This is a genomic window from Streptococcus parasanguinis (genome assembly GCF_047463195.1).
Classification (GTDB): domain Bacteria; phylum Bacillota; class Bacilli; order Lactobacillales; family Streptococcaceae; genus Streptococcus; species Streptococcus parasanguinis_R.
The window spans coordinates 1-57,671 of sequence record NZ_JASHEI010000009.1; the positions used below are offsets into that span (position 1 = coordinate 1).

Consider the following 57,671-nt stretch of genomic DNA (forward strand, 5'->3'; position numbering starts at 1 on the left):
GACGCAGTGGTTGAGTGGGCTCTACTACGCTGATTTCATCAGCTTTTACAGCCCTACTCAACTGTGCGGAGGTGGGACGACGAAATCGAATTCTAACGAATTACCGATTTCTGTCCCACTCTCTCTTGTTTCGTCCCTTATTGCTTGGTTAAAACGATAATCCCTTGATCATCCTCTGCTTGCTCCAGATCTTCTAGCGACAACTGATTCCCTTCGATCCGATAGCGATAGGGTTCATCCCCGATACGCATGGATTGATTGACCGGATCAATACTGACCTCTTTGGTCTCTTCTTCTCCATCAGCATCTTGTACCGTAAACGTGCCTTTTCGCCCCGTCACAACTAAGAGAATCGTATTTTCCTCGTCCTGTCCTCGATAACTGCCATCTATGGACACTCCTTCTTTCTGTTCTTCACTCGCCGAAGTCATAGTCTGTGATGAAGTTGACGTCTGTTTGCTCGAAGTCTGTGTTGCTTTTTCTTGCTGGCTACAAGCAGTCAGGAAAAGAGCTACCGCCAAGGTCAGTATAGACATGATTTTTTTCATTAAGATCGACTCCTTTCGCCATAACCGTATACTATCTACCACCAGTATACGCCAAGAAAGTCTTTAGGTCAATTGTTTACCCCTCTAATAAAAATGCCCTTACTTCTGCAATAAAATACAAGGAACCTGTCACAAATAAAACCTCATCTGGATGGCTCTGATCCATAAACTCTTTGATATAGGCCTTGTAGTCAGCCACATAAGGCAGGTCTTGTCGATCACCCTGCGCCACCACTTCTCCGTAATGGAAGGTCGTCAAAATCAATTCAGCTTCTGGCAATCCCGCTTGAAGCGTTTGGAGCATCCCGCTATAATCTTTTCGCTTGAGGGCTCCAAATAAAATCTTCACGCGCTTTCCTGCTAAGCTATTGGCAAACTCGATCAAGCGCAACATAGCATGAGGATTATGAGCGCCATCCAGATACACCTGGTCGCCAAATAACTCTAGACGGCCCGGCCACCTTGTCTCTTGCAAGGCGTGTTTGACCTGCTCCATATCCACTTCTTCATCTAGGCCCTCCATATAGAGGAAAAAGGCCTCCAAAGCTACTGCAGCATTTTCCCGTTGGTAATCACCCTTCAAACCCAGAGACGGCAAGACAAGTTCCACGTTTTCATTCCAAAAACGATCCTGCTCTAAGCCAAAATCGTTCTGGAAGGCGTAGAGATCCACATCCAATTGCTCGGCTCTGTCTTGACAAACAGCTGTAGCCTCAGCAGGCAAAGGGCCCACAACAGCCTTCTTGCCCTTCTTAAAGATTCCTGCCTTTTGCTGGGCGATTTCTGCAATCGTCCCTCCCAGTGTTTCCTGGTGATCCAGGCCAACCGAAGTGATCACTGCGATCTCTCCTGTCACTACATTGGTGGTATCTAGTAGCCCTCCGATACCAACTTCCAGCAAGACCACAGCCACAGCTTGTTCCTTAAAATACAAGAGGGCCATGAGGCAGATAATCTCAAAATAAGAGAGTTGGTCCTGGGTTTGAAGCAAGGTCTGCTCCATTTGTTGGACTTCTTGGCCAATCCGAGTAAAATCTTCATCTGAAATCGGCTGATCCCCAATACAAATCCGATCATGGATACTGATCATATGAGGAGAAGTAAAGGTTCCAACCTTCTTTCCGTGAGCCATCAATAATTGACGCAAAAAGGCGATTGTGGATCCCTTCCCATTGGTTCCTGTCACATGAAGGATCGGATAAGCCTTATCCGGCCTCCCTAAAAGGCTCACTGCCTGCTCCATACGATCCAGTCCCGATCGAAAATTTAGACCGATCCGACTATTCATCCATTGCTCAATCTTATTCACATCTTCCTCCTAAAAGAAAAAAGCGACAAAACCTCTTCTGACGTTTGCGCTCCTTTCTTTTGTAATTGTTTCGTTCTCATTTTACAGCAGGTCCATCGGACTTCCTGCTTTTTCTTGTTTCTTGAAGCAGAGCTAAAAACGTCCACTGGACTTACTTGCGGTCTTCATTTCTAGCGCAAGGGTAAAAATGTCCCCCGGACTTACCAACTCTTTCTAGTTTCTAGGAGTTGGGCTAAAAACGTCCCCCGGACTTACTTGCGGTCTTTATTTTTAGCGCAAGGGTAAAAATGTTCACTGAACATTTTTACTCCTCCATAAAGCTGTTGAAGACTTCTTCGATCATATCCCATTCTGCATCTGAGTCTTCTGGGATTGGTTGAAGGTCGCCCTCTGTTCCGTCTTCGTTTTCTGTAAATGAATAAGCTTGAATTTCAACTTCGCCATTTTCATCTTCTTCTGCATTTGCAGGGATCAAAAGGACATAGTTCTTTCCAAACTCTTCTTTGCCATCGATGGTCAAAAGAATTTCAAACAAGGTTTCATTTCCTTGTTCATCCACCAATGTGATTAATTCACGTTCTTCATGGTCGTGGTTATGATCATGTGCCATACTATTCTTCCTCGTTTTCTTTCTAAAAATTACGATCTAAATAATTTTGTAAAATGAGCTGCGCCGCTAACTTATCAATAACTTTTTTGCGTTTGCTACGGCTAACGTCTGCTTGCTCAATCAACATCCGCTCTGCGGCAACTGTTGTCAACCGTTCGTCTTGGTAGTCGACTGGCAACCCAAACTTTTCAGCAATCATTGCGCCATAAGCCTGACTGGCTTCCACACGCGGTCCGCTTGTGTTGTTCATGTTTTTCGGCAAACCCACAACAAAACGGTCTACCTTGTATTGAGCTACTAATTCAGCTAATCGTTCTAAGCCAAATTCTTTTTTGTCCTCATCAATTTGAATGATTTCAAGACCCTGAGCTGTAAAACCGAGAGGATCACTCACAGCAACCCCGACGGTCTTTGAACCGACATCCAATCCCATAATTCTCATTAGAGGTCTATTCCTTGCCCTTTCAAATAATAACGTACCAATTCTTCCACGATCTCGTCACGTTCATATTTACGAATTTGGTTCCGTGCATTATTATAACGAGGTACATAGGCAGGATCACCACTGAGTACGTATCCTACGATTTGATTAATTGGATTGTAGCCTTTTTCATCCAGTGACAAGTAAACATCTTTCAAGGTCTCGCTAATTTCCTTACGATTTGAATCATCAAGATTAAAACGTACTGTTTCATCTGTAAATCCCACAAGAACACCCTCTTTCCTTAGAATATTACTATTATACCATAATCAAGAGTTTTCCACAACGGCCAAGCCCTTGATTTTACGGCTTTTTCAAGCATTTTTGAGCTATTTTAGCTAAACTGTTTTTTTATTTTTGCTCACTCGCTCCAGCATTGATAAGATTATCCGCAAATTGACTCGGTGTCAGCTTCAACAACTCTGGTAAGTGATTGTTTTTGAAGTAGGTCATGCCTTCAGCCTTCTTCACATCCATTGCTTCAAAATCATAGGTGATGGTTACCTTGTATTCATTCTCATTTTCCAAGGTCAAATCAGCTGTGAAACCTGGCACTGTCAAAGCTTCCTTAAATGCATCGTCCTTGTTAAAGGATTCTCTCAATTGCTTTTGTGCTTCCTCGACTCCAACCTGTTGGATCCCTTTTTTCAACTCCTCATCGGTTGCCGTCACATTGATGGTCTCCAACTTTTTAAAGGTATTCCCCACATAGGTGACGATTTGCGTCTGTTGTGTCCCCTTGTCATCTTTTGGAAAGACAAAGGTTCTAGTGATGACTTTATTTTCTTCAGCTTTTTGCAGGATACTCTTATTATCCTTTTGCAGTTGCTCTGCTTTTGCTTGGATTGCCTTTTGTTCACTTGAATTTGGCGTTTTCGCTTGTTTTTTTTGACCGCATCCAGTCAAACACAAGGCAAGTGCACCCAATAAGAAGATTTTCCTTTTCATTTTCCATTCCTTACTAGTTATTGTTTTCTAAAATATTGTATCATAGATTTCGTAAAATGGCGCAGTAAACTGCTTTTCATTCCGATTTTTAAAAAGAAAAAAATCAGAAACAAATTGTTTCTGATTTTCAATCGCTTTAAAGAGCTGCACGCATCCGCGCTTCTGCATTTTCTACATTTCGAACTGATCGTGGCAAGAAGGCACGAATATCGTCTTCTTTGTAGCCCACTTGGAGACGTTTGTCATCTACCAAGATCGGACTTTTAAGAATACGAGGTGTTTCCATGATGATGTCAATGACTTCATTGACACTCAAGTCTTCGATGTCCACTCCTAGATTTTTAGCGTATCGATTTTTTGAAGAGACAATACTTGCCACTCCATTTTCAGTCTTTGTAAGGATATCCAACAATTCTTCTTTGGTGATCCCTTCCTTACCGAGGTTTTGTTCTTTATAAGTTAGCTGGTGAGCGTTGAGCCAAGTCTTTGCTTTTTTACAGCTGGTGCAACTTGACACTGTATAAATTTTAATCATGCATGCACTCCTTTCGCTACACGATAATACTATCGTATTAAATTATAACACAAAAACCATCAGTCTAGCGACCTATTTTGAAAAAAATTAATCTTCAATTTCAATCGCGTCATCTAAATCTAGAGTTACTTCTTCTACGACAGGAGCTGCTTCTTCAGTTTTATCAAGGGTTTTCACTGCTTCGTCTTCTTCGATCAAACCAAAATGAACCCGAACCTTGTGGTCAATTTCGTCAAAAATTTCTGGGTGGTCAGCCAAGAATTTCTTAGCATTTTCAGATCCTTGACCAATTTTTTCGCCATTATAGGAGTACCACGCACCCGCTTTTTGGATGATATCCAAATCTGTTGCAATCTTCACCAATTCACCTGTACGTGAAATTCCTTCCCCGTACATGATTTCGACCATGGCTTCTTTGAACGGTGGAGCTACCTTGTTCTTCACAACCTTGATCTTGGTTTCCTTACCAACGTTGGTATCTTTTTGGTCTCCAGTACCCTTGATTTGAGTATTTCCACGGACATCTAGACGGACTGAAGCGTAGAATTTCAGGGCACGACCACCAGGTGTGGTTTCAGGGTTCCCAAACATGACCCCAACTTTTTCACGCAATTGGTTGATAAAGATAGCAATGGTCTTCGTCTTATTGATCGAAGCTCCAAGCTTACGCATCGCTTGGCTCATCATCCGAGCTTGTAAACCAACGTGGCTATCTCCGATATCTCCATCGATTTCCGCACGTGGTACCAAGGCCGCAACAGAGTCGACAACCACCAAATCTACCGCACCAGAGTCGATCAATTTACCAGCAATTTCAAGTCCTTGTTCCCCTGAGTCTGGTTGAGACAAGAGAAGTTCGTCGATATTGACCCCAAGAGCTGCTGCATAAGATGGATCCAAGGCATGCTCAGCATCGATAAAGGCAGCAATGCCTCCTTCTTTCTGTGCTTGCGCTACTGCATGGAGGGCAACGGTTGTTTTACCAGATGATTCTGGACCATAGATTTCGATGATCCGACCTTTTGGATAACCACCAGCACCCAAGGCAATATCAAGCGCCAAGGAACCAGAGCTCATGACTTGTACTTTTTGTTCTGCACGTTCGCCCAGACGCATGATCGATCCCTTACCAAAGTCTTTTTCGATCAATTTCAGGGCATCATTGAGCGCTTTTTCACGCTCATCTCCAAATTTCTTAGAGATATCATCTAATTTTTTCTGTTTTTTCGCCATTCTTTTCTCCTATGTTTTTACTATACAGGAAATGCATGCAACTCACCGACGTTTTCCGTCATTTGAAAGGCACATTTCCTATCCATTTTTAGAATTATTCTTCATTTGGCACAAGCTTCATTATACCAAATTTTCACCATTTAATACAGCCAAGCGCACCAAATTAAAGGCATGAAGGACTGCAATTTCGCGGACATCCGCCCGGCTACGTCCAGCGATATTGACTTGGACACTATCCACTCCATGTGGAGTCGCAAGTCCGATAAAGACGGTCCCTGCTGGATGCCCTTCTAGACTATCTGGCCCCGCAACTCCGGTTAGGCTAATGCCATAATCGGATCCTGTTAACTTACGGGCCTGTGAAGCCATGGCTTGAGCTGTAAAGTGAGACACCACTCCATGTTGCTCTAACTCTTGAGCTGGAATAGACAACATCTTGCTTTTTTCTTCCAGACTATAGGTGACAAAACCACCTGCAAAGATGCTGGACGCCCCTGAAAAATCTGCCAGAGTCGCTTGGAAAAGGCCAGCCGTCAGGCTTTCTGCAGCTGTAATGGTCTTACCAGTCCGTTTCAAGAGATCAAAGGCCACCTTGGCCATCGAAGTGTCATCCCCATAACCGTAAAACAGTTCATGCAAGGGTTGATGGTCCAGGGTATGGCGTGATAAGATTTCCTTTTCTAAGATATCGAGCTTAGCATCCGCTGAGGCTTGATCCTTCGCCTTTGTAGACAGACGCAAGGTTACTTCTCCCGTCTTGGCATAAGGGGCAACCGTCGGATCACTCTGCTCTTCAATGATATCGGCTAGGATCGTAACCAGCTGGCTTTCCCCAATCCCAAAGAAGCGCAAGACTCTAGAAAAGAGCTCTTCCCCTGTTGTCAAATGAGGCACCAATTGTTCATTGACCATGGGTTTTAACTCACTTGGTGGACCAGGTAGAACGACATAGGTCACACCGTCGACTTCAATCAAACCTCCAACCGCGAGACCTGTACGGTTTTGAAGGGGGATTGAACCGGCAATCAATTGTGCTTGTCGCTCATTATTGGGCGTCCGGACATAATCAGGGCGACTGGCAAAGAAGGTGTCGAGTTTGGCAAGCGCTGTTGGATCAAAAACCAGTTCTTTCCCTAAAAACTTAGCAAGGGTTTGCTTGGTCAAATCATCCTCTGTTGGCCCAAGTCCACCACATAAAATCACCAAATCACTGCGTTTTGAAGCTGTCTCAATGGTCGATAAGAGACGACCTTCATTGTCTCCTACCGCCACATGATAATAGACGTCAATCCCTAAACTAGCCAATTTTTCAGACAAGAATTGAGCATTGGTGTTGACAATTTGTCCTGTTAGAATTTCTGTTCCAACTGCAATAATTTCCGCCTTCATGGTGCCTCCTACTTATACTATTCGTAATTTTCATTTCATTTTAACACAATTTCCTAAATTATTTAAAAAACAGATTGAAGATAAAGTACATTTTGGACAACTTTCTTCAATCTTTTTCTTTTAGAGTATAAAGTAAAAAACTCTTAGAAATACTATTACATCAGCATCCCTAAGAGTTTTAACTATGTGGCAATCAACTTCTAAAGGGCTATTTTCTGTTGTTGATAGAGCTTATCTATATTCTGAAGAGGCTGGAACAAAAGTCCTAGCCTCTCAATTGTTTTTGGATTGCCGAGCAAGACGCAGTGGTTGAGTGGGCTCTACTGCGCTGATTTCATCAGCTTTTACAGCCCTACTCAACTATGCGGAGGTGGGACGACGAAATCGAATTCTAACGAATTACCGATTTCTGTCCCACTCTCTTTTTTACTACTTTCTTGATCTAAAAGCCTTCTTCTGACTCTAATTCTTGTTGTTCCCCCTCATCTTTTGTGATACAATAGCATCAATTTATTTCTAGGAGGATGAGATATGGTTTCTACTATTGGTATCGTAAGTTTATCTAGTGGGATTATCGGAGAGGACTTTGTCAAGCACGAAGTGGACTTGGGGGTCCAACGACTCAAAGACCTCGGACTCAATCCTATCTTTTTACCTCATTCACTAAAAGGCTTAGACTTTATCAAAGAACATCCCGAAGCTCGTGCGGAGGATTTGATTCAGGCCTTTTCTGATGATAGTATCGACATGATATTATGCGCCATCGGTGGAAACGATACCTATCGCTTGCTACCTTATCTTTTTGAAAATGACCAACTACAAAAGGTTATCAAACAAAAGATTTTTCTTGGCTTCTCGGATACGACCATGAACCATCTCATGTTGCATAAACTAGGAATCAAGACTTTTTATGGGCAATCCTTCTTTGCAGACATTTGTGAGTTAGACAAAGAAATGCTGCCATATAGCCGCCACTACTTTAAAGAATTGATTGAGACTGGAAAAATCTCAGAAATTCGCCCTAGTAACGTTTGGTACGAGGAACGGACTGATTTTAGTCCCAAGGCTCTGGGAACACCTCGTGTCAGCCATGCAAATACAGGTTTTGACTTATTACAAGGCAATGCTCAATTCGAAGGGGAAATCCTCGGTGGTTGTCTCGAGTCTCTCTATGATATTTTTGACAACTCTCTACACGCAGACAGCACGGACCTCTGCCAAAAATACAAACTTTTCCCTGACTTGTCAGACTGGGAAGGAAAGATCCTCTTGCTAGAAACCAGCCAAGAAAAGCCTAATCCTGAAGACTTCAAAAAGATGTTGCGGACTTTAAAGGGCACGGGTATATTCGAGGTCATCAGTGGACTATTAGTCGGAAAACCTATGGATCAAACTTTCTATGACGACTATAAAGAAGCACTATTGGATATCATTGATAGCAATATCCCGATTGTCTATAATCTGAATGTTGGTCATGCAACTCCAAGAGCAATTGTCCCCTTCGGAGTCCACGCCCATGTAGATGCAACGGAGCAAGTCATTCGCTTTGACTATAACAAAGAAAGCTGAGAAGAATTTCTCAGCTTTTTTCTATATTCTCAGATACTCTAGTTACCTATATTCACTAATCACCGTTTTTCCAATCACAATCATTCTCGTGATCATTGACCAGGCCTGCTGCTTGTAGGTAGGACAGGACCGCAACGGGACCTGTAAACTTAAAACCACGCTTTTTGAGGTCCTTGGCTAGCTTCTCAGAAAGAGCTGTCTTCGCTGGAGCCTGTCGGTAATCTGGAACATCATTGACGATGGTTTTCCCATCGACAAAAGACCAAAGATAAGCATCAAACGATCCAAATTCCTCCTGGACTTGTAGAAAGGCTTGTGCATTGGCCCGTGTCGCAAAAATCTTTGCACGATTGCGGATGATGGCTGGATTGTCTAACAAAGTTTCCAGTTCAGAGTCGGTCATCTCTGCGACGCGTTGAAGGTGGTAACCATGAAAAGATTCTCGGAAAGCCTGCCGTTTATTGAGCACCGTTTCCCAAGATAGACCGGCCTGATAAGTCTCCATACAGAGCAACTCAAAAAGCGCCTGGTCATCATGGAGGGGCCGACCCCATTCTTCATCATGGTAAGCTACATATAACGGATTGGTCATTTTGACCCAGCCACAGCGTTTTGGCATCTTCTTCTCCTATTTCACCAACATCTTAAGAGCAGACTTGATGTAGTTTTCAGCAGTATCAGAAGTTCCTTCAAAGAATTTCTTGATTTTCTTGAGTTCCGTTGCCTTGTAGCCCAATGCCAACATGGCTTCCATAGCTTCTTCAAGAGCTTGGTTTTCTTCTGTTGCTTTGGCTTTGGATTGAGCCGGTGCATCTTCTAGATCAAGATTGATCTTACCTTCTAGGTCCAAAACCATCTGTTGAGCTGTTTTCTTGCCGATCTTTGGAAACTTGGTCAAGTAGGTAATGTTCTTGCTTTCGATGGCTTGGACAAGGCCTGCATTATCGTCTGCAGCAATGATGGCCAGAGCTGAGACAGGTCCAATCCCAGAGACTGAGATCAAGTTTAAAAAGAGCTGTTTCTCTTCTTCGGTTGCAAAACCATAAAGAAGGTGGGCATCTTCACGGACCACTTGGTGCAGGTAGACTTGCACCTCTTGATTCATTTTGCCAGAGTAGGCATAGGGATTGGCCACATGCAAGAGATAGCCTATTCCAGCTGTTTCTACCACGATGTATTTGGCGGTGATTTTCGTCAAAATTCCTTTAATGTATTCGTACATAATCTTCCTTTATTGTTTGATTAATATTTGCCCAATTCCCGTAAACTGGTGTGATTTTCCTGAATGCGTCGGAACATCTTTTCCATATCCGACTTGGTGAAGTTAACCAAGACCGGACGGCCATGAGGGCAGTTATAGGGGTTGTCACATTGGGACAATTGGTAGATCAGGTCGCGTGCAGAGTAATCGTCCAGCGTGTGGTTGGCCTTGATGGAGCGTTTGCAGGACATCATGATGGCCAACTCCGCCCGGTATTTCTTGATAGACACTTCCTTGGTCAAAAGGAGCATATCACACATTTCGTAGATACCCGACTCGATCTCTTCTTCCTTCATCCAGATCGGATGCTCCCGCAAGATCAACTGGTTAGCTCCATATTCTTCTAAGTAGACGCCCACTTCTTCTAGAAGGTGTTTGCGCTGTTGCAGGCGGATCAGATCGTCTGTAGGGAACTCAAAGATATAAGGCACCAGCAGTTGTTGCTGACTGCCGTCTACGTCCCCGATGCTCTCCCGGTATTCTTCGTATTTGACCCGCTCTTGGGCTGCGTGCTGGTCAATGATATAAAGGCCCCCATTGCCTTGGGCAAAGAGATAGGTTCCATGCATCTGACCAAAATATTCCAACTCTGGGAAGGTCGAATGTTCTTCCCCATCCAACTTATCATAGGCCTTGTCTAGACTAGCCAGATCCAGCTCTGGGTGATCCAGTTCATCATAAACCGCAGTCTTTCTTTCCGCAAACTTGATCGCGCTTGTCGGTTTTTCTGCTGGGTTTTCTTGACTTGTAGAATCAGCAGTTACCTCATCTGTCAGAGGCCGTTGAGGATCTGCCACTTCTGGTCGAAGTTTGAAATCTTGACTTTCTCGGTCATAATAGAGACGGTTTTCCTTTAAAGGCAGGGTTGTCTGTACTGGCTTTTCTGTTCGGCGAATGGTCGACTTGGCTAGATTTTCTAGAGCATCCGGAATCAAGTCCTGCTCTTTCAAAGCGTTCGCAATAGCCTGGGAAATCAAGGCCATTAGTTCTCGTTCTTTGGAGATACGCACTTCTTGCTTGGTCGGGTGAACATTGACATCGGCTAAGTAAGGGTCGATCTGGATATTAATGATCGCAAGTGGAAAGCGACCCACCATGAGTTTACTGCCGTAGCCGTCTAAAATAGCTCGATTGAGCAAGAAATTCTTGATGTAACGGCCGTTGATAAAGAGACTGATGTAATTGCGATTGGCACGAGTCAATTCAGGCAAAGACACAAAGCCCGTCACTTCAAAATCTAGGTCGCGATTTTCAATGGCCACCATCTTCTTAGCAGACGCGAGGCCATAGACGCCCGCAATCGCCTGCCGGAGATTACCCGTCCCCGCTGTTTTGGTCATTTCTTTTCCATCATTGATCAAGGTAAAGGCAATCTCAGGATGGGCCAAGCTCAAGCGATTGAGAATATCCACGATATGGGACAACTCTGCCTGCTGGCTCTTTAAATACTTGAGACGAGCAGGTGTATTAAAAAAGAGATCTTCCACTGTGATCTTGGTCCCGACAGGGCTTGTCGCTGGCTCCACTTCCTCAATTTCGCCACCCTTTGCGACCAATTTGGTCCCGTGGGCAGCTCCTTCTTGCGCCGTTAGAAGGGTTAGAATACTGACAGAAGCAATGGAAGGCATGGCCTCACCACGAAAACCAAGCGTTCGAATACGAAAAAGATCCGCTTGACTCTTGATCTTACTGGTCGCATGTCGACGGAGGGCCAAAGCGACCTCATCGTGCGCAATTCCTTCCCCATTGTCTGTAATCCGAATCGACTTCAATCCTGCTTCTTCGATTTCAACAACGATCTGGCTAGCTCCAGCATCGATCGAGTTTTCAACCAATTCCTTGACCACGCTAGCAGGTCGTTCAATCACTTCACCTGCCGCAATCTGATTGGCTAGGACTTCTGGCAATTCAATAATCTGTGACATGTCTGCTCCTTTACCTATTTTTTCACCGATACATGTAGCTCTATTATACCACAGATCCACAAGACTCCCTTTCTTAAAAAATAGAGGCCAGTCCCATCTTCTTCCTTAAAAACCGCATAGGCAAAGAAAACGACCACATAGACAAATCTCCTTGTCTTCCCTTTGGAAAAAGTGTTTAATAGTAGTGTAAAGAAGGAGCCGGGCTAGCAGGCCAACCGACTTTACCCAAAGGAGGGAGAAACGATCTTATGAAAGTTGAAGTACACATTGATTCCCACTTCCAAGAAGAAGCGGTGATGATCACAGCACCTGCACTATCTGCGCGTGTAGAGAAAATCCGTGACTTTGTGGAAGAATTGGATCAAAAAGGACGCTTACGTGCCAAAAAGGATGGGGAAGCTTACCTGATCGAAAGCCAGCTATTCCAACGTTTTTACATTGAAAATCGGCAAGTAATTGGTGAGACCATGACAGATCAATTTATTCTGACTGGGCCACTCTATCAGTTATCTGAAGACTTACCGACCTGCTTTCTCAAAATTTCCCAATCTGAAATTATCAACACAAAAGAAATCGATCACCTGCACTTTACTAGTGGAGGATCGGTGCAAATCTATCTTAAAAACGGGAGTCTGACCTACTCCTCCCGTCGTTACTTGAAAGCCATTAAGGAGAAATTATCATGCTAAAACAATCTTTTTCTGACGCCCTAAAAGGGATTTTCATCGGGCTCATCTTATCCATCTTCTTTTCCTATCTCTTCTCACCTGAGTTGTACCTTCCCTTAAGTCCCAACTCTGCAGTCGGTCGCTGGATGTTCTTGCATCATGTTCACGGCTCACTGGTCATGCTCTATTGTGCTCTCGTTTGGGGTGCGATTGGGGTCCTCTTTAGCTTCGGAAGTCTCCTCTTTCAAAAAGACTGGAGCCTCTTACGGGCTACTCTGAGCCATTACCTACTCATGTTACTTGGGTTTATTCCCCTAGCTACCTTGGCCGGCTGGTTTCCAGCACGACTCGGATTTTACTTCTCACTCGTTGTCGAATTCACCCTCGTTTACGTGATCATCTGGTTGGTCTCCCATCATTTTTATAAAAAACAAGTCCAAGAAATCAATCAAAGCATTACTAACCACTAAAATAAAAGATCCTCGCCATCACGAGGATCTTTTATTATAATTTCTTTTTCAATTCGGCGACTGCCATCATGACTTCCATGGGAGTCATATTGTAGAGATCCAGATTTTTCAATTCTGTGATCACTGTATTTTCTGCCTCCTCCTCAAAGAGGGACATTTGTTCAGCAACCTGCGAAGACACTTCCTTTTTAGGAGTTGCATCTGCAAGCGGTACTTGCTGGGCTTGTCCTTCGAGCTTGGTCAAAATCGCATCCGCCCGCTTCAGCAATTCTTCTGGTAAACCAGCGATCTTGGCCACGTGAATCCCATAGGATTTATCTGCTGGGCCGGATTCAATCTTGTGCAAGAAGGTAACCTGACCATCTCGCTCCAAGGTCGCAACATGGACATTTTCCAAGCGAGACAAGGTCTCTGAGAGAGCCGTCAACTCATGGTAATGGGTTGCAAACAAGGTTTTGGCACCCGTGCGATCGTGAATGTATTCGATGATGGATTGGGCGAGGGCCATCCCATCATAGGTCGCCGTTCCCCGTCCCAACTCATCAAACAAAATCAAGGACTGGGGTGTTGCCTTGCGAATGGCGTGATTGGCTTCCATCATTTCCACCATAAAGGTAGACTGACCCGATACCAGGTCATCAGCAGCTCCGATTCGGGTATAAATCGCATCAAAGATTGGCAACTCGGCCTTTTGCGCTGGTACATAGGAGCCAATTTGGGCAAGAATCACAATGATCGCCAATTGGCGCATATAGGTAGACTTCCCACTCATATTTGGCCCCGTAATCAGCTGAATATCCCGTTCTTCATCCATAAAGATGCTATTAGGAATATAGGACTGGGCTCCCATCACTTTCTCAACAACCGGATGGCGACCTTTGTCGATCGCGATTCGTCGTTCTTCATGAAAGAGGGGACGATTCAACTGTTGCGACTCAGCGACACTGGCTAGACTTTGTAAAACATCAACCGTCGCAATCGCCTGAGCTAATTGTTGCAGACGTTGGATATACTTGCCAACTTCTTCCCGAATCCGCATAAAAATCGTATATTCCAAATTAGCAGACTTCTCACGCGCCTCTAGCATATCTCCTTCGATGCGAGCCAATTCCTCCGTACCAAAGCGTTCTGAATTTTTCAAGGTCGCCTTGCGGAAAAAGTGAGCAGGCACATGGCTCAATTGAGAATTGGTGACATGGAAATAGTAGCCATCCTTCTTGTTGTAATCGATTTTTAGACCTGTAATGCCACTGGCTTCGCGCTCCTTGGCCTCAATCTCAGCAATCCAACCAGTACCATCCCGAAGAACGACACGATACTGGTCCAATTGCTCGTCAAAACCTGTACGGATGATATTTCCCTCCGTAATAACAGCAGACGCTTCCGGAGCAATCGCTGAGGTAATCAAGCGGTGCAACTCAGGAAGTTCATCCAAGCGTGCAATCAAGACATCTAAGACTGGATCACCAATCACCAGTAGAATCGACTTGATCGTCGGCACATGCCCCAGAGTATCTCCTAGCTGCAAGAGATCCTTAGGGTTGATCTTGCCAAAGGAAACCCGACTCGCTAAGCGTTCAATGTCATAGACCCCTTTGAGGCTGTCGGTCAAATCGCTCCGTTCAAAGAAATGATCCATAAAGACTTGAATGATGTCCTGGCGCTCTCGAATCCGTTTCAAATCGACTAAGGGTTTCTGAATCCAGGACCGCAACAAACGACCTCCCATGGCCGTCTTGGTTTCATCCAAATACCAATACAAGCTACCATGTTTCTTCCCAGTTCGCGCATTCTCTGTCAAATCAAGACTAGCCTTGGTCGCAAAGTCCATCTGCAAGAAATCGCAAATCTCATAATGATGGGCTTTTTTGAGGTGGCTCAATTCCCGCATTTGTGTCTGGTGGACATACTGGAGAAGTTTTCCAGCCGTTTTCTTTTCTAGCTCACTCAACTGATCCCCTAAGAGTTGAACATCGTCGAGCGCCGTCTCTACATGTGACAACAAGAGATTCATCTGGCTAACAAACACACGCTCTTCCTGTTCTGGCAACTCATAACCCAGGACCACTTCACGCGCACGTAAATTGCGGATTTCTCCACAAACCATGCTAAAGTCATTGAGGGTCGTCACCTGAAACTCCCCTGTCACCAGATCCATATAGGCTAGCCCATACTCATTTCCTGAACGATCCAAAGCAACCAGGAAGTTGTTCTCACTATCTGGCTTGGTCGAATCCACCACTGTACCCGGCGTAATCACCTGTACGACTTCCCGCTTAACGACCCCCTTAGCTTCGTTGGGGTCTTCCATTTGTTCTGCAATCGCGACCTTATAGCCCTGTTCAATGAGAACATCAATATACTGCTGGGCCGAGTGGTAGGGAACACCTGCCATGGGAATTGGATTCTCTGCATTTTTATTCCGTGATGTTAAGGAAATCTCTAAAATTTGAGCTGCATTCACTGCATCTTCATAAAATAATTCGTAAAAATCTCCCATTCGAAACAGCAAAAAGGCATCCGGATAATCTTTTTTGATATCTAGATACTGCTGCATTCCAGGGGATATTTTCTCTACTGCCATACTTCTTTATTCCTTACTGTTGCGTCGTTTCTTGACACAAGCTCCATAGATGAAAACAGGAGTAGATAGCTCACTATCTTCCTCCTTTTGACATCTCTCTTTCTCTCCAACGGGGCTTGACTACTGCATCATCCCTAAAATTTCATTTTGAATTTCAATAGCCGCCTCTTGGTCACGGCAGACAATCAAGAGGGTATTAGCCCCTGCTACAGTTCCCAAAATACGCTCATCTGACATTTCATCTACACCATTGGCCAAGAGAGCTGCTTCTCCTAGCTCTGTCCGCAAGACCAAGGTGAATTCTGCTCGTGAGACAGACTTGGCGTGGCTGGACAACATAATATAAATCTCTGCCACCTCAGGTTCATTGGGCAAAATATAATACAACTGGTCTTTTCGTTTCACCTTGACTAGACCCAGATCGCGCAAATCTCGTGACAGAGTTGTTTGCGTCACAGCAATTCCTTTTGCTTCTAATCGATCCTGAATCTCTTTTTGAGTCGACAATTTTTCATTTCGAATCATTTGTTGAATCAAAAGGTGACGTTCTGTCTTTTTCATTGGACCTCCACTTTTGAATAAATATACTTTAAATTATACCAAAAAAATTGAAAATTCGCTCAGAATTGTGTTAAAATAATAGTTAAAAGGACTAAGGAGCTAATATGAACAATAAAGAACTCATTGCTAGTGAATTGGCCAAAGTGATTGACTCTCTTGACCAAGATGCTATTTTAAATTTGCTTGAACAACCAAAATCATCTGATCTTGGTGACATTGCTTTTCCAGCCTTCTCACTTGCAAAAGTGGAACGCAAGGCTCCTCAAGCAATCGCTGCAGACATTGCTGAAAAGATCGACCAAAGCGCCTTTGAAAAAGTCGTTGCAACTGGACCTTACGTGAACTTCTTCTTAGATAAATCTAAGATCTCTGATCAGGTGATCAAATCCGTCATCGAAGCAGGTGCAGACTACGGCCAACAAGACGAAGGACATGGTCAAAACATTACCATCGACCTTTCAAGTCCAAACATCGCAAAACCATTCTCAGTTGGTCACTTGCGTTCAACTGTTATCGGGGATGCTCTTTCAAACATCTTCCGCAAAATGGGCTACAACACGATTAAAATCAACCACTTGGGGGACTGGGGTAAACAGTTCGGTCTCTTGATGGTAGCCTACAAAAAATGGGGTAGCAAGGAAGCTGTCGAAGCCAACCCAATCGATGAATTGCTAAAACTTTACGTTCGAATCAACGCTGAAATCGAAAACGATCCTGAGCTTGATGAAGAAGGACGTAAATGGTTCAAAAAATTGGAAGATGGGGATCCAGAAGCAACAGAATTGTGGCAATGGTTCCGTGACGAGAGCTTGGTAGAATTCAACCGTATCTACAAACTCCTCGGTGTTGAATTTGACAGCTTAAACGGAGAAGCTTTCTACAATGACAAGATGGACGAAGGGGTTCAAATCCTTGAAGACAAAGGCTTGTTGAAAGAATCTAAAGGGGCTAGCATCGTTGAGTTGGATGATGTGAACCTTCCACCAGCTATGATTAAAAAATCAGACGGTGCTACTCTTTATATCACTCGTGATATCGCGACTGCTATGTATCGTGCACGGACTTACAACTTTGTGAAAAACATCTATGCTGTAGGTCAAGAACAATCCAACCACTTCCGTCAGTTGAAAGCTGTTTTGAAGAAAATGGGATTTGACTGGAGCGACGATATGGTACACGTTGACTTTGGTTTGGTGACAAAAAACCGCCAAAAATTGTCAACTCGTAAAGGAAATATCATCCTTCTCGAACCAACTCTTCAAGAAGCCATCTCTCGTGCCAAAGCTCAGATCGAAGAAAAGAATCCTGAACTTGAAAACAAGGAAGAAGTGGCACATGCAGTCGGTGTTGGTGCGGTTAAATTCTACGACTTGAAGACAGACCGCCGCAATGGGTATGACTTCGACCTCGAAGCCATGGTATCCTTCGAAGGAGAAACTGGCCCTTACGTTCAATATGCTTACGCTCGTATCCAATCCATCCTTCGCAAAGCCAACTTCACACCATCTACAGATGCGACATACAGCTTGAGCGATCCTGAAAGCTGGGAAATCATCAAGCTTCTCCAAGACTTCTCTCGTGTTGTCAAACGTGCCGCTGAAAACTATGATCCATCCTTGATCGCAAAATATGCCATCAACTTGGCTCAAGCCTTCAACAAATACTATGCACACACTCGTATCTTGGATGAAAGCCCAGAACGCGAAAGCCGTCTTGCTCTTAGCTACTCAACAGCAGTTGTTTTGAAAGAAGCCCTTCGCTTACTTGGTGTCGATGCGCCTGAGAAAATGTAATTTCTTATCTAATGATTGATAAGTAGAACATCTCTTATGGGAGTGAGAGGAGAAACTAAATGAGATTCAATTTAGTTCTTTCTCACTCCTTTTCTCATGCCCAATGCTCTACATTTTCAGATCCTTTATATACAGGAGAAATCTATGAATCAAACCGTTTACATCTTAATCCTCATCAGTTTAGTGGTTCTCTTTTTATTTAACAAGTACGAAAGAGAAAAACTACAACGGCTCTTACAAGAGCAACTCTTGAAAGATCAAGCTTTCAAAGATAGCATCAAGGAAAAAATCCAAGAGACCGACAATATCAACGATGTCATCCATGCCATCAATAAAGACTATCGATTGGGACTCCTACTTGCTAAAGAAATCACAGAAAAATTAAAATAAGCCATAGAAGAGGAGTCATATAAAATGTGACTCCTCTTCTATTCAGTCGCAACAAATAAGAGGCTGGGACAAAAGTCCTAGCCTCTCAATTATTTTTGGATTGTCGAGCAAGACGCAGTGGTTGAGTGGGCTCTACTACGCTGATTTCATCAGCTTTTACAGCCCTACTCAACTGTGCGGAGGTGGGACGACGAAATCGAATTCTAACGAATTACCGATTTCTGTCCCACTCTCTTTATTTTAAAGATGATACAAATCTTCTACAATGGCAGCTACTTTTTTAATATCTCCCAACATCCCCCGCATTTCAAAATCGGCTAACATGGGGAAACCAAAGCGTTGGCTGTATTGCTTAGCGGTTAAACAATATTGATTGTTAAAATTCCGATTGCCTGACCCAACCACTCCTAAACACTTGCTGGCGTTGTCTCCGTAAGCAATAAAATCCGCAACATCTGTCGTCAAAATTTCCACATCGCCATTGTCGACACCATTTCCACCCTCCAAATAGGTAGGCAAAAAAGTGATAAAAGGATTGGTCATTTCAAAGAAGGGCTGGCCCTCTTTGACTAGGTCTTTCACATGAACTTTCTCGATTTCAAGTCCGGGATGGGCTTCCAGCAAATAGTCACTTAAACGGCGGACAAAACTCTCTGTATTCCCACTCAGACTAATATAAACAAAGGATACTTTCATCTTTTTTCTCCAATCAAGAAGCTCTCTTATCCTCTAAGAGAGCTCCATTCAAACTTATCTATTATGCCCTAGCTTGAGCTTTTCTCAAACGCAAGGTTTTATACAAAACAATTCCAAGGAAGAGAAGAGATAAAGCAGTCAAGAGTAACAAAGCAAGGGATGAAGATGCTAGATATCGTTGACGAAGTGCTTGGTTTGAAAAACTAGCTAATAGTGGACGCCCTGCAAAATAATTATAGCAAGAGAAGGCTTGACTTAATAAAATCTGCCCCATGTAAGTATAATGGGCTGTTAACAGATCCTGCTTCATAAATAGGAAATAGAAAGTTGCAAGCAAGGCAATCAGAATCAGGGAAACAAATAAAAAGGTTAGTGGAGACTGATTGAGTTGGGCCGATTTCTCATAATATGTCACGTAGTCAGCCTTGTCTTGAGCCGTTGTTAAACCAAGTTGTTTCGCAAAATCATCTGTCAGCTCAAAACTCTTTGAAGCTCCAAAGGTTGAGACAGCTGAAGTCAGGGTTCCAACCGTAGAGAAAAATAACAGGATGTAAAGATAGATAGGTTTCTTTTTCATACAAACTCCTTTTCATTTCTTACACCCTATTATATCGCGATACAGATAGAAAGGCAAGCGCCTCAAAACCGTGGAAGCACTTGCCTGATCACTGATACGTTCAAATGAAATTCATTTGGAAAATAATGGGTGCAAAAGATGAAAAGCCATCGCAACTGTATCATTGGAATGATTAGAGATATAACGGAGTCCTATAAACTTTCATTCGAACACCACCAGTATACCTCATTCTCTTCTTCTTGTGTCATCCATTTCTATTCTGCTTCATTTCGACACGATTTGGTCTATAAAAGCCATTTCCGTTTTTTGTCCAAGAACTATTCTGTCTTTTTTTACAACTATTTGGTCATCACTCCATCAAAAAAGCCAGAAGGACTTGCCTTCTGACTTTTTTTATTTAGATGAATGAACGAAAGAAACAAGAATTAATCTTCTTTTTTCTTGCGAGCAAGACCCAATCCAAGCAATCCAGCCATCGCACCTGCAAGAACAGCTGCAGCTGAGCTTTCTGTACCTGTATTTGGAAGCGCAGGTGTTTGTGGTTGCGCAGGTTGTACAGGCTGTTCCGGAACTTCAGAAGTTGGTTCGGTTGGAACCTCTGGAGTTGGTGGAACGATTGGTGTAGGTGGAACAATTGGTGTAGGTGGGTTGTATGGAGTTGGTGGAGTTGGAGGAACTGGCGTTGGTGGGGTTGGAATATCTGTTTCCGTTACCACTTTATTCTTATGCCATTTCACTTCAGCTTCCGGTTTCACCGGATTCGTATTTGGAACAACTTCAGGAGTCGGTGGGGTTGGCTCTGTTGGTGGAGTTGGTGATTTTGGTTCCTCCACATCGACCGTAATCACAGTGTAGTTAGGTGCTGTTGGCGGAGTTGGTGATTTTGGTTCTTCTGGTTTCGTTGGCTCTGCAGGTAGATTTTCCACTGTAATCGTTGGTGGCGTTGGAGCCTTTGGTTCTGTTGGTTTTGTTGGCTCTTTCGGTTCTTCTCCCGGCTCTTTAGGAAGACCTACATTTGAGTTGATGGCAAACCAATAAACCGTTGGTTGACCAGCCGCATTGGCACCATTAGCCGTAAAGACTAAGTGTCCATCTGACATCTTCAAGCCTGCTCCACCATAATAGAGGTATGGAGAAGATGGATTATCCCAACCTTCAAGAGTTGTTGAAGATTCACCGTTAAAGACAGATCCATGTTCAATATATTGGTTATCTTTAAAGGAAGTTACTTCTTTAGTAGCAGCATCATAAGAAACACTTGAGTTTGGAATTGGAATAAATTTATTATTTCCAACATTTACAGACTCTTGGTGTTCCACGTTTTCAAATTTCTTCTTAGGTGTGAACGTAATTTGACCTGTAGTTGCATCTACTTTGTATGATCCGATAACATCATCCTTACCTTCAAAGGTAAATTCTTCTGTACCAATAGAATGAACACTTCCTGAACCCGAAGCATTTACAGTTAACGCATCCGTTACTTCTTCCTTCTCAGGTGTCGTACCAGGAACCCATTTACCTGTGTCATCTTTAACATAACCATATTTCTGAGTCAAAATTTTGAGAGGGTTGTCTGCTGAAATGGAAACAGTTGCAGTACCAAAGTCTGCTTTTCCTGTTTTAACCTTCACTTCATTGTTTTCAATGCTCATGGATGAACCATCTGCATATGGATCCCAAGTTCCACGAACAGTGTTACCATCTTTATCTTTGGCTTCTACTGTAAGGGCACGAGGTTTATCTCCACTATCGACATAGGACGCACCTGTCCAGTGGTTGAGCGAGTTCAAAGCGACAATGGCATTGCGTTGAGTCAAATCAAATTTATTGCCATCACCATCATAGAATTCAACATCGACAGCAACCTTAACAGGTTTGTCTTGGTCTGTTGAAGCACCCACTGTCATGGTTACCGTTGGATCTGCGTTGACTGCTGCAATCCCTTTGCCATCATTTGATGGAAGACTTAAAATCTCATAGCGGTAAATCACACGTTTGATTGGATGCATATCCGTATTTTCACGCATGCTAGACTGATTCAAGTTATCATAAGTAACGACAAATTTATCGCCTTCCTTCACTTGAATGTACTCAGTTTCATTATTGGCCCAAGGACTAGCCGCTACAATATCTGAAGCTTCCAATTTATTGGAATCATATTGATGGACATTGCTTGTATTTAAACGAGCTTGAGCATCACGAGTTAGATAAGTGCTGATGCCGTCAATGGTGTGAGTTGCACCACCTTCACGTTGGAAGGTCAAATCTTGAACAGTTGAAACATTTTTAAGGTCAGCATACGCATTGTCTGTCATATATTTGTCGTATGCTTGTTTCGCGTCCGTATATTGTTTTTTGGCAATTTCGTATTCAGCTAATTTCTTTTGATAAGCAATATAATCATTTTCGTACTGTACTTTTTCTACATTGTATTTTGCAAGATCAGCTTCGTATTGAGCCTTAGCAGCATCTTCTTCTGCCTTCTTCGCTACCAATTGATCATAAGCTGCTTTATCTTTATCGTATTGCGCTTTCTTAGTTTGGTATTCTTGTAAATCTTTATCGTATTGCGCTTTCGCTGTATTGTAAACAGCCATTTCTGCTTCATACTTAGCTTTTGCTTCTGCATTGGCCTTATCTGCTGCTGCTTTTTCTGCTACTTTAGCATCGTAGGCTGCCTTTTTAGCATTGTACTCTTCTAAAGCTTTATCATAAGCTGCTTGTTGGGTTTTGTAGTCTTCTACTTGTTTCTTGTAAGCCGCTTCTGCTTCTGCATTTCTCTTTTCAATCAATGTGATTTCTTGAGATTTTGCTTCATACTCCGCTTTTGCCTTTTTGTAGTTATCAACTACTGTGTTGATTTCAGCTGTTTGAGCTTTATTATCTGCTTCTGCTGCTGCGATAGATGGTTGGACTTTTTCAGCTTCTTCTGTAACGGTCACACCTTCTGTAGCCGCATCAGCTTTTGCTTTTTCAAGTTCTGGTGATTCTACATAAGTCGTCGTAACTGTTTTATTTCCTTCTGTCACAGTTGTAGATGTCAACTTAGAACTTGTTGAAACAGCTGCATCGCTTGTTGCTGTATCCGTAGTAGTCGCTTCAGTTGCAGGCGCTGTTGCTTCATCTGCTTTCACTTCTGCTCCGTAGGTATTAACAGTAGCCAATCCAGCGATGGCCAATGAAACAACACCGACTGATAACTTACGAATTGAAAATTTTTCCTGCTTCGAAACATGTTCACGATAGCTTTTCATTTTCAAAACTCTCCTTTTTTGTTTAAAAAAATCTCACTGTAGAGGCAAAAATATGCTACTTCCAGTTAACTTCATTGTATCACAATCAACCATTTTTATATATTTGTCAATTTAATTTTTTATTTTACTTTAAATATATAACAACTTGAATCCCCAAACTTTCCTTGCCTTCCCCATCTTTAGTTGAAAATATATGCAAACGCCTGTGAAAAAATCCTTTATTCTCAAGGGTTTTCAAGACACTTTCTCTTTTTATAAATTTCACCGAAAGGCTTTTTAAAGGGAAGTATTTTTTTATACCAATAAATTAGATTTGAAGACTGAAATAAAAATTATGTAATTTTTTCCCTTTAGGGGTCGCAAAATTCAAAAAAACAACACTTTTTGCAGAGTGTCCATTCCCTAAACTAGCTCCATTTCTTCTCCCAAATGAGAAGTAATGAAAAAGACCAAGGTCTTATGGACCTTGGTCTAACAACTAATGATTAGTTTAAGTGCCAGATATCTTCATTGTACTGAGCGATCGTACGGTCAGATGAGAAGAATCCTGCTTTAGCAATGTTTACGATAACTTGATCCAACCATGCATCACGGTCTTCGTAATCAGCCAACATGCGTTCTTTGGTTACAATGTAGTCTTCCAAGTCAAGAAGAGTCATGAACCAGTCTTTGTTGATCAATTCCTTGTGAAGACGAGTCAAGCGTTCCTTGTTACCAACTGCAAGAACGGCATCGCTGATAATGAAGTCTACCAATGGTTTGATAGCTTCACGTTCATAGAAGTCCGCTGATTTGTATGCTGATTTCTCATATAGATCGATTACAGTTTCTGAATCTTCACCGAAGATGTAGATGTTATCACGTCCAACCAATTCAGCGATTTCCACGTTTGCTCCATCCATAGTACCAAGTGTCAACGCACCATTCAACATGAATTTCATGTTACCAGTACCTGAAGCTTCCTTAGAAGCAAGGGAGATTTGCTCAGAAATATCGCTAGCTGGAATCAAGTAGCTTGCAGCAGTCACGTTGTAGTTTTCTACCATAACGACTTGCAAGTGTGGAGCTACTGCTGGATCGTTTGCAATCACTTCAGACAAGCAAAGGATCAAGTGGATAATATCTTGTGCAATGGTGTAGGCAGGAGCTGCTTTACCACCAAAGAGAACAGTGATTGGGCGAGCAGGGATATTTCCAGCTTTGATGTCCAAGTATTTGTGGATCACATACAAAGCGTTCATTTGTTGACGTTTGTATTCGTGGAGACGTTTGATTTGGGTATCAAAGATAGAGTTAGGATTGATTTCCACACCTTGATGGTCTTTCAAGAAACGAGCCAATTTCCGTTTGTTGTGAGACTTGATGTTTTCCAATTTTGCTTTGACTGCATCTTTATCTTCATAAGAAAGAAGGTCTTCCAATTTAGATGCGTCATGGTGCCAGTCACGTCCGAGGATATCATCCAAGTAGTGTGACAAGGTTGGGTTGGCATGCATGAGCCAACGACGGAATGTGATACCGTTTGTTTTGTTGTTGAATTTTTCAGGGTAAATGTCGTAGAAGGCTTTCAACTCAGAATTCTTCAAGATTTCTGTGTGAAGTGCTGCTACCCCGTTTACGCTAAATCCATAGTGGATATCCATGTGCGCCATGTGTACGCGATCATTCTCATCGATGATTTGAACAGCTGGATCTTTGTATTCAGCGCGAACACGGCGGTCCAATTCTTCAATGATTGGAACCAAGTGAGGAACCACTTCTTGCAAGAATTCAAGTGGCCATTTTTCAAGGGCTTCTGCAAGGATTGTGTGGTTAGTGTAAGCCGTCATGCTACGAACGATAGAGATGGCTTCATCCATTCCAATACCACGTTCTGTCAAAAGACGGATCAATTCAGGGATGACCATTGATGGGTGAGTATCGTTGATTTGGACAACAGCATAGTCAGCAAGGTCATGCAAGTTGCTTCCTTTTTCGATGGCTTCGTCGATGATCAATTGTGCACCGTTTGATACCATGAAGTATTGTTGGAAGATACGGAGCAATTCCCCTTGACGGTTACTATCATCTGGGTACAAGAAGAGGGTCAAGTTGCGAGCGATATCTGTCTTGTCAAAGTTAATACCATCTTCAATAATAGATGAATCAACTGAATCCAAGTCGAACAAACGCAAACGGTTCTTGGTTTCAATCTTGTAACCAGGGACATCGATATCATAAAGGGTAGAAGTCAATGTGAAGTGTGCAAATGGCACTTGGTAGCTACGGCTTGAACGAACGAGCCAGCTTTGGTCAGTCAACCATGCATTTGGAATCGTTTCTTGTTGGTTGTTTTTAAGGACTTGTTGGAACAAACCAAAGTGGTAGTTCAAACCAACCCCATCCCCTGTCAAACCAAGGCTTGAGATAGAGTCGATAAAGCAGGCTGCCAAACGTCCCAAACCACCGTTACCAAGTGATGGTTCCAATTCCACTTCTTCGACTTCGATCAAGTCTTTACCAGCATCTGACAATTCTTTTTTAACATCGTCGTAAAGACCCAAGTTGATCAAGTTGTTAGACAAGAGTTTACCGATCAAGAACTCAGCTGAGATGTAGTAAACTTTTTTCTTACCAGTATTTAATTTCTTTTGAGCGCTTGCTTGCTTGGTATAATTTAGCAAGGCAATGTACAATTCTTCATTTGAACATTCAGCAATTGTTTTTTGATGATGATCAATCACATATTTTTGTAATGATTCCATGTTGGGAGTCTCCTTTGTTTCAACAATTTTAATAGGGGGAAAGATTATTTTTTTGCTTTCTTAACTTCTTTTTTCAAGTCTTTATTTTCACGACGATAGATCGTAGTGAAATCAAGCAATTCTTGCTCAACAGCTGGAGTCAATTGATCCGCTGTCATTCGCCATGACCAGTTACCACCAAGAGTTGATGGGAAGTTCATCCGAGCTGAGCCATCTAACTCAAGCAAGTCTTGCATCGTAGCAATCGCCATGAAGCTGACGGAAGCAAAGACGGTGCGAAGCATCGCATGCGGTACAGATTCGTACTCTTTCCGGTTGGTATAACGAGCAAGATACTCACGAGTTGGATCGTCGATTTCATTGCGGTACCATCCAAGAACTGTGTTGTTATCATGTGTTCCAGTGTACATCACAGAGTTGTTTGGTGCCAAGTGAGGGCTATCGATACTTTCATCGTCAGGATTGAAGGCGAATTGAAGAATCTTCATTCCTGGGAAGCCAGTGCGTTCACGAAGTTCGATGACTCCGTCTGTCATGAAACCAAGGTCCTCAGCGATGATGTTCAAATCACCGAGCTCTTCCTTCACGGCTGCAAAGAGTTTGTAGCCAGGACCTTTGACCCATTTACCTGGTGCTGCAGTTTCAGAACCAGCAGGGATTTCCCAGTATGATTCGAAACCACGGAAGTGGTCGATCCGAACGATGTCATAGATCTTGAAGCTTTCACGCAAGCGTTCAATCCACCATTGGTAGCCATCTTTGTCCATTGCTTCCCAGTCATAGATTGGGTTCCCCCAAAGTTGACCAGTTGCGGAGAACTCATCTGGCGGGCATCCTGCAATGCAAGTTGCTTTTCCGTTTTCATCTGTTTTGAAGAGATGAGGATTAGCCCACATGTCGCTTGAATCTTCCGCTACATAGATTGGCATATCTCCCACAATTTCAATGTGGTGGTCGTTGGCATAAGCTTTCAAGGCCAACCATTGTTGGAAGAAGAAGAATTGAGTTACACGATGGTAAGTCAATTTATCAGCCAATTCTTCACGGTATTTAGCCAAAGCTTTTGGCTCACGCGCACGAATAGCTGCATCTGGCCACTCTGTCCAAGCTTTCAAATCAAAGTGTTCTTTAATAGCCATGTATTCTGCGAAGAGCTCCAACCAAGAAGCATTGGCTTCACAAAATTCTTGGAATTCTTTTTGATCACTTGATTTTAAGAAATTCGCAACTGCTTTTTCAAGCAAGGGACGACGTTGTTCGAAAACCTTTGCATAATCCACTTGAGTAGGATCTTGACCAAAGTCCACTCCTTTAAGGTCTGCTTCTGTTAACAAACCTTGCTCGATCAAAAGATCGAAATCAATAAAATGAGTGTTCCCAGCAAAAGCTGAGAAAGATTGGTATGGAGAATCTCCATAACTAGTTGTACCAAGCGGCAAGATTTGCCAGTAACGTTGCTTGGTCCGAACGAGGAAATCAACAAAATCATATGCTGATTGTCCGAATGATCCGATTCCGTATTGTCCAGGAAGGGAAGAAATGTGCATCAAAACACCACTTTGACGTTTTTTCATGGGTTACCACCTCTTTTTATTTCTTTGAAGCCTGCGATTCGGTGCACGGTATGGGTATCGTTGCAGAGTCGTATCCAGCTCTCAAGCGGCTCTACTCTTTGTTAAAATCGAACAGGCGCAACTCAGTTTACGCAATTTTTGCGAAAACGTTTGCGTACCATGTCATTATAAACTTTTTCCATATTTTCTGCAAGGGGTTTCTTAAAAAACTTTATATCTTTTTTAAAAAAGCCCCTTATCACTAGTTTAGTATTTATTATTAGCATTGTCAATGAATTAGCGGTTTTTATAGAAGAAAGTTTAGAATTAAAATATTTTTAAAAAATTTTCTCAAAATCACTTGCAAACGTTTTCGCCTTGTGATATACTTAAGTCGTTTTAGGAAAACGTTTGTCTAAAACGGTTTCTAATTATTATCTTTTTTTATTCTTTAGGAGGAATAAATCATGAAACGTACAATTTTACGTAGTGCTGCTGTACTTGGTACAGTTGGTTTTGCCGGCTTCTTACTTGCTGCTTGTAGCAATAACTCATCAGGTTCTTCTGAGGCAAGTAAAGAAATCAACGTCTATGTAGACAAAGGCTACAAATCTTATGTTGAAGAAGCTGCAAAAGCTTTTGAAAAAGAAAATGGCGTAAAAATTAACATCAAGACTGGTGATGCTCTTGGTGGATTGGATAACCTTTCTCTTGATAACCAATCTAAAAAAGCTCCAGACGTTATGATGGCACCATACGACCGTGTAGGTGGTCTTGGTAGCGATGGTCAATTGGCTGAAGTGACATTAAACAAAGATAGCCATACAGATAAAACAACTGAAGCTCTTGTAACAAACGGTGGTAAAGTTTACGGTGCACCTGCTGTCATCGAAACATTGGTTCTCTACTATAACAAAGATCTTGTAAGCGAAGCTCCAAAAACATTTGGTGATCTTGAAAATCTTGCAAAAGATAGCAAGTACGACTTCGCTAGCGAACCTGGTAAAACAACTGCCTTCTTAGCTGACTGGACAAACTTCTACTACACTTACGGTTTACTTTCAGGTAACGGCGGTTATGTGTTTGGTAAAGACGGTACAGATCCTAAAGATATTGGATTGAACAACCAAGGTTCTATCGATGGTATCGAATATGCAAAAACTTGGTATGCTAAATGGCCAAAAGGTTTGCAAGATACAAAAGCTGCTGCTAACTTCATCCAAACACAATTCCAAGAAGGTAAAACAGCTGCTATCATCGATGGTCCTTGGAAAGCTGCTTCATTGAAAGAAGCTAAAGTAAACTACGGTGTCGCAACGATTCCAACTCTTCCAAACGGAAAACAATACTCTGCCTTTGGTGGTGGTAAAGCTTGGGTTATCCCTGCAGGTGCGAAAAACCTTGATGGCGCTCAAAAATTCATTGACTTCTTGACAAGTACTGACCAACAAAAAGCTTTGTTTGACAAGACCAATGAAGTTCCTGCCAACACAGAAGCTCGTAAATATGCGGTTAGCAAAAACGATGAATTGACAACTGCCGTTGTTGATCAATTCAAGAATGCTCAACCAATGCCAAATATCTCAGAAATGAGTGCTGTTTGGGATCCAGCTGCTACTATGCTTTTCGATGCTGTAAGTGGTAAAAAATCTGCAAAAGCATCTGCTGACGATGCAGTGAAATTGATTAAAGAAACCATCGAACAAAAATTCGGTAGCAAATAAGACAGTTTTTAGGTGTGAGTAAGAGGTTGGAGACAAAGTCCCAACCTCTTATGTTCAATTTTCAAGCACAACTTACTGTCTGACTTGTCTTCTTGCTCTCTAGCAAGGACATTATAAGGAGATTTGAATGACTACAGAACAAAACCCTAAAAAGGCTATGTGGCTCTCTTTGATCCCGGGTCTTGGGCAAATTTATAACAAACAAAAAACCAAAGGCTATATTTTTCTTGCCGTAACCATTCTCTTTCTCGCCTATTTCCTAGGAATTGGAGCTGGAGAATTAGCGAAATTGGTTACACTTGGAACCGTCCGTGGACAAGATAATTCTCTCTTTATCTTGATTCGTGGCGCCTTCCACTTGATCATCACTGTTGTTTACTTCCTATTTTATGCCTTAAATATTAAGGATGCTGGAACAGTTGCTAAACGCATCAACAACGGGATTGCCGTTCCAAAAACCTTGAAAGAAATGGTTCAAGCCATCTATGAAAATGGCTTCCCATATTTATTGATTATTCCTTCATACATTGCTATGACATTTGCGATTATCTTCCCAGTTTTAGTAACTTTGATGATCGCCTTTACCAACTACGACTTCAAACATACCGCTCCAACAACCTTGCTTGATTGGATCGGGTTCCAAAACTTCACTAATATGTGGACCTTGAGTACCTTCCGCTCAGCCTTTACATCGGTTCTTGGCTGGACCTTGATTTGGGCCCTCGCAGCTTCTACTCTTCAAATCGTACTCGGTATCTTGACCGCTATTGTTGCAAACCAACCATTCGTAAAAGGAAAACGAATCTTTGGGGTTATCTTCTTGCTTCCTTGGGCTGTTCCAGCCTTCATCACTATCCTAACTTTCTCAAATATGTTTAACGATAGTGTCGGTGCTATCAATGCACAAGTTATCCCATTGTTTGCGAAGATCTTCCCATTCTTAGATGGCGTTTTGATTCCTTGGAAAACAGATCCTACCTGGACAAAAATTGCTTTGATTATGATGCAAGGTTGGCTCGGCTTCCCTTACATCTACGTCTTGACTTTAGGGATTCTTCAATCGATTCCAAACGATCTTTACGAAGCTGCTTATATTGATGGTGCCAACGGTTGGCAAAAATTCCGCAGCATCACTTTCCCAATGATTATGGCTGTTGCAGCTCCAACTTTGATCAGTCAATATACCTTCAACTTTAATAACTTCTCCATCATTTACTTGTTTAACGATGGGGGACCTGGTTCTGTCGGAGGAAACGCCGGATCTACAGATATCTTGATCTCATGGATCTACAAGTTGACAACCAATTCTTCTCCTCAATATTCAATGGCTGCAGCGGTAACCTTGATTATCTCTGTGATTGTGATCTCAATCTCTATGGTTGCCTTCAAGAAACTACATGCATTTGATATGGAGGATGTATAAAATGAAAAATTCAGTTCAATTTAAACGCCGCCTCAATCATTTCTTGACTTACCTGTACATGGTGGTTCTTTCAATCGTTATCATTTATCCATTGTTGATTACGGTTCTATCAGCCTTCAAATCAGGGAATGTCAGTGCCTTTACACTTGATTTTAGTGGCAATCTTAGTTTTGATAACTTCTCAAAACTTTTCTCTGAAACCCATTATGGCACTTGGTATATGAACACCTTGGTTATCGCCATTATCACCATGATTGTACAAACAAGTATCGTTACCTTCGCAGGTTACGCATACAGCCGTTACAATTTCTTGGCGCGTAAACAAAGTTTGGTCTTCTTCTTGATTATTCAAATGGTCCCAACCATGGCAGCCCTCACAGCCTTCTTCGTTATGGCTTTGATGCTGAATGCCTTGAACCAACCTTGGTTCTTGATCTTCCTTTATGTTGGTGGTGGTATTCCAATGAATGCCTGGTTGATGAAGGGATACTTTGATACTGTTCCAATTTCCCTCGATGAATCTGCGAAATTGGATGGAGCTGGACACTTCCGTCGCTTCTGGCAAATCGTCCTTCCTCTTGTTCGTCCAATGATTGCCGTTCAAGCACTTTGGGCTTTCATGGGGCCTTTCGGAGACTATATCTTGTCTAAATTCTTGCTTCGTGACGAAGTGAACTATACGGTAGCCGTTGGTCTTCAAACCTTTATCAGTGACCAAAAAAATCAAAAAATCGCCTTCTTTGCAGCCGGTGCTATTTTGATCGCGGTTCCAATCTGTATCTTATTCTTCTTCCTACAAAAGAACTTTGTTTCAGGCTTGACAGCTGGTGGAGATAAAGGATAAAATAGAATCTTATTTCAAGCACATTTTATTTTTAAGTTGAGGGTAGTATGGTGGATGCTTTACTACCCTTCGTTAAGAATAAAATCAATGCAAAGAGATTTCTCTTTGCATTTCTGATACTCTTATATTTAGAAAGGTCATCTTATGCCCTATCCTTTTAATTATTTCGCAAGTATCTTCAATTTCCGCTCTTCTTTTGCAAACCGCAAAAAACTGAGCTGGTTCCAAATGATTTTTACTTCTTTCTTTCTAATCTCTATCACACTATTACCTGTGGCTCTGCAAAATGCTCAACTCAAAACCTATCCTTTGACAACCTTTGTTAGCGATGTGTTTGATCCTTTATCAACAGACGTTATGAAAGATATCCAAGAACACGTCGTGATCAAAGACCAAGAGCTCACCTATACAGGGACTAACCCTGTACACAAGACTTCAAAAGGACAGGTTATCTTAGGCCAAGAGGCAAAGGCTAGTGAAGGCAAGGAGTTAACACTCCATTTTGATCGCAAACAATTGATTATCTCAAAAGAGAATAAAGAACTCGCTACAGTCTCATACCAGGCTATTAATCAAGAGAGCCTTCGGGATAAAAAAAGCTTCACTCAAGCTATCTCTAGCGATTGGTTTCGCGACAATCGACTCCCTGTCAGTCTCTTTCTCGTGATTTTCTCTGGCTTCTTATCGACAGTCAATTATTTGATTCTCATCGTAGGGGCATCTTTCTTCCTCTACTTGACACGAAAATCTCGACTCTTTTCACTACAAACTTTCAAGGAATGTTTCAATTGTATTCTGAATTGCTTGGGACTCCCTATTTTACTGAGTGTCTTCATCAGTTTACTATTCCATCAAGTATTTACTACGACGATCATGATCCAAAATGTCTTATTTGTACTCTATCTTGCTATGGTATTTTATAAGACCCACTTCCGTGATCCAGACTATCACCGCTAGGAGGTTTTCTCATGCGTGTTACCATCAAAGATGTGGCGAAACTCGCTGGCGTCGCGCCTTCAACTGTCACGCGCGTCATCCAAAACAAATCCACGATTAGTGATGAAACAAAAAAACGTGTCCGTGAGGCCATGGTCGAATTGGACTACCATCCCAATCTTAATGCTCGCAGCCTTGTCAGCCAATCTAGTCAAGTCATTGCTTTGGTCCTACCAATCGACAGTGACGTCTTCTACCAGAATCCTTTCTTCCCAACTGTTTTAAGAGGGATTACCCAGATCGCGTCAGACAATGATTATGCCATCCAAATCTGTACGGGGCAAAATGAAGAACGGCGGCTCGACAACCTCAAACAACTCATCTACGGAAATCGTGTAGATGGTTTGATTTTCCTTTATTCCAACCCGAATGATCCCCTCGTTGAATTTGCGATCAAAGACAAGTTCCCCTTCCTCATTCTCGGAAAGGCAGCTTCACCTTTTGTATCGCTAGTGGATAATGATAATATCAAGGCTGCATTTGATGCGACGGATTATTTCATTCAACAAAACTACCGAAAAATTGCTTTTATCGGGGGAAACAAAGAACTGTTCGTATCTCAAGACCGCTACGAAGGTTATAAAGAAGCCCTCCAAAAAGCAGGGATTCCTCTCGATGAAAAACTGGTTCATTTCTCATTTGGTTTTATGTTGGAAGACAATTCTTATCAAATGATGGAGAGCCTTCCCCTAGCAGAGTTAGATGCCATCATGACAACCGATATTCTCGTTGCTGAAGGGGTGCGCCAATACCTATTAGAACATCAGCTGACAATCCCGATTATTTCCTTTGATTCGATCAAGCCACGACTCGATATTGAAGCCTATATTGACATCAATGCGGTGGAACTCGGGCGTGAATCTGTCCGGACCATCCTTCAAATCATCAAAGATCACAAAGAAGGAAAAACCGTCTGCTACCGTCAATTGATTGACCATACCATTACGAAACTTTAGGAGTCTTTATGTCTACATTTACTGCTTATTTAGATGACCAAGACCTGATTCGTATCCAAAAGGGAGAGGAGCATATCCTTCCTTTTTATTTGAAAACGAACCAAGGTCATCTTGCCTTAATCCCTGTCAAAACGTCAAGTGCAGCGACTGACACAGGAGACTATTTCTTAAGCCCTATTCCACTTGAACTCGGAGAAGAGTACACCATCTACGATGCTACTGGAAATTCTTCTATACTCCACTATCGAAACATCGTTCGCAAACCCATTTTCGATCAAACCTTCACCTATACTGGAGAAGATCTAGGAAGTTTCTACACACCACGTCAGACGCAATTTAAATTCTGGGCACCGATTTCGCAAGATGTGAGTCTCCATATCGAAGATCAGGTCTATCCGATGAATCGTACAGAAAACGGTGTCTGGGAACTCGTGCTCAAAGGGGATTGGGAAGGAGCTGCCTACCACTATGAGTTTCGTGTCAATGGCCTAGAACGTCGGATTCACGATCCCTATGCTCTATCCTCTTTGGCCAACTCTGGAGATAGCTTGGTCATCGACCGGAAGAAGATCACACGTCCTATCACGCGTGCCACTCGTCAATTAGACCCAACAGAAGCAATCATTTACGAGATGAGCGTTCGTGATTTCTCTGTCCAAAAAGAGGCTGGCTTTAAGCATCCTGGTAAGTTTAAAGGCTTGACAGAATCGCCCCAACTAAATGGCCAGATCCTTGGATTTGATTACCTTCAAAAACTGGGCATTACCCATGTACAGTTACTTCCAGTTTACGATTTCGGTAGTGTCGATGAAGAGGATCAATGGAAAGCCTACAACTGGGGCTATGATCCTGTTCAATACAATGTTCCAGAAGGCAGCTATGCCAGTGACCCCAACGATCCTTATGCACGGATTTGGGAACTCCAAGATGCTATTGCAACCTATCACCAATCTAATCTTAGTGTTATCATGGATGTAGTCTACAATCACGTCTACCAGGCCGATGAGTATGCATTTGAACAAATCGTACCCGGTTATTTCTACCGCTATAATGCAGAAGGAGAGCGGACCAATGGAACCTTCTGTGGAAATGACGTAGCAAGTGAACGCTCCATGGTGAGACACTATATCAAACAATCTCTCAAACAATGGGTTTCCCTCTACGGCTTTGATGGTTTTCGCTTTGACTTGATGGGAATCTTAGACATTCAAACCATGACAGAGATTGCAGAGGAGCTCCGTGAAATCTATCCTAAAGTCTATCTCTATGGCGAAGGGTGGAAGATGGATACAGGCCTCTCTGAAGACCAGCTCGCTCACCAGTACAACTCAAAACGATTACCAGATTTTGGCTTTTTCAGTGATAATTTCCGGGATACGGTCAAGAGAACACTCTTAGCCGATCACCGTCGTGATAGTCAACATCCAGCCAATGATTTTTCTAATATCCTAACAGCAAATGTCGGGAAAGTAGGACCTGCTCATTTCATCCAACCTCAACAAGCCATTCAGTACGTCGAATGCCATGACAATGCAACTGTTTTTGATTATTTCCAACTTGAAAAAGAAGAGATTCGTCTAGAGGAGCGAAAAGCTCTCTCACGCCTCGCTCTTCATTTGGTATTATTATCCCAAGGTGTACCTTTTATCCATGCTGGTCAAGAATTTTACCGCACAAAAGGGCTCGAAGACAACACCTATAACTTGCCAGATAGTCTCAACCAATTGGACTGGACATCCCTTTCAAAATGCCAAGAAGAAATTGCTTTTCTTGAAGAATTGATTGCTTATCGGAAATCACAGCCACTCCTTCGTTTGAAAAAAGGGCAAGAGATTCGCGACTACTGTGATGTCAAATGGTTGTCTGATCATCATTTGATCTACACGATTGAGAAAGATCGTGAAAAAATAACGATTCTCGTCAATATCGGTGATCAAGAAAAGACCTATCAACATCCGAGCGATAGCCAGCTGTTATTTGCCTATCCTCATGCCAACCTCCAAGCGCCTATTCCTAAAGGAAAGGAACTTTCTATTCCTGCCCATAGTTGGCTCCTTCTCCACGAAACTGAATCAACAAAATAAAGGTCACCACAATGTGGTGACCTTTATTTTTATTCTTCTGTTTCCACAAAGCGTCCAATGATATGAACGTTTTCTGAAATGGTGATAAAAGCCTGAGGATCAGCTTTTTTCATAATATATTTGAATTCATTAAACTCTGCACGCGTAATAACTGTCAGCAGAACCGCTTTTTCCTGATGGTTATAGGTTCCCTCTGCATTGTGGATAATGGTTGCTCCACGATGCAATTTTTTATGAATCTTTTCAATAATGGCATCCGGCTGGCTCGTTACGATCATTGCCTGCATCCGTTTTTGCTTGGTAAAGACAGCATCCGTTACTCGACTCGATACGAAGATGGTAATCATAGAGTAAAGAGCATACTTCCAACCAAAGGTCAGACCAGCGATCAACATAATGGTCCCATTGACCAAAAAGGAGATACTGCCGACATTCTTTCCTGTCCGTTTTCGAATCGTCAAACTGACAATATCCGTTCCCCCACTGGAAATGTTGTTCCGAAGAGCAAAACCAATCCCTGTTCCCATGACAACCCCACCAAATAGGGCATTCATGATCGGATCGTTGGTCAACGTAATCACTGGCACGAACTGAATAAAGAGGGAACTCATCGAAACCGTAATAAAGGTAAAGATGGTAAATTTATGGCCAATTTGATACCAAGCCACAATCATCAAAGGGATATTGATGGCATAAAAGGTCAAGGAAACGGGAATCGTAAAGCCAATAAAGCGTTGGCTCAGAACAGATAAAATCTGAGCTAGCCCTGTTGCACCGCTGGAGTATACATGTCCTGGTTGAAAGAAGAAGTTGACGGCAATCGCTGATAGAAAACCATACAGCAAGGAAGCTGACACTTTTTCATCGTATTTCTCACGGGAGATGCTCTTCAGCACGCGCAATAATTTAATGTTATAAGCTAGTCGTCGCACATGATAGCGAAATAGCTTATGAAAGCGAGTTTTTTTCATTTTCAATCCATCGATTAGTAGAAAAGGTAAATCTTAGAGCAACTGATTCCTAGACTTTCCCTTTTCTCTCTTGTCCTATTCTTGCTCTGCTACTTCTACTTGAAGATTTAACTCATCCAACTGCTTTTCAGAAACGACAGAAGGAGCTTGTGTCATTGGATCTGTCGCCTTGTTATTCTTAGGAAAGGCAATTACTTCCCGAATATTATCCTCACCTGCAAGGAGCATCACGAAGCGGTCTAATCCAAGCGCCAATCCTCCATGTGGTGGGAAACCATAATCCATTGCTTCCAACAAGAAACCAAATTGTTCATTGGCAGCTTCTTTTGTAAATCCAAGTGCCTTAAACATCCGTTCTTGTAAATCTTTATGATTAATCCGTAGGCTTCCTCCACCTAATTCATAGCCATTTAAGACGATATCATAGGCAATTGCTCGAACTTTTGAAAGATCGCCTTCCAATTCATGCTCTGTTTCAGCTTGTGGGAGTGTAAATGGATGGTGAGCAGACATATAACGGACTTCTTCTTCAGACCATTCAAACATTGGCCAATCCACTACCCAAAGGAAGTTGTATTGATTGTTGTCAATCAAGTCAAGCTCTTTCGCAAGACGAACACGCAAAGCACCAAGCGTTGCATTGGCTACTTCAAGAGTATCTGCTACAAAGAGAACTAGATCCTTGTCTTCTAACTGTAAAGCAGCTGTCAAGTCACTTGTCAAGTCTGTCAAGAACTTCGCAACAGGACCGTTCAAAGCACCTTCAGCATATTTCACCCAAGCAAGACCTTTTGCACCGTATTGCTTCGCAACTTCTGTCAATTTATCGATGTCTTTACGAGAGTAATGATCCGCTGCACCTTTGACAACAATCGCCTTAACTGCTGGAGCTTCTGAGAAGACTTTGAAGTCTACACCCTTGACAAGCTCTGTCAAGTCTTGGAGCAACATGTCAAAACGTGTATCTGGTTTATCTGAACCATACAAGGCCATAGCCTCATCATAATTCATCCGTGGGAATGGGAGTGTTACTTCAATTCCCTTGGTTTCTTTCATGACACGTGAAATCAAGCCTTCTGTGATATCCTGGATTTCTTGATCACTCAAGAAAGAAGTTTCCAAGTCGACTTGTGTAAACTCAGGTTGACGGTCTCCCCGTAAATCCTCATCACGGAAACACTTCACGATTTGATAATAGCGATCAAAACCGGCATTCATCAACAATTGTTTTGTAATCTGAGGACTTTGTGGAAGGGCATAGAAATGACCCTTATTGACACGGGAAGGAACCAAGTAGTCACGTGCTCCTTCTGGAGTTGACTTAGAAAGAAAGGGTGTTTCCACATCAATAAATTCTAATTCATCTAAGTAATTGCGGATTGAATGGGTCACTTTTGCACGGAGTTTGAGGTTTTCCAACATCTCAGGACGACGAAGGTCTAAGTAGCGGTAACGAAGACGAGTATCATCATTGGCTTCAATACCGTCCTTGATTTCAAATGGTGTTGTTTTAGCGGTATTGAGAACCGTAATAGCTTCTACCTTGAGTTCTACTGCTCCTGTAGGCAAGTTTGGATTAGCTTGTTCACGAGCTTCTACAAGACCTGTCACTTCTACAACATATTCACTACGGATGCTTTCAGCTGTAGCCATCACTTCTGCACTAACTGTTTCTGGATTGATCACCAATTGCATGATTCCTTCGCGGTCGCGTAGATCGATAAAGATCAAACCACCCAAGTCACGACGACGGCTAACCCATCCTTTCAAGGTAATACGAGTTCCAATGTGTTCTTCACGAACACGTCCAGCATACATTGAACGTTTCATTTCTAATTAATCTCCAAACTAATATTCTTCCTTCTATTTTACCATAAAGACCAGCAGAAAGTGGCCTTTAGCTCAACTTTTTCAGTCACCAACTTCTTTAATTATCGTGGCTCTCTTCTTTCTTTTTGGGATCATCGTAGAGAGTAGGTGCTAGCACCTTCATTAAAGTCGCCGTCCCAAATCGCAAGACAGCTGCTGCTAGTCCAAAAATAGGGGATAGGTAGCGGAAAAAGAAATCTCCCCTAAGTACATAGGTCATGCCACCCACAATAAAAAAGATCACAATTCCCTGAACGATTGCGTAAAACCAAATTTTTTTCACACTATTCTCCTTTTCACAAACCAGCTGACTTATCCACTGTTTTTTATCACTTATCCACAAAAATGTGGATAACTTTCACCTATTGCCCCCTCAAAAAAGGAAGCGTCATCAGCACCAGGACTTGTTTTCATCCATTTACAAGTAAGTTTCCCACAGACTGTGGATAACTCTCTTGCTTATTGTTACTTTCTCGTCACTTTCCTCACAAATCAAGGAGCCAGGATTTGATCCTGCCCCCTTTGATCAAGCATTATTTAAATTCGTCTGGTGTCCCTTTATATTGGGCCCAGTCTTTGCTGAAGAAGCGATCATTTAGATGGTAAGTTGGTGCTTTTTCAGCCTTTGTGACAAAGGGATTGACCGCTTTATCAAAGGCTAGCCAACCATTCCATCCCATATGAATCGTATCTTCCATAAAGTAAGGCTGATCACCATCTTTAGAAAAGTCTGCAATATTGGTGAATCCTTGACTTTCCAATTGGTAACGAATCTTTTGAACAGCCTGTTCATACTTTTCTTGGCTCAAGCCTGTGTATTTCATCCATTTGGCATTAACTGGAGGAATGACAAAGATAACATTGGTCCGAGATTTAGCAAACTGGTCTAGAACCAACTGCAAGTCATTGTACTCAGGAGATTGAACATAGGATTCGTTTTTTTGGAAACCTTTTAGTTTCTTCAACTTCATTTTTAAACGAGTATTGTAAAAATGATTGCTGATTCCAAGGTCGTTGTTATTGGTTTTGACTTTTGCTTCAGCCGTTGCAATTTCTTCCAATTTCTCATATGAGAATTGATCTGGTAAATCTTGTAGACGTTTTTTAACCTTCTGATCATAATTCCCATTTGTACGCGTTGCAAGATTACTAAACAAAGCATCTTCGCGTTGGACAAGGTGGGAAACAAACTGGTTCAAAGACTGATCAAATCCGGAAATTTTCTTTCCTTGAGAAATTTTCGTTACAACACTTTGAAAAGCGACGTTTGGATACTGTTGTAATAGACGCTTTGCAGCATACTGGGATGCAGCATCCTGTTTATGATTGGCAATAAAGCTATTCAACTGATCGCTATTAAAGAATTGTTGAAAGGCAGAGGAATCATAGCCCTTCTTGGTGAACCATTGCGGAGAAACTACATAAACAGCTGTATTGTCCTTGAGTTCTGGCAAAATCTGTTGCATTCCAAAATATTGGTTCAAAGAAGCCGCACCACGTTCTCCTAAAAAGTAGGGTCTGTAATTGCGGTCATATTTTTCAGCCAAAACTGCTGGATGCACCACATCAAAACGCAACCACTCACTGGAGCCGAAATAAGGAACAAATCGATGCTGTGGATCAGAAAGTGCTTCTTGTTTCTTTGTACGACTCTTGAATCCTTCTGCATTCAGACTAACCGCAGCTTTTTTCTCTTCGGTATAGTTGTGCTTATGATTAATTGGATAAAAGAATAATAAAGCTGTTACCATGAGGAGCGCGCAAAATACGGGCCCTAAAATCAGCCACAAACGCTTAAGCATTCTGAAGCTCCGTTACACCTTCTACGATCTTGTTAGCAGTATTCCAATCATCACGTCCAAATTCAGATACAGGAACACGGATGCCAAAGCGATTTTCCAGTTCTACAATCAATTCGACTGTTCCCATACTATCAAGGACACCCGCATCAAAGAGATCCTCATCCATCATGTCTGAGACATCTTCCATAAACAATTCGTCAATAATTTCAATTACTTGTGATTTTACATCCATTTTTCTATTCTCCTTTTATTTCAATTTTGGAAACCATTGTTGATCCAAGAATCCTGAGAAAATCAGGAAGGACAGCATCACTGTGTTAAAGGTGATAAAGATCCCTAAAGCTTTGGTCCAACGATTGTCCGGTATAGGATCCAATCCTTTTGCTTTTCTTTCTTTATTGATGGTCTTTTTCTTACGAATCCAAGCATCATTGATAACCAGTCCAAGCCCATGGAAGAGCCCATAAGCGATGTAGTACCAAGTCACCCCGTGCCAGAAGCCCATGACCAACATATTGATAATATAGGCAACATTTGAGGTGGTAATTCGGCTCTTGAATACTTTATTGCGCATCAATACCATCACGAGACGCATAAAGACAAAATCACGGAACCAGAAAGATAAACTCATATGCCAACGATTCCAGAATTCCTTTAAGTCACGTGATTTAAAGGGACGATCAAAGTTGATGGGACTTTTAATTCCCATCAGATTTGAAGCTGCTAAAGCAAACATCGAATAGCCCGCAAAGTCAAAGAAAAGGTCAAAGCCATAGACATACATGACTCCCAGCGTTCCGATATTGAAGAATCCACCTTGAGACAAGGCATAGGTCTGCACATGTCCTAACAATAAGTGGCCAAAAATATGAGCTAGGATAAATTTATAAAGGAAGCCATACATGATATACTTAACAGCTTGCTCCAACATATCCAATAATTCTTCACGCTCAGGAATGGTTTTATAATCCTCATTAAAACGCTTGAAACGATCAATCGGCCCACTTGAGAAGGTCGGCATAAAGAGCATAAAGCGTAAGAATTCCCAGAGTGTGAATTCTTTCAAGACACCATCTCGCATTTCGATGATCATTCCGACAGCTCGGAAGGTTAAATACGAAATCCCTAAAAATCCAAACAAGGATTGGTGCCCATTCTTGATCGCTGGCTCTACCTTAACAAAGATCAGGGGCAAGACAGACAAGAAGGAATGAAGATAGAAAATCCACTTGTTGTCCGCTTTCTGACGATAGATCTTGTAGGAATACACAATCAAGATTTGCCAGACTACGTAAAAGAGCAGGGCATAAATTTGCTTGAGATTCGAACCTGTCAGCATCAAAATGATAAAGATCAGACTCACCAGTCCTTCATATACCGGAAATCTCTTTTTGAAAAAGAGACCCACAAAGATCGGTAAAAAGGCTAGAATGAGGTAGATAAAATAGATCGGTGTTCCATAGTGTTCTAAATGAGGGAGCTGTTTCAAAAACTCGATCATCGGTTGTTAACCTCGCTAATCAACCCTTTGATGTCGATTTTCCCGTTTGGTGTTAATGGCAGGCTGTCACGATAGAGGAATTTTGAAGGCATCATATAAGACATCATGATGTTTTCTAAATCTTCCTTAATGGCTTTCGTGATATCAATTTCGCGCTCAAATTGTTCTTTGACGCCCTCTTTTAAGATGACATAGGCCAAGAGATTTTGGACCTTGTGATCTTTATTATAACGCGGTACTGCGACTGCTGAGTCAATATACTTCGATTTATTCAAGTTTTGAGAGACATCCTCTAGCTCGATCCGATAACCGTTAAACTTGATTTGGAAGTCCATCCGACCACCATAGAGAAGAAGGCCTTCATCCGTCATGGTTCCGACATCTCCCGTATGGTAGGCTGGAAGACCTTCAAATTCGAAGAAGGCTTCTGCTGTTTTCTCTGGATTATTCATATAACCTTTTGAAACGGCTGGGCCAGATACGATGATCTCCCCTTGTTCACCATTTGGCAATTTGTTTCCTGCCTCATCAATAATGAAGGTTGGAGAATCTTCTTTGGTATAACCAATTGGTAGACGTTTCAAAGTCGCTAACATCTCATCTGTTACGGCTACAGCCGAAAGAGCTACAGTTGCTTCTGTTGGCCCGTAAGCATTGATGATACGCGCATTTGGGAAACGCTCGCGCAATTTTTGAGCGGTTTTAACGGTCAACTCTTCTCCATCAAAGTAGAAATGGGTGATTCCTGGCATCTTTTCAGCATTGAAATCTTCAGACAACATGGCCATATCTGCGAAAGATGGTGTTGAAGTCCAGATCGCAATCGGAAGGGAAAAGATGGTCGCGAAGAGTTGTTTGAAGTCTTGAGTAATGGCTGATGGAAGAGCAAAAAGGGTTCCTCCAAGAGCCAAGGTCGGTGCCCAGTACATGACAGACAAGTCAAAGGAATAGGGCGGTTGCGCCAACATTTGCGGACGCTCTGGCGTTGCAAATTCCTTGTCCGTAATCATCCAGTTGGTAAAGCTGAGCAAGTTATCGTGCGAAATTTGCACCCCTTTTGGTTTCCCAGTTGTCCCTGAGGTAAAGATGATGTAGTAGTTATCATCCCCTTTGACCGGATGTTTCAAGTCATAGGCATGCTGAGCCGCATAAGCTTCACGCACTTGCTCCAAGGACATGATTGGAGCAGCTGGGTTTTCCAATGGAAATTCATTGATGGCAATAATCAAGCTTGGCTCTGCTACTTCAACAATGGCAGACACGCGCTCCAAGGCAGAGTGGCTATCAATTGGGATATAGGCATGGCCAGATTTTGTCAAGGCCACAAAGGTTGCTAACATTTCATATTCTTGACCACCAAAGACCACTACAGGTGACTTTTCAGGAAGTCCCATTTGGTCGATGTGGGCAGCCAAGCTATCTGAATCAGCCTTCAATTGGCCATAGGTATGCTCCTCACCAAGGACATTGTAAACCGGATAGTCTGGTTGTAGTTGCGCATAACGTTCAATTGTCTCGATCATATCAGTAATTGGTTGGTTTGACACGGCTAGGAGTCTCCTTTTCTAAAATTCGTTGTAGATAAAGCCACCCTGACCTTGACCAAGGTAACTAAAGAAATAAAGTAGGGCTAGGAAAATGGCGAAATATAAGACCGTCTGCCCGATAAATTTATAAAGTGTTTTATGTTTCATAAGTTTCACTCTTCATTTTGATTGTTATTCACTATTTTACCATTTTTTATACCAAGTAAGCAATCTTAAACATAGTGAGAATGTGGTAGAAAACGTTATCATTTCAGACATTTATCCCTTCTAACCAAAGGATTTTTTTCTTTAATCAGTTTTTCTGATTGAAATCCTGTTTTATTTAACATTCCCCTGACGAATCAACTCCAGACACTTGTCCAGATCCACATCTCTCTCGAAATGGCTAGGTGTCCAAGGAATCTCTATATCGGGTAGAACACCCTGATCCGTCATCCCTTTCCCTTTATCCACGCTTAAACAGCGAGAGGTGGGAAACATTAAACAAAAATTGCCATAATCAACTGTACAACAATTAGAGTAGTCTAGAATCCCAAGAGTTGGTCGACCCACCACCGTTACCTTCTTAAACTGCTTCATCATCTGAACAAAGTTATCCCCAGATGAAGCACAATAAATATCTGATAAGATAAAGATCTGTTCAGGATAGTGACTTCCTCTGACCTCTGGGAAAAATTCCTCGCCTTCTCCCTTATATGCTACATAACCTTTTCCCCGATGGCGAAGCAAGTCCTCTTTCATATCTTCAAGCAGTTTAGCTGTTTCAGGACTAATTTCTTCCTGTTGCATCCAGTCCTCAAAGTCTTTCAAGCGCAGATCAACATTACGTTCCGTGTAGAGAATTTCCATACCATCATCGTCCCAGTCAAGCGAATCATAGCCCTGATCCTTCTCTAAGCCTAGATGTAATAGAGGGAAATATAAAGAGTCTGTCCCTCCGCCGTTCTGTCGGACATCAATGATAAGAAACTTGACTTCCGTCATCATCGGTAAACACTCTTGATATACCCGACTAATGGCTCCTTCATCCATAAAATTATCCAGACGAAGATAAAGAATCTCATCGTCTAATCTTTTCCAAAAAATCTGATCTTGGATCGGTTCTCGACTAGGGACTACTTCAATGGTCTTTTCTATCCCTTCTCGAAGCAGGGTGACACTCGTTGACTGAGAGACCAAATCTGCCCATTCTCGGTAGTGTCTTTCAGGGGTCTTGCTGATAAAATAGTCTTTATGAAGAGAAGCTATCTGATCCAAGTCACTTCCATCCAGAGCTAGGATCTGATCTCCTACTTGAAGACCAGTCTCTTCATTAGCTTCCTCAACATACAATTTCTGTCCATTTATTCTCAAAAGGAACCCTTTTTGACTGGCCTTTTTATCTCGAAAGGAAACATGCCCGATCACCCCAAAACTAGCTAGGTAAGTCTTAACTTGATAGAGAAAGGCATCATCTGTCATATCATCTGTAATGTTTTCTCGAAAAGGCTCTGGATCGCATCCTTTTCGATCCTTGATGGTAGATGAATCATGGGTCATAATAGAGACGACATCTTCAAAAATAGCAGTCTTTTTCATAAGGGATTCCTTCCATTTTTTAGAAACAGTATACCACTTTTTCTTAAAAAGTTCTTAAAATCCTAAAAAACTATCCTAAAGTAGGATAGCCGTTATAGATTCTTTCTTTTCTTCGCTTTCTTTGTCAGAGCGACATCACAATTTTCAATCTTGCTAATCAATAGATTGGCAAGAGCAAAATCATCGATGTTCGATTTCATATTTACCTCGTAGTTCAAGGTCAGTTGTTCTCCAGCTTGGGCCGTTGTGACAGAAATAAAGTCAATTTCTGAACAACTTTGGTCCAACAACTGACTGATTTGTTCTGCAACAGAATCTTGTTCTGAGACGGTAATAGTCAAATGGCGGCGCCGTTGATGGTCTGCCTTACTCTGTTTGTTCTCTAATACCAGCCACACCCCTAGTAAAGAGAGAGTTGATAAAATGGCCAATAAAAGATAGCCCGAACCTGCAGCCAATCCTATAATCATAGCTAAGAAAATGGCAATCAACTCTCTCGAACCACTCGTAGCCGAACGAAAACGGATCAAACTAAAGGTCCCTGCCACTGCAATCGAGGTTCCCAAACTTCCATTGACCAAAAAGATCACTAAGGTCATCATACAAGGAAGCAAGGTCAAACTAATGACAAACTCTCGAGTGTAAAGTGTTCGGTATTTATAGGTCCAAGATAGGGCCAACCCTAGAAAGAGGCTGACCAAAAGGGCCAGCAGTAAGCGCAAGGGATCCACCGCTGCTGTGGCATTATTAAAAATAGAATCAAATAGATTAGACATAGGCAGCACCTACCGTTTCTTGAACTGGTCTTGGGGCATAATCCAAGCCTTGTGATTTATGATAAGCACAGCTATATTTTGAAAATTTCTGTTTCACCAAACCATACTTCTCTAAAATATCCTTTAGCCATTTAGGTTCTTGGCCAGGAGCCTTAATTTCCATGATCACGAAGTCATCCTCTAGTAGAGGTTCTCCTTTCTTCCCACCAAAAAGGCTAACAGCCTGGTCTCGAAAGACTAAGTTTTGATCGATTGTCACGCGAATCTTCTGATAAGGATAACCCTGAATGGATTTCTTTTCTTTGAGAGACAAACGATCATAATAAATGAACATCCGTGGTTCCAATCGATGACCATAACGTTTGCGCAATCTCTGAATCTCTTGCACTAAGTCTGGATCTTGTATCTGATGATCTACTGTCCCATCTGTCATCAAGTTGATAATGGCTTGCGAAGTAGCGACTAGGCGGAATTTATGGCCAATTCCTTCTTCATCTTTTGACTTCACCTCTAGAAATACCGGACTGTCTGCTTGAGGTGTTTCTATATAAGTCCGCATCCGAATTTTTTCACGGCGGTGTTGTTTCGCAAGAGCATCTTGAATGACCTCAAAGTTTTCCGTATCAAAATAAATGTTTGAAATAGTTGAAGTTGGATAATCATCTTCTACGACGTATTCTTTTAAGTCTTTGATCAAGTCTTTTACGTCATCTTTTGCGACGATATATTTTGTTTCGATTCGTTTAAAACTTGTCTCAATTGTTTTTTTCATGTTTCTACTCCTTTAAGGGGGGATATTGCTTCTAATCTTCAGTAAGTATGGATACGACTTACGTGTTTTCTAGTTTAATGGGACTTTCTTAACTGGTCATTAAGCCAAACTTAAAGAAAACTAAAGTTAAGATTCTTTTCAGAAAAACTTTAGGAAACTTTCAGCTAGCAACTTTAGACTAGGAGCATATCAATTGAACGAGAGGAAAAGCTCATGAAATCAAACAAATGGAAATTTTTATTAACGGGGGCCACAACCCTCACCTTACTGACAGCTTGTGCCCAGGCGTCATCACAATCAGCTACAAAAAGCAATACTGCACAAACAACCACTACTTCTACTTCAAAAAATAAAACAAACAATTCCAACTATTTTACAGATAAGGACAAGGACAGCTCTTATGATGAAAGCAAAGCATCTACTGTAAAACTATCTGCTTCGTCTGCAAGTGTATCAGGTGACGGCGTAGCTGTATCTGGATCAACTGTGACCATCTCAAAGGCTGGAACCTATGTCATCTCTGGTGAATCCGATGGGGTTCAAATCAAGGTTGAAGCGGGTGACTCAGACGATGTTCACATCGTCTTGAAAGGCGTTACCATGACCAACACCAACGCGCCAATTTCTGCTACGAAAGCAGGGCATGTCTACCTCACTCTAGCAGACGGCACGACCAATACCTTGTCTGATTCAAGTTCAAACAATGATGAAGATGCCGATGCGGTCATCTTCTCTAAAGGCGACCTCACCATCAATGGTTCAGGTACGCTCAACATTGACGCCAAGATGAACAACGGTATCAAGGCCAATGACACTCTCCATATCACAGGTGGAACCTATAAGATCACGGCTGTAGGAGATGCCTTCAACGTCAATGACGAACTCAATATCACTGGTACGACCATGACCATCGATGCAGATGAAGATGCCGTCAAGGTAGATAATGATGAAGATACTTCGGTCGGAACCATGTATCTTTCAGACAACAAAATGACCATCACTGCAGGAGACGACGGAATCCATGCTTCTGGTGATCTGATCATCGATAGCGGAACCTATGAGGTAACCGAGTCTGTCGAAGGCCTCGAAGGAAAATCGATCACCATCAACGGCGGAGATATCACCATCTATGCAACCGATGATGGGGTCAATGCAGCCAATGCCAATGCCAACCAAGATGAAATTTTCTTCACCATGAATGGTGGAACCCTCAACGTTGAAGTTGGACAAGGCGATACCGATCCAATTGATTCGAATGGAAATATCACTGTTACCGGAGGAACCATTAAATTAACGGGTCAATCTGGATTCGACTTTGATGGTACTGCTACCTACACTGGCGGAGACATCTATATCAACGGTGAAAAACAAACGGAAATTGTCAACTCCATGCCTGGAGGCGGTGGCGGACCTCAAGGCGGTGGACCTGGAGGTGGGCATCCATAATAACAAATAAAGGCAGGATTTCTTCCTGACCTTTTTTTGTTACCCTTTTTATGATAGAATAGAAAATCAATCAGCTTATCGAAAGGAACATGATGAAAAAACAAACACTCCCTCTTTTCTTCACACTCTTGCTATCTCTTCTTTTTCTATCAGCCTGTGTGCCGGACCTTAAGATCGACTTTAAAAAAGAACCAACTACTACCAGCTCAAAAAAGAAAACCTTTAAAAAAAGTAGCTCGAGTCGTTCTAGCCACCCGAGTCGTTCAACTAGTTTAAATAGCTCAAGCAACTCCTCTAGCTCTCCTTCAACCACAACGCAGCCCTCTTCTGACAGCGTCACAACCGAAGGACTCCCTAAAAATGCTCAAGAAGCTCCAAAAGATAAGATTTATGCGACAGGAAACCTAAAAGTGGCCTACTCTAGAAATGGCGATACTATTTTTGCCCAGACGCCGGACTATGAAGGATATACCACTGCCCTTGTCCAAACAATTCTTGGGAATCCAGAGAAACAAATAACAGCCCCTGCTTATATTGCCGAATCTTTTGAAAATACCGAATTAGAAAATATTAAAGCGCTCTACCATGAGGGAAAAATAACAGAAGAACAAGCGCATGCCTTTTTGATGGGAGCTGTTGATCTCAAACAAGCTTCTAAATCCGGAGTAGACTATACCATTTACACCTATAAAAATAACACCATCCAACTGGTCTTTGAAAACGACCAACTTCTCTATATTACTCCAAATCCTGATGTTGTCTTCTTTAAATAATAAGAGAGTGGGACAGAAATCGGTAATTCGTTAGAATTTGATTTCGTCGTCCCACCTCCGCACAGTTGAGTAGGGCTGTAAAAGCTGATGAAATCAGCGTAGTAAAGCCCACTCAACCACTGCGTCTTGCTCGACAATCCAAAAATAATTGAGAGGCTAGGACTTTTGTCCCAGCCTCTTGTTTCACATGAAACAAAAAACTCCCAACACATTCTGTTGGGAGTTCCCGAAGATTAGTCCTCTTCATATTTTTTTGGATTATAGAACCACATTCCTAGCCCTGCAAAAAGAACAATAGTCATCAGAAGGAAGGCCACTTGATTTCCAATTTCTCCTGTCATCGAAATCGTTTGACGAAGACCAGAAACGGTATAACTCATTGGCAAGAATGGATGAATGGCTTGGAAAAATCCATTTGTCAAAGCAAGAGGATAAGTTCCTGCACTAGAAGCCAATTGCAAGAGCAAGAGGATCAAGGAAAGGAAAGCACCGATCTTTCTTTGCCATGTTGTCAAAGCAGTCACGATAGACATGAAGGCCACACTACCAATCACACAAAGGAAGAGAGTAGCCATCTCATGATTAGCTGATAAACCAATCAAGTGAACGGCACCATAGACCAAGACTCCTGCAATCACCGCAATCGTTCCGTTGACCTCAAAGCGAGATTTAAACCATGCCCAGCGACTTTCAGGATGACGACCGGATGGCAATTTTGCAAAGATCATATTGGTTGACAAGGCACAAACAAAGAGTGCTACAGAGATCATATAAGGAGCCATTCCGACACCATTCACCGGGACATTGTCACGGTCTGTTTTAGACAAAGTGACAGGATCTGCTAAGGTTTTAGCGTTTTCTTTTTCAGTTGTAGCCACATTCAATTGTCCCTTAGCATCGTTTAATCCTTGACTCAAGGTTTGGCTTCCTGTTGCTAATTCACCTAAACCATTTGTCAATGTTTGGCCACCTGCTGCTAATTTGCTGGACCCATCTGAGATTTGATTTGCACCGTCGGCTAGTTTATCAGCACCAGTCACCAATTGACCTGATTTTTCTGTCAACTGATTGACACCAGTGACAAGTTTGTTGACACCACCTGCCAACTCTGGAGTTTTGCTGTTCAATTGTCCTACACCGTCAGCTAATTTTCCAGCACCGGCAACCAATTCACCCGACTTACCTGTTAATAGAGTCGCTCCTGAAGCCAGTTGATTCATGCCTGATGTCAAGGCAGGCATCTTCCCATTTAACTCACCTAGACCAGAAGCTAATTGATTGCTTCCTGCAAGTAATTCTGATGATTTACTATCTAGTTGGCCAACACCTGCTGCTAACTGACTAGCACCATCCGTTAAAGTGCTACTATTGGTCTGAAGTTGGGTTGCTCCATTAGCGATTTTATCGACACCTGCTGTATAAGCGTCGATCCCCTGACTGATGGTTTGACTAGCTGGTAACAATTGTCCACTAACTGCGGATTGGATCTTAGACAAACCACTTGACAAGTCTGTCAAGGTAGAAGAAGCTGTCGGTAAAACTTGATTGGCTGCCGTTTGCAGTTGTGTCAAGCTATTTCCTGTATTCAAACTAGCTTGGATCGTTTGAATCGTAGTCAAGATCCCTTGAGCCGCCGTTTCACTCGAGCTTGGGCTCGATGAGATCGCCGCATTGATTTCCGCTTGTTGGTCAGCTGTCATTGCTTGATAGGCTGCTGTCCCTTGTACACTTGCAAGGGCATTTGCACGATCCGCTTGGGCTGAAGCAAGGATTGATTGAGCTGAATTCGCAATACTCGTCAATCCAGACGAAAGTTGACTGGTATCTACTGAAGCATTTTGAATCGCTGCATTTAATTGGTTTAAACCAGCTGCCAATTGATCAATCTGAGCAGATTGACTTGTAGAAGCTTGTAGCTGGCTTGATAATGTTTGAATACCTGATTCTAATTGTGAAACCCCATTTCGAAGGGTAGCAGATTGACTACTTAATTGACCCGCTCCTTCTGATAAAGTAGCGACTCCATTTGTATAGGTTGCTAAACCATTTGAAAAGTTAGATAGGCCTGAATTCAATTGACGCACGCCATTGGTATAATTCCCAAGACCATCATTGAGGGTCCCCATACCACTGGTTAATTGACCAACTCCTGAAGCTAACTGAGGGGTTTGACTCGCCATTTGATTGAGACCATTTCCTAATCGATCCACTCCGGTAGCGTAAGCCATCAAGCCTGTATTAAAAGTACCAAACCCATTATTTAATTGATTGACGCCAGATACCAAGTTTGGAAGTTGACCAGCCATTTGATTGAGACCATTTCCTAATTGACCAACACCATCTGTATAGGCTGCTAGACCCGTACGAAGAGTAGTCGCACCATCTGAAAATGCTAAGCTTGAACGAGCCAATGTATTCAAATTAGTAGACAGTGTTTGACCACCATCTTCCAATTTACTTGCACCATCTGCTAATTTAGCACTTCCATCTGCCGCTGTCCCCATACCAGATTTAAGCGATCCCATTTTGGAAAATAAAGCTGTTGTATACGTATTGGTCACTTTTTCGGCCACTGACTGCTTCATCTTTGTCATCGCAGTGTCGCTCATTTTCCCTGCGATAAAACTATGACCACTGGATGTTTGGTAATCAATGGTCATCTGTTCCGGATGATTGGTTAAGATGGAGCTAGCTTTCTTTGAAAGATCCTCAGGCAGGGTTACAATCATATAATAATCGCCATTTTTAAGACCATCTTTCGCAGCTTTCTCATCTACAAAATGAAAATCAAGTGAGTCATTGTCCTTCAAATTGGACACCATGTCTTTTCCTATTTCCATCTTTTGTCCATTATATGTAGCAGATTGATCCTTATTGACAACCGCTACAGGAAGATCCGAAACTTGGCCATATGGATCCCACATGGAAGATAGAAAAATAATATTATAAAGAGCTGGAATCAAAGCAACTCCAATCATGACAATGATAAATGTTGGCTTTTTAAGAATAGCCTTCCATTCTTTCATCATATTTTTTGTCTCCTTTTTTATACACATTGTCTAAATTTCTGATATAATAGATTATACAGTTTCTAGAAATTTTCACAAGTAGGAAATCTTTATTTTTAGACACTGTGTATAATTTTGTGCAAAAAGGATTAACAGATGACTGAGAGCAATAAACGATTAAAAACAAAACGAAATATCGAGGAGGCGATGGTTCGACTACTAGAAAAGGAATCATTCGACCAAATCACAACGGTTGAGTTAGCACAAGAATCCGGCATTAGTCGCTCTAGCTTTTATACCCACTATCGAGACAAGTACGATATGATCGAGCGCTACCAACAAGCACTCTTTCACAAGCTTGAATATATCTTTGACAAACACCAAGACGACAAGCGCCAAGCGATTACAGAAGTGTTCGAATTCCTAACCAAGGAGCCACTCTTTGCAGTTCTTCTGACAGAGAATGGAACCAAAGAGATCCAAACCTTCTTACGACATAAATTACAGATTCTCCTGGTTGATAGTTTGCAAGAGCGCTATAGTCATAAATCATTAACAGATATTGAAAGAGTCTACAGTTCTGTCTATCTGACCAATGCCTTCTTCGGAGTCTGTCAAATGTGGGTTTCTCGGGGAAAAAAAGAAAGCCCTCAACAAATGGCTGAATTTTTAATGAAAATGCTACGGTAACAGTGCCTCCTGGTCTAGATAGATCAGGATTTTTTTATTGGCAGTTTTAGGTTTTAAGAAAACAAAAAACTGTCTCATGTAATGAAACAGCTTTAGAAAATTTGTAACTGAACAAAGCCAGAAATCAACCCTTTAAGACAAAACAAAAAGCCCACTGTTGTAGGCTTTCTGTAAGGTATATCTTAAAATTAAAGCATTTTGTTGTAGAATTCAACGACAAGTGCTTCGTTGATTTCTGGGTTGATTTCATCGCGTTCTGGAAGGCGAGTCAATGAACCTTCAAGTTTGTCAGCATCGAATGATACGAATGCTGGACGTCCAACTGTAGCTTCAACAGCTTCAAGAATAGCTGGAACTTTAGCTGATTTTTCGCGAACTGAGATCACTTGACCTGGAGTTACGCGGTATGAAGGGATATCAACGCGTTTTCCGTCAACAAGGATGTGACCGTGGTTAACGAATTGACGAGCTTGACGACGAGTAGTCGCAAGTCCAAGACGGTAAACAACGTTATCCAAACGACGTTCCAAAAGAAGCATGAAGTTGAAACCGACAGTTCCTTCTTTAACTTTAGTAGCTTGTACGAACAAGTTACGGAATTGTTTTTCACCAAGTCCGTAAGAGAAACGAAGTTTTTGTTTCTCAGCTAATTGCAAACCGTATTCTGACAATTTTGAACGGTTGTTTGGTCCATGTTGACCTGGTACGTAGTTACGACGTGCCAATTCTTTACCTGTACCAGTAAGTGACAAGCCAAGACGGCGAGATTGTTTCCAAGATGGTCCTGTATAACGTGACATTTAAAATGTCCTCCTATAAAAATAATTTTTGTAGGAAATAACGTTTTAGACAAACCTGATTCGTTCAGAAAGCCTTCGCCCAAACAGCAAAGGTTACTTTTCTAGCTGACTTCCTGTTGACGAGCTTCATTTTGTCCTGCTGTCATTTCGCACAAATTCTATTCTATCACGGAATAGAAACTTTGTAAAGTCCTTCAAAACAATTTCAATGAAATTCAGACAATAATTCTATGATTCGTTTTTTATATTGCAATTGTTGCCAGTCTCTATCCGTTGCTGGATCCCATTTTAAAGGAAGATCTGCAATAATTTCACCGGGATTATGATTCAAGATATAGACCCGGTCACTCAATGTCAAAGCTTCTTCGATACTATGAGTGATCACCAGAGTGGTGAGACCAAGACGTTCCTTACTTTCTAGATACCAGTGATAAAGGTCCTGCCTTGTCAATTCATCTAAGGCACTAAAAGCTTCATCTAATAGGAAGACAGAATGACCCAGAAGATAGGTTCTCAATAGCGCCACCCGTTGCCGCATCCCCCCACTCAGCGCATTAGGATAAAGGTTGGCGATACTTCCCAATTTAAATTCATCTAACAATTTTAGAGCTGTAGATGTCGCCTCTTCCTTAGGAATCTTTTTTAATTGAAGGGGAAGAATAATATTTCCCAATACTGTCTTATGTTCCAACAAAAGATCTTTTTGTAGCATATAGCTGACTTTCCCAAAGGAGATCGGGGCATTATCTACTTCTATTGCGCCCTTTTGTATGGGAAGGATCCCAGCAATTAAATTAAACAAGGTTGATTTCCCTACCCCACTCGGACCTAGAATAGAGACGATTTCTCCTTTTTGCACTTCTAGTGATACATTGTTTAAAACTGCTTTATCTCCAAAAGAGAAACTTACATCTTTTACGGTTAAAATATCAGTCACCTACCAATTCATTTGTAAAACCTTTGTCTTCTAAGTCATTTGAAACCAATCCTTGCTCTTTTGCCCAAGCATAAAAAGCATTCCAACGCTTGGAGTCAAACTGCCCCCATTTATCCTTGTCTGAAGCATATTGACTGGAAAGATATTTTTGAGAAGCTAGTACAAAATCACGCTGGTTAGCCAAAGCAGGGGCCTGTTTAATCAAGATATCTGCTGCTTCTTCTGGATGCTCTATAGCATATTGGTAGCCTTTTTTCACCGCTTGAATGAATTTCTTTGCTTCCTCTTTATTAGACTTCAAATAGTCATTGTTAGCAATAATAACAGGCGAATAGTAGTCAAATGCAGGAACAAAATCTTTCATATAGAAGAAATTGGTCTTCATTCCCTTTTGCTCAGCCAAAATTCCATCCCAACCGTGATAAATCCAAGCAGCATCAAAGACCTTATTTTCAATCGGAGTAATGGAATTTGAATCACTATTTGGAACCAATTTTACTTGATTAAAATCAGCCCCCTCTTTTTTCATCATCGATTTGATCATTTCCAACTCAATCGGATCATTCCAGGTACCATACTTCTTACCAACCAAATCTTTTGGACTTGTGATCGCTGCATCTTTTCTTGAAATAATCCCTGACGTATTGTGTTCGACGATAGCTGCAACAGCGGTAATCCCCGCACCTTTATCCAATTTCTTGGCCATAGAATCTTGGAAATAAATACCAAATGGAGCTTTCCCATTAATAATCAAATCAGAACTACTGTCTTCCGGCGGAAGTTTTATATCTACATCCAGTCCTGCATCTTTAAAATACCCTTTTTCCTTTGCTACATAGAGACCCGTATGATTGGTATTCGGGGTCCAATCTAGAATAAAATCAATCTTTTTCAAACCACTTGACGATTGCTTGACAGAATTTTGACAAGCACTCAAGAAAACAAATCCCAATATTATTGAGAAAAATAAACCTATTGACTTTTTCATTAGCTATACCTCTTTTACATTTTTGTCAATTTAATTTTTACACCATTTACAAGTTTGTCAATCCTTTTTCCATTTTAGAATGGTTCGTTCTAATTGGTCAACGAGAAACATACCGAGTAAACTAATAGCAGAAATCAATACAATGATCGCAAACATCGTATCATACTGAAATAACTTCTTCGATTGGATCATATAGACCCCCAATCCATCAAAACCTCCTAACCATTCTGAAACTACCGTACTGATAAAAGCATAGGAAACGCTCACACGTAAACCTGCAAAAAAATAAGGAAGCGCTGCAGGAATTTTATAATGAGCTAAGGTCTGAAAGTGATTGGCTTGCATAATCTGAAACAATCTCAGAATATCTTGATCGCAATGCCGAAAACCATCTAACAGACTGACTACGATGGGAAATACCACCGTAATAATGATCAAAACCAGTTTTGGAAGCATACCATAACCAAACCAAAGAACCAGGATAGGGGCCAAGGCAATCGTCGGAATGGTTTGAATAACAACCATAAAAGGATAGACCAGATCATTCACCCATTGAAAACTATCCATGAGAATCGCAAATCCAGCAGCAAGAAGAACCCCTATAACAAGTCCAATCAAGGCCACTTGAAGGGTAGACAAACTGTGATGAATCAGGAGAGCTCGATCTCGTACAAAGGCATTCCCAATTTCAAGTGGCGTTGGTAATACAAATTTGGGGAGGATATTTAAAAATCCTGCTAACTGCCATAAGACAAGAAGACTGCTAAAACCTGCAAATCCTATCAATTGTTTTGAATATCTTTTTACAAGAGACATCGTAACCTCCTTTCTCACAAATAAAAAACGCCTCCAAAATAGGAGACGGATTGCACAAGGTCACTCATAACGAAAAATACATTTCATTTGTTTCCTACGCTGGCATTACCCAGATCAGGTGCGGTCGAAGCTTACACTTCCTCTCAGACTGTACACAGACTCCCATATGTATTTATTATAATAACTGATTTAGACGATAAAAGCAAGAAATTAATCCAAATAACGAATTAAATTCTTCTCTGTTAAAATATCTGAATAGGTGTAAGACTCCACGTATGTATTGGCTGGTTCACCTGGTAAGCTGTTGTCGTTCGTATACTCGATAATAAATAAAGAAGGATAGACCTCAATCAAGCGTCCAAATTTATTTTTTTGACGTTTCCGTCCATTTTCAAGCGTCATTTCAACCACTTGTCCTTCATGAGCCTTGATCTCTTCTTTAATTTTTTTCATTTTTGCAACATCTGTAAATGCATCACTCATCTTATTGATCCTCTCTCTTTGAAATACTTGAGAATTTATTGTATTCCTTTTGGAATATTAATTCGACTGTCCCACGCGCACCTGAACGGTTTTTCTCGATAATCACTTCAACCGTATTATTAGGCATTCCATCTTCTTCCTCTTCACCAGCTCGATCATAATAATCATCACGGTACAAGAAAGCAACAATATCCGCATCCTGCTCAATCGATCCAGATTCACGAATATCAGAAAGAACAGGACGTTTGTCTTGGCGCTGTTCCACACCACGTGATAGCTGACTCAAAGCAATAACGGGAACTTTTAGTTCCTTAGCCAAAATCTTTAACTGACGAGAAATTTCTGAAACTTCCTGTTGACGGTTTTCTCTTCCAGTCCCTGTAATCAGCTGCAGGTAGTCAATCAGAATAAGACCGAGATTGCCTGTTTCCTGCGCTAATTTTCTTGCTCTCGAACGAATCTCAGTGATCCGAATTCCTGGAGTATCATCGATGTAAATACTCGCATTGGCCAAATTCCCTTGAGCAATGGCATATTTTCGCCACTCTTCATCCGTCAATTGACCTGTACGAATCGAATGGGATTCAATCAAGCCTTCAGCTGCTAACATCCGGTCAACCAAACTTTCAGCACCCATTTCTAATGAGAAAATAGCCACTGTCTTATCCAACTTTGTCCCGATATTTTGAGCAATATTTAGAGCAAAGGCTGTTTTCCCTACTGCAGGACGAGCCGCTAAAATAATCAACTCTTCCTCATGTAGCCCTGTCGTCATATGGTCCAAATCGCGATAGCCTGTCGCAATACCCGTAATATCAGTGGTTTGAAGCGAGCGGGCTTCCAAGCTACCAAAATTTATATTCAAGATGTCTCGAATATTTTTAAATCCACTACGATTTGCGTTTTCACTAACATCAATCAGAGCTTTTTCAGCACCCGCAATGATTTCATCTGAAGGGCTTGCACCATCATAAGCTTGATTAATACTTTCCGTTAATCGAGAGATCAATCGACGTAAGACAGCTTTTTCGGCAACAATCTTCGCGTAATACTCCGCGTTAGCTGAAGTTGGTACCGAATTAATGACTTCTACCAAATAGGAGAGACCGCCAATATTTTGGAGATCCCCCTGACTATCTAAAATATTTCGAACAGTCGTCGCATCAATCGCATCCCCGCGGTCAGCTAGATCGATCATGGCTTTAAAAATCAAACGGTGCGAGTACTTAAAGAAATCGCCAGGCTCGATATATTCACGAACAAAGACCAATTTCCCCTCATCAATAAAGATGGCTCCCAACACTGATTGCTCCGCTTGGATATCCTGAGGTTGTGTTCGTAATTCCTCTATCTCAGCCATAAAAAAACCTTTCTATCGATCGTGTTTACCCTTCGTTTACACGAATATTAATCACACCTGTAACATCTTGATAAATTTTTACAGGGACGTCAATCAAACCTGTTGAACGAATTGGAGAGGAAACTTGGATATGACGTTTATCAATTTTAATGCCAAATTGCTTCTCAAGTTCTTCTGCAATCTTTTTATTGGTAATAGAGCCGAAAGTACGGCCATCTGGCCCAATTTTTTCAGTGAATTGAACAACAGTTGCTTCTTCTTCTAATTTTGCTTTAATCTTTTGCGCTTCCGCTAACAATTCAGCATGCGCTTTTTCTTCTGACTTTTGCTTTCCACGAAGTTCACCGATTGCTTGGGCATTGGCTTCTTTCGCAAGATTTTTCTTGATCAAAAAGTTTTGTGCATAACCAGTAGGCACTTCTTTAATTT

At 41.8% G+C, this 57,671-nt stretch carries 52 protein-coding genes (1 of these 52 running past the window's edge); 14 read left to right on the forward strand and 38 right to left on the reverse strand.

Translation table 11 applies throughout. The features are described from left to right. Positions 1 to 137: 137 nt before the first annotated feature. The 9 genes from QM870_RS08220 to QM870_RS08260 form a co-directional block, all read right to left on the reverse strand. Positions 138 to 548 carry an SP_0198 family lipoprotein gene (locus QM870_RS08220; RefSeq protein WP_350007591.1) on the reverse strand — a complete coding sequence of 137 codons (411 nt, stop codon included), beginning with the start codon at positions 546 to 548 and terminating at the stop codon, positions 138 to 140. A gap of 76 nt (positions 549 to 624) precedes the next feature. After that, positions 625 to 1,857 carry a bifunctional folylpolyglutamate synthase/dihydrofolate synthase gene (locus tag QM870_RS08225; protein WP_414369273.1) on the reverse strand — a complete coding sequence of 411 codons (1,233 nt, stop codon included), beginning with the start codon at positions 1,855 to 1,857 and terminating at the stop codon, positions 625 to 627. 304 nt (positions 1,858 to 2,161) lie between these two features. Further along, complete coding sequence (locus tag QM870_RS08230) at positions 2,162 to 2,467, reverse strand: DUF1292 domain-containing protein (protein WP_003001941.1); 306 nt, start codon at positions 2,465 to 2,467, stop codon at positions 2,162 to 2,164. Positions 2,468 to 2,489: 22 nt separating this feature from the next. Further along, positions 2,490 to 2,909 carry a Holliday junction resolvase RuvX gene (gene ruvX, locus QM870_RS08235; protein WP_049472111.1) on the reverse strand — a complete coding sequence of 140 codons (420 nt, stop codon included), beginning with the start codon at positions 2,907 to 2,909 and terminating at the stop codon, positions 2,490 to 2,492. Then, positions 2,909 to 3,175, reverse strand: a complete 267-nt coding sequence (locus QM870_RS08240) for an IreB family regulatory phosphoprotein (RefSeq protein ID WP_003002070.1) — start codon at positions 3,173 to 3,175, stop codon at positions 2,909 to 2,911. Before QM870_RS08240 ends, ruvX begins: the two co-directional genes overlap by 1 nt. A 124-nt stretch (positions 3,176 to 3,299) precedes the next feature. Continuing rightward, complete coding sequence (locus QM870_RS08245; RefSeq protein WP_031576799.1) at positions 3,300 to 3,896, reverse strand: SP0191 family lipoprotein; 597 nt, start codon at positions 3,894 to 3,896, stop codon at positions 3,300 to 3,302. Between the two features lie 136 nt (positions 3,897 to 4,032). Beyond that, positions 4,033 to 4,431 carry a transcriptional regulator Spx gene (gene spx / locus QM870_RS08250; protein WP_003009108.1) on the reverse strand — a complete coding sequence of 133 codons (399 nt, stop codon included), beginning with the start codon at positions 4,429 to 4,431 and terminating at the stop codon, positions 4,033 to 4,035. Positions 4,432 to 4,518: 87 nt separating this feature from the next. After that, a complete protein-coding gene (recA, locus tag QM870_RS08255; protein ID WP_003002082.1) occupies positions 4,519 to 5,664 on the reverse strand; it encodes a recombinase RecA in 1,146 nt (381 codons plus the stop codon). Between the two features lie 120 nt (positions 5,665 to 5,784). Next, positions 5,785 to 7,053 carry a competence/damage-inducible protein A gene (locus QM870_RS08260; RefSeq protein ID WP_070665002.1) on the reverse strand — a complete coding sequence of 423 codons (1,269 nt, stop codon included), beginning with the start codon at positions 7,051 to 7,053 and terminating at the stop codon, positions 5,785 to 5,787. Between the two features lie 531 nt (positions 7,054 to 7,584). Between QM870_RS08260 and QM870_RS08265 the strand changes: the two genes are divergently transcribed. Then, positions 7,585 to 8,622 carry a S66 family peptidase gene (locus QM870_RS08265; protein WP_414369274.1) on the forward strand — a complete coding sequence of 346 codons (1,038 nt, stop codon included), beginning with the start codon at positions 7,585 to 7,587 and terminating at the stop codon, positions 8,620 to 8,622. Positions 8,623 to 8,677: 55 nt separating this feature from the next. On the opposite strand, the gene QM870_RS08270 is transcribed toward QM870_RS08265, so the two are convergent. The 3 genes from QM870_RS08270 to mutL are packed head-to-tail and all read right to left on the reverse strand — an operon-like array spanning position 8,678 to position 11,808. Next, the gene (locus QM870_RS08270) at positions 8,678 to 9,241 is read right to left on the reverse strand and encodes a DNA-3-methyladenine glycosylase I (protein WP_414369275.1); all 564 of its coding nucleotides are present in this window, start codon (positions 9,239 to 9,241) and stop codon (positions 8,678 to 8,680) included. 9 nt (positions 9,242 to 9,250) lie between these two features. Then, complete coding sequence (gene ruvA, locus QM870_RS08275) at positions 9,251 to 9,844, reverse strand: Holliday junction branch migration protein RuvA (protein ID WP_045760027.1); 594 nt, start codon at positions 9,842 to 9,844, stop codon at positions 9,251 to 9,253. 20 nt (positions 9,845 to 9,864) lie between these two features. Further along, positions 9,865 to 11,808 (reverse strand): DNA mismatch repair endonuclease MutL, encoded by a 1,944-nt coding sequence (mutL, locus tag QM870_RS08280; RefSeq protein ID WP_021154099.1) that lies wholly within the window; start codon positions 11,806 to 11,808, stop codon positions 9,865 to 9,867. A gap of 248 nt (positions 11,809 to 12,056) precedes the next feature. Here mutL and QM870_RS08285 point away from each other — a divergent pair, with 248 nt between their 5' ends. Both QM870_RS08285 and QM870_RS08290 read left to right on the forward strand, forming a co-directional pair. Then, positions 12,057 to 12,497, forward strand: coding sequence for a LytTR family DNA-binding domain-containing protein (locus tag QM870_RS08285; RefSeq protein ID WP_049503862.1), 441 nt, complete (start codon positions 12,057 to 12,059; stop codon positions 12,495 to 12,497). Beyond that, positions 12,491 to 12,946, forward strand: a complete 456-nt coding sequence (locus QM870_RS08290; protein ID WP_021154102.1) for a DUF3021 domain-containing protein — start codon at positions 12,491 to 12,493, stop codon at positions 12,944 to 12,946. Before QM870_RS08285 ends, QM870_RS08290 begins: the two co-directional genes overlap by 7 nt. 34 nt (positions 12,947 to 12,980) lie before the next feature. Here the strand turns inward: QM870_RS08290 and mutS are convergent, their stop codons facing one another. Then, positions 12,981 to 15,530 (reverse strand): DNA mismatch repair protein MutS, encoded by a 2,550-nt coding sequence (gene mutS / locus QM870_RS08295; protein ID WP_414369278.1) that lies wholly within the window; start codon positions 15,528 to 15,530, stop codon positions 12,981 to 12,983. Positions 15,531 to 15,650: 120 nt separating this feature from the next. Continuing rightward, a complete protein-coding gene (argR, locus tag QM870_RS08300) occupies positions 15,651 to 16,091 on the reverse strand; it encodes an arginine repressor (protein WP_023919910.1) in 441 nt (146 codons plus the stop codon). 104 nt (positions 16,092 to 16,195) lie between these two features. Between argR and argS the strand changes: the two genes are divergently transcribed. Together argS and QM870_RS08310 are read left to right on the forward strand one after the other, a co-directional pair. Beyond that, a complete protein-coding gene (gene argS / locus QM870_RS08305; RefSeq protein WP_013904324.1) occupies positions 16,196 to 17,884 on the forward strand; it encodes an arginine--tRNA ligase in 1,689 nt (562 codons plus the stop codon). Positions 17,885 to 18,028: 144 nt separating this feature from the next. Continuing rightward, complete coding sequence (locus QM870_RS08310) at positions 18,029 to 18,274, forward strand: hypothetical protein (protein ID WP_023919916.1); 246 nt, start codon at positions 18,029 to 18,031, stop codon at positions 18,272 to 18,274. 240 nt (positions 18,275 to 18,514) lie between these two features. Here the strand turns inward: QM870_RS08310 and nrdI are convergent, their stop codons facing one another. The 5 genes from nrdI to malQ all read right to left on the reverse strand — a co-directional run bounded on the left by nrdI (position 18,515) and on the right by malQ (position 27,119). After that, positions 18,515 to 18,970 carry a class Ib ribonucleoside-diphosphate reductase assembly flavoprotein NrdI gene (nrdI, locus tag QM870_RS08315; RefSeq protein WP_045760033.1) on the reverse strand — a complete coding sequence of 152 codons (456 nt, stop codon included), beginning with the start codon at positions 18,968 to 18,970 and terminating at the stop codon, positions 18,515 to 18,517. A 61-nt stretch (positions 18,971 to 19,031) separates the two neighbouring features. Continuing rightward, the gene (locus QM870_RS08320; protein ID WP_414369280.1) at positions 19,032 to 19,547 is read right to left on the reverse strand and encodes an ABC transporter permease; all 516 of its coding nucleotides are present in this window, start codon (positions 19,545 to 19,547) and stop codon (positions 19,032 to 19,034) included. Positions 19,548 to 19,972: 425 nt separating this feature from the next. After that, a complete protein-coding gene (locus tag QM870_RS08325) occupies positions 19,973 to 22,801 on the reverse strand; it encodes a GbpC/Spa domain-containing protein (protein ID WP_414369281.1) in 2,829 nt (942 codons plus the stop codon). 485 nt (positions 22,802 to 23,286) lie between these two features. Continuing rightward, positions 23,287 to 25,545 (reverse strand): glycogen/starch/alpha-glucan family phosphorylase, encoded by a 2,259-nt coding sequence (glgP, locus tag QM870_RS08330; RefSeq protein WP_049471794.1) that lies wholly within the window; start codon positions 25,543 to 25,545, stop codon positions 23,287 to 23,289. Positions 25,546 to 25,589: 44 nt separating this feature from the next. Further along, positions 25,590 to 27,119, reverse strand: a complete 1,530-nt coding sequence (gene malQ / locus QM870_RS08335) for a 4-alpha-glucanotransferase (protein ID WP_201037420.1) — start codon at positions 27,117 to 27,119, stop codon at positions 25,590 to 25,592. 446 nt (positions 27,120 to 27,565) lie between these two features. Here malQ and QM870_RS08340 point away from each other — a divergent pair, with 446 nt between their 5' ends. From QM870_RS08340 to pulA, 6 genes are all read left to right on the forward strand, one after another. Further along, complete coding sequence (locus QM870_RS08340; RefSeq protein WP_023919928.1) at positions 27,566 to 28,822, forward strand: extracellular solute-binding protein; 1,257 nt, start codon at positions 27,566 to 27,568, stop codon at positions 28,820 to 28,822. 127 nt (positions 28,823 to 28,949) lie between these two features. Next, positions 28,950 to 30,245 (forward strand): sugar ABC transporter permease, encoded by a 1,296-nt coding sequence (locus QM870_RS08345; RefSeq protein WP_023919930.1) that lies wholly within the window; start codon positions 28,950 to 28,952, stop codon positions 30,243 to 30,245. 1 nt (position 30,246) lies between these two features. Further along, entirely contained in the window at positions 30,247 to 31,089 is an 843-nt protein-coding gene (locus tag QM870_RS08350; RefSeq protein WP_021154117.1) for a sugar ABC transporter permease, read from the forward strand. Between the two features lie 144 nt (positions 31,090 to 31,233). Then, a complete protein-coding gene (locus tag QM870_RS08355; RefSeq protein WP_021154118.1) occupies positions 31,234 to 32,046 on the forward strand; it encodes a DUF1189 family protein in 813 nt (270 codons plus the stop codon). 11 nt (positions 32,047 to 32,057) lie between these two features. After that, entirely contained in the window at positions 32,058 to 33,041 is a 984-nt protein-coding gene (locus QM870_RS08360) for a LacI family DNA-binding transcriptional regulator (protein ID WP_013904333.1), read from the forward strand. Between the two features lie 8 nt (positions 33,042 to 33,049). After that, positions 33,050 to 35,125 (forward strand): type I pullulanase, encoded by a 2,076-nt coding sequence (gene pulA / locus QM870_RS08365; protein ID WP_414369284.1) that lies wholly within the window; start codon positions 33,050 to 33,052, stop codon positions 35,123 to 35,125. A gap of 29 nt (positions 35,126 to 35,154) precedes the next feature. Here pulA and QM870_RS08370 read toward each other — a convergent pair whose 3' ends face one another. From QM870_RS08370 to QM870_RS08420, 11 genes are all read right to left on the reverse strand, one after another. Continuing rightward, positions 35,155 to 36,096, reverse strand: coding sequence for a YitT family protein (locus QM870_RS08370; RefSeq protein ID WP_021154122.1), 942 nt, complete (start codon positions 36,094 to 36,096; stop codon positions 35,155 to 35,157). A gap of 75 nt (positions 36,097 to 36,171) precedes the next feature. After that, positions 36,172 to 37,926, reverse strand: a complete 1,755-nt coding sequence (aspS, locus tag QM870_RS08375) for an aspartate--tRNA ligase (protein WP_303469055.1) — start codon at positions 37,924 to 37,926, stop codon at positions 36,172 to 36,174. Between the two features lie 97 nt (positions 37,927 to 38,023). Continuing rightward, on the reverse strand, positions 38,024 to 38,248 hold the full coding sequence (locus tag QM870_RS08380) for a hypothetical protein (protein WP_021154124.1): 225 nt from the start codon (positions 38,246 to 38,248) through the stop codon (positions 38,024 to 38,026). Between the two features lie 250 nt (positions 38,249 to 38,498). Beyond that, complete coding sequence (dltD, locus tag QM870_RS08385) at positions 38,499 to 39,767, reverse strand: D-alanyl-lipoteichoic acid biosynthesis protein DltD (protein WP_251457990.1); 1,269 nt, start codon at positions 39,765 to 39,767, stop codon at positions 38,499 to 38,501. Further along, positions 39,760 to 39,999, reverse strand: a complete 240-nt coding sequence (dltC, locus tag QM870_RS08390) for a D-alanine--poly(phosphoribitol) ligase subunit DltC (protein WP_003002265.1) — start codon at positions 39,997 to 39,999, stop codon at positions 39,760 to 39,762. Before dltC ends, dltD begins: the two co-directional genes overlap by 8 nt. A gap of 15 nt (positions 40,000 to 40,014) precedes the next feature. Continuing rightward, positions 40,015 to 41,268 (reverse strand): D-alanyl-lipoteichoic acid biosynthesis protein DltB, encoded by a 1,254-nt coding sequence (gene dltB / locus QM870_RS08395; protein ID WP_070464736.1) that lies wholly within the window; start codon positions 41,266 to 41,268, stop codon positions 40,015 to 40,017. Beyond that, entirely contained in the window at positions 41,265 to 42,815 is a 1,551-nt protein-coding gene (gene dltA / locus QM870_RS08400; RefSeq protein WP_021154127.1) for a D-alanine--poly(phosphoribitol) ligase subunit DltA, read from the reverse strand. Before dltA ends, dltB begins: the two co-directional genes overlap by 4 nt. A gap of 18 nt (positions 42,816 to 42,833) precedes the next feature. Next, a complete protein-coding gene (locus QM870_RS08405) occupies positions 42,834 to 42,962 on the reverse strand; it encodes a teichoic acid D-Ala incorporation-associated protein DltX (protein WP_003002102.1) in 129 nt (42 codons plus the stop codon). 171 nt (positions 42,963 to 43,133) lie between these two features. Beyond that, positions 43,134 to 44,393 carry a S41 family peptidase gene (locus QM870_RS08410; protein WP_414369286.1) on the reverse strand — a complete coding sequence of 420 codons (1,260 nt, stop codon included), beginning with the start codon at positions 44,391 to 44,393 and terminating at the stop codon, positions 43,134 to 43,136. 92 nt (positions 44,394 to 44,485) lie between these two features. Beyond that, positions 44,486 to 45,169 (reverse strand): DUF4956 domain-containing protein, encoded by a 684-nt coding sequence (locus QM870_RS08415; RefSeq protein ID WP_070587679.1) that lies wholly within the window; start codon positions 45,167 to 45,169, stop codon positions 44,486 to 44,488. Continuing rightward, the gene (locus tag QM870_RS08420) at positions 45,162 to 45,941 is read right to left on the reverse strand and encodes a polyphosphate polymerase domain-containing protein (RefSeq protein ID WP_414369287.1); all 780 of its coding nucleotides are present in this window, start codon (positions 45,939 to 45,941) and stop codon (positions 45,162 to 45,164) included. The genes QM870_RS08415 and QM870_RS08420 overlap by 8 nt, the downstream gene beginning before the upstream one ends. Positions 45,942 to 46,154: 213 nt before the next feature. Here QM870_RS08420 and QM870_RS08425 point away from each other — a divergent pair, with 213 nt between their 5' ends. Beyond that, positions 46,155 to 47,387 (forward strand): carbohydrate-binding domain-containing protein, encoded by a 1,233-nt coding sequence (locus QM870_RS08425; protein ID WP_414369289.1) that lies wholly within the window; start codon positions 46,155 to 46,157, stop codon positions 47,385 to 47,387. A gap of 89 nt (positions 47,388 to 47,476) precedes the next feature. Then, the gene (locus tag QM870_RS08430; protein ID WP_414369290.1) at positions 47,477 to 48,160 is read left to right on the forward strand and encodes a DUF4947 domain-containing protein; all 684 of its coding nucleotides are present in this window, start codon (positions 47,477 to 47,479) and stop codon (positions 48,158 to 48,160) included. Between the two features lie 233 nt (positions 48,161 to 48,393). Here QM870_RS08430 and QM870_RS08435 read toward each other — a convergent pair whose 3' ends face one another. Further along, positions 48,394 to 51,189: a YhgE/Pip family protein gene (locus tag QM870_RS08435; RefSeq protein ID WP_414369292.1), complete on the reverse strand. Its 2,796-nt coding sequence runs from the start codon at positions 51,187 to 51,189 to the stop codon at positions 48,394 to 48,396. 135 nt (positions 51,190 to 51,324) lie between these two features. On the opposite strand from QM870_RS08435, the gene QM870_RS08440 reads away from it, so the two are divergent. Beyond that, on the forward strand, positions 51,325 to 51,858 hold the full coding sequence (locus QM870_RS08440) for a TetR/AcrR family transcriptional regulator (protein ID WP_003001962.1): 534 nt from the start codon (positions 51,325 to 51,327) through the stop codon (positions 51,856 to 51,858). 188 nt (positions 51,859 to 52,046) lie between these two features. On the opposite strand, the gene rpsD is transcribed toward QM870_RS08440, so the two are convergent. The 7 genes from rpsD to rplI all read right to left on the reverse strand — a co-directional run. Then, positions 52,047 to 52,658 (reverse strand): 30S ribosomal protein S4, encoded by a 612-nt coding sequence (rpsD, locus tag QM870_RS08445; RefSeq protein ID WP_003002210.1) that lies wholly within the window; start codon positions 52,656 to 52,658, stop codon positions 52,047 to 52,049. A 205-nt stretch (positions 52,659 to 52,863) separates the two neighbouring features. Next, a complete protein-coding gene (locus QM870_RS08450; protein WP_414369293.1) occupies positions 52,864 to 53,595 on the reverse strand; it encodes an ABC transporter ATP-binding protein in 732 nt (243 codons plus the stop codon). After that, the gene (locus QM870_RS08455) at positions 53,588 to 54,583 is read right to left on the reverse strand and encodes an ABC transporter substrate-binding protein (protein ID WP_414369295.1); all 996 of its coding nucleotides are present in this window, start codon (positions 54,581 to 54,583) and stop codon (positions 53,588 to 53,590) included. The genes QM870_RS08450 and QM870_RS08455 overlap by 8 nt, the downstream gene beginning before the upstream one ends. 57 nt (positions 54,584 to 54,640) lie before the next feature. Further along, positions 54,641 to 55,399, reverse strand: coding sequence for an ABC transporter permease (locus QM870_RS08460; RefSeq protein WP_414369297.1), 759 nt, complete (start codon positions 55,397 to 55,399; stop codon positions 54,641 to 54,643). Between the two features lie 210 nt (positions 55,400 to 55,609). After that, on the reverse strand, positions 55,610 to 55,882 hold the full coding sequence (locus tag QM870_RS08465) for a Veg family protein (RefSeq protein WP_003009183.1): 273 nt from the start codon (positions 55,880 to 55,882) through the stop codon (positions 55,610 to 55,612). A gap of 1 nt (position 55,883) precedes the next feature. Further along, positions 55,884 to 57,242, reverse strand: a complete 1,359-nt coding sequence (gene dnaB / locus QM870_RS08470) for a replicative DNA helicase (protein ID WP_070449606.1) — start codon at positions 57,240 to 57,242, stop codon at positions 55,884 to 55,886. A gap of 25 nt (positions 57,243 to 57,267) precedes the next feature. Further along, positions 57,268 to 57,671 carry the 3' portion of a 50S ribosomal protein L9 gene (rplI, locus tag QM870_RS08475; RefSeq protein ID WP_003002156.1) on the reverse strand. The gene runs 49 nt beyond the window's last position, so 404 of the gene's 453 nt are visible here — the last part of the coding sequence; the start codon falls outside the window, past its right edge; it ends in the stop codon at positions 57,268 to 57,270.

Bases quoted from the DNA above. Each gene is read 5' to 3' on its own strand.
- QM870_RS08220 (WP_350007591.1), bottom strand. From the start codon at position 548: ATGAAAAAAATCATGTCTATACTGACCTTGGCGGTAGCTCTTTTCCTG.
- QM870_RS08230 (WP_003001941.1), bottom strand. From the start codon at position 2,467: ATGGCACATGATCATAACCACGACCATGAAGAACGTGAATTAATCACA.
- ruvX (WP_049472111.1), bottom strand. From the start codon at position 2,909: ATGAGAATTATGGGATTGGATGTCGGTTCAAAGACCGTCGGGGTTGCT.
- QM870_RS08245 (WP_031576799.1), bottom strand. From the start codon at position 3,896: ATGAAAAGGAAAATCTTCTTATTGGGTGCACTTGCCTTGTGTTTGACT.
- spx (WP_003009108.1), bottom strand. From the start codon at position 4,431: ATGATTAAAATTTATACAGTGTCAAGTTGCACCAGCTGTAAAAAAGCA.
- recA (WP_003002082.1), bottom strand. From the start codon at position 5,664: ATGGCGAAAAAACAGAAAAAATTAGATGATATCTCTAAGAAATTTGGA.
- QM870_RS08260 (WP_070665002.1), bottom strand. From the start codon at position 7,053: ATGAAGGCGGAAATTATTGCAGTTGGAACAGAAATTCTAACAGGACAA.
- QM870_RS08265 (WP_414369274.1), top strand. From the start codon at position 7,585: ATGGTTTCTACTATTGGTATCGTAAGTTTATCTAGTGGGATTATCGGA.
- QM870_RS08270 (WP_414369275.1), bottom strand. From the start codon at position 9,241: ATGCCAAAACGCTGTGGCTGGGTCAAAATGACCAATCCGTTATATGTA.
- ruvA (WP_045760027.1), bottom strand. From the start codon at position 9,844: ATGTACGAATACATTAAAGGAATTTTGACGAAAATCACCGCCAAATAC.
- mutL (WP_021154099.1), bottom strand. From the start codon at position 11,808: ATGTCACAGATTATTGAATTGCCAGAAGTCCTAGCCAATCAGATTGCG.
- QM870_RS08285 (WP_049503862.1), top strand. From the start codon at position 12,057: ATGAAAGTTGAAGTACACATTGATTCCCACTTCCAAGAAGAAGCGGTG.
- QM870_RS08290 (WP_021154102.1), top strand. From the start codon at position 12,491: ATGCTAAAACAATCTTTTTCTGACGCCCTAAAAGGGATTTTCATCGGG.
- mutS (WP_414369278.1), bottom strand. From the start codon at position 15,530: ATGGCAGTAGAGAAAATATCCCCTGGAATGCAGCAGTATCTAGATATC.
- argR (WP_023919910.1), bottom strand. From the start codon at position 16,091: ATGAAAAAGACAGAACGTCACCTTTTGATTCAACAAATGATTCGAAAT.
- argS (WP_013904324.1), top strand. From the start codon at position 16,196: ATGAACAATAAAGAACTCATTGCTAGTGAATTGGCCAAAGTGATTGAC.
- QM870_RS08310 (WP_023919916.1), top strand. From the start codon at position 18,029: ATGAATCAAACCGTTTACATCTTAATCCTCATCAGTTTAGTGGTTCTC.
- nrdI (WP_045760033.1), bottom strand. From the start codon at position 18,970: ATGAAAGTATCCTTTGTTTATATTAGTCTGAGTGGGAATACAGAGAGT.
- QM870_RS08320 (WP_414369280.1), bottom strand. From the start codon at position 19,547: ATGAAAAAGAAACCTATCTATCTTTACATCCTGTTATTTTTCTCTACG.
- QM870_RS08325 (WP_414369281.1), bottom strand. From the start codon at position 22,801: ATGAAAAGCTATCGTGAACATGTTTCGAAGCAGGAAAAATTTTCAATT.
- glgP (WP_049471794.1), bottom strand. From the start codon at position 25,545: ATGGAATCATTACAAAAATATGTGATTGATCATCATCAAAAAACAATT.
- malQ (WP_201037420.1), bottom strand. From the start codon at position 27,119: ATGAAAAAACGTCAAAGTGGTGTTTTGATGCACATTTCTTCCCTTCCT.
- QM870_RS08340 (WP_023919928.1), top strand. From the start codon at position 27,566: ATGAAACGTACAATTTTACGTAGTGCTGCTGTACTTGGTACAGTTGGT.
- QM870_RS08345 (WP_023919930.1), top strand. From the start codon at position 28,950: ATGACTACAGAACAAAACCCTAAAAAGGCTATGTGGCTCTCTTTGATC.
- QM870_RS08350 (WP_021154117.1), top strand. From the start codon at position 30,247: ATGAAAAATTCAGTTCAATTTAAACGCCGCCTCAATCATTTCTTGACT.
- QM870_RS08355 (WP_021154118.1), top strand. From the start codon at position 31,234: ATGCCCTATCCTTTTAATTATTTCGCAAGTATCTTCAATTTCCGCTCT.
- QM870_RS08360 (WP_013904333.1), top strand. From the start codon at position 32,058: ATGCGTGTTACCATCAAAGATGTGGCGAAACTCGCTGGCGTCGCGCCT.
- pulA (WP_414369284.1), top strand. From the start codon at position 33,050: ATGTCTACATTTACTGCTTATTTAGATGACCAAGACCTGATTCGTATC.
- QM870_RS08370 (WP_021154122.1), bottom strand. From the start codon at position 36,096: ATGAAAAAAACTCGCTTTCATAAGCTATTTCGCTATCATGTGCGACGA.
- aspS (WP_303469055.1), bottom strand. From the start codon at position 37,926: ATGAAACGTTCAATGTATGCTGGACGTGTTCGTGAAGAACACATTGGA.
- dltD (WP_251457990.1), bottom strand. From the start codon at position 39,767: ATGCTTAAGCGTTTGTGGCTGATTTTAGGGCCCGTATTTTGCGCGCTC.
- dltC (WP_003002265.1), bottom strand. From the start codon at position 39,999: ATGGATGTAAAATCACAAGTAATTGAAATTATTGACGAATTGTTTATG.
- dltB (WP_070464736.1), bottom strand. From the start codon at position 41,268: ATGATCGAGTTTTTGAAACAGCTCCCTCATTTAGAACACTATGGAACA.
- QM870_RS08405 (WP_003002102.1), bottom strand. From the start codon at position 42,962: ATGAAACATAAAACACTTTATAAATTTATCGGGCAGACGGTCTTATAT.
- QM870_RS08410 (WP_414369286.1), bottom strand. From the start codon at position 44,393: ATGAAAAAGACTGCTATTTTTGAAGATGTCGTCTCTATTATGACCCAT.
- QM870_RS08415 (WP_070587679.1), bottom strand. From the start codon at position 45,169: ATGTCTAATCTATTTGATTCTATTTTTAATAATGCCACAGCAGCGGTG.
- QM870_RS08420 (WP_414369287.1), bottom strand. From the start codon at position 45,941: ATGAAAAAAACAATTGAGACAAGTTTTAAACGAATCGAAACAAAATAT.
- QM870_RS08425 (WP_414369289.1), top strand. From the start codon at position 46,155: ATGAAATCAAACAAATGGAAATTTTTATTAACGGGGGCCACAACCCTC.
- QM870_RS08430 (WP_414369290.1), top strand. From the start codon at position 47,477: ATGATGAAAAAACAAACACTCCCTCTTTTCTTCACACTCTTGCTATCT.
- QM870_RS08435 (WP_414369292.1), bottom strand. From the start codon at position 51,189: ATGATGAAAGAATGGAAGGCTATTCTTAAAAAGCCAACATTTATCATT.
- QM870_RS08440 (WP_003001962.1), top strand. From the start codon at position 51,325: ATGACTGAGAGCAATAAACGATTAAAAACAAAACGAAATATCGAGGAG.
- rpsD (WP_003002210.1), bottom strand. From the start codon at position 52,658: ATGTCACGTTATACAGGACCATCTTGGAAACAATCTCGCCGTCTTGGC.
- QM870_RS08455 (WP_414369295.1), bottom strand. From the start codon at position 54,583: ATGAAAAAGTCAATAGGTTTATTTTTCTCAATAATATTGGGATTTGTT.
- QM870_RS08460 (WP_414369297.1), bottom strand. From the start codon at position 55,399: ATGTCTCTTGTAAAAAGATATTCAAAACAATTGATAGGATTTGCAGGT.
- QM870_RS08465 (WP_003009183.1), bottom strand. From the start codon at position 55,882: ATGAGTGATGCATTTACAGATGTTGCAAAAATGAAAAAAATTAAAGAA.
- dnaB (WP_070449606.1), bottom strand. From the start codon at position 57,242: ATGGCTGAGATAGAGGAATTACGAACACAACCTCAGGATATCCAAGCG.